Annotated in this window: 49 protein-coding genes and 3 pseudogenes; 13 read left to right on the plus strand and 39 right to left on the minus strand. The window is 35.1% G+C overall.

Annotated elements, in window-relative coordinates; all coding sequences use genetic code 11:
• Positions 1 to 190: 190 nt before the first annotated feature.
• From HF990_RS09040 to HF990_RS09050, 3 genes are all read right to left on the minus strand, one after another.
• Positions 191 to 634: a YlbF family regulator gene (locus HF990_RS09040; RefSeq protein WP_016837531.1), complete on the minus strand. Its 444-nt coding sequence runs from the start codon at positions 632 to 634 to the stop codon at positions 191 to 193.
• A 91-nt stretch (positions 635 to 725) separates the two neighbouring features.
• A complete protein-coding gene (locus tag HF990_RS09045) occupies positions 726 to 2219 on the minus strand; it encodes a UDP-N-acetylmuramoyl-L-alanyl-D-glutamate--2,6-diaminopimelate ligase (protein WP_168412451.1) in 1494 nt (497 codons plus the stop codon).
• Positions 2220 to 2361: 142 nt separating this feature from the next.
• On the minus strand, positions 2362 to 3411 hold the full coding sequence (locus HF990_RS09050) for a CAP domain-containing protein (RefSeq protein WP_016837533.1): 1050 nt from the start codon (positions 3409 to 3411) through the stop codon (positions 2362 to 2364).
• Between the two features lie 145 nt (positions 3412 to 3556).
• Here HF990_RS09050 and HF990_RS09055 point away from each other — a divergent pair, with 145 nt between their 5' ends.
• Positions 3557 to 3919, plus strand: a complete 363-nt coding sequence (locus HF990_RS09055) for a YugN family protein (RefSeq protein ID WP_016837534.1) — start codon at positions 3557 to 3559, stop codon at positions 3917 to 3919.
• Positions 3920 to 4033: 114 nt separating this feature from the next.
• Here HF990_RS09055 and HF990_RS09060 read toward each other — a convergent pair whose 3' ends face one another.
• The 6 genes from HF990_RS09060 to coxB all read right to left on the minus strand — a co-directional run bounded on the left by HF990_RS09060 (position 4034) and on the right by coxB (position 9602).
• Entirely contained in the window at positions 4034 to 4495 is a 462-nt protein-coding gene (locus HF990_RS09060; protein WP_016837535.1) for a DUF420 domain-containing protein, read from the minus strand.
• A 19-nt stretch (positions 4496 to 4514) separates the two neighbouring features.
• Positions 4515 to 5447 (minus strand): cytochrome c oxidase assembly factor CtaG, encoded by a 933-nt coding sequence (gene ctaG / locus HF990_RS09065; RefSeq protein ID WP_016837536.1) that lies wholly within the window; start codon positions 5445 to 5447, stop codon positions 4515 to 4517.
• A gap of 174 nt (positions 5448 to 5621) precedes the next feature.
• Positions 5622 to 5963, minus strand: coding sequence for a cytochrome C oxidase subunit IV family protein (locus HF990_RS09070; protein ID WP_016837537.1), 342 nt, complete (start codon positions 5961 to 5963; stop codon positions 5622 to 5624).
• A gap of 1 nt (position 5964) precedes the next feature.
• Positions 5965 to 6591 (minus strand): cytochrome (ubi)quinol oxidase subunit III, encoded by a 627-nt coding sequence (locus HF990_RS09075; protein WP_026019003.1) that lies wholly within the window; start codon positions 6589 to 6591, stop codon positions 5965 to 5967.
• The gene (locus HF990_RS09080) at positions 6588 to 8480 is read right to left on the minus strand and encodes a cytochrome c oxidase subunit I (RefSeq protein ID WP_016837539.1); all 1893 of its coding nucleotides are present in this window, start codon (positions 8478 to 8480) and stop codon (positions 6588 to 6590) included. The genes HF990_RS09075 and HF990_RS09080 overlap by 4 nt, the downstream gene beginning before the upstream one ends.
• A 45-nt stretch (positions 8481 to 8525) precedes the next feature.
• Entirely contained in the window at positions 8526 to 9602 is a 1077-nt protein-coding gene (coxB, locus tag HF990_RS09085; RefSeq protein WP_016837540.1) for a cytochrome c oxidase subunit II, read from the minus strand.
• 806 nt (positions 9603 to 10408) lie between these two features.
• Here coxB and HF990_RS09090 point away from each other — a divergent pair.
• The gene (locus HF990_RS09090; protein WP_016837541.1) at positions 10409 to 11338 is read left to right on the plus strand and encodes a COX15/CtaA family protein; all 930 of its coding nucleotides are present in this window, start codon (positions 10409 to 10411) and stop codon (positions 11336 to 11338) included.
• A 226-nt stretch (positions 11339 to 11564) separates the two neighbouring features.
• On the opposite strand, the gene pyc is transcribed toward HF990_RS09090, so the two are convergent.
• The 3 genes from pyc to HF990_RS09105 are packed head-to-tail and all read right to left on the minus strand — an operon-like array spanning position 11565 to position 16528.
• A complete protein-coding gene (gene pyc, locus HF990_RS09095) occupies positions 11565 to 15002 on the minus strand; it encodes a pyruvate carboxylase (protein WP_016837542.1) in 3438 nt (1145 codons plus the stop codon).
• Positions 14999 to 16186, minus strand: a complete 1188-nt coding sequence (locus HF990_RS09100) for an FtsW/RodA/SpoVE family cell cycle protein (protein WP_016837543.1) — start codon at positions 16184 to 16186, stop codon at positions 14999 to 15001. Before HF990_RS09100 ends, pyc begins: the two co-directional genes overlap by 4 nt.
• 54 nt (positions 16187 to 16240) lie before the next feature.
• On the minus strand, positions 16241 to 16528 hold the full coding sequence (locus tag HF990_RS09105) for a YlaN family protein (RefSeq protein WP_016837544.1): 288 nt from the start codon (positions 16526 to 16528) through the stop codon (positions 16241 to 16243).
• 178 nt (positions 16529 to 16706) lie between these two features.
• Between HF990_RS09105 and HF990_RS09110 the strand changes: the two genes are divergently transcribed.
• Together HF990_RS09110 and HF990_RS09115 are read left to right on the plus strand one after the other, a co-directional pair.
• Positions 16707 to 17207 (plus strand): molybdopterin-binding protein, encoded by a 501-nt coding sequence (locus HF990_RS09110; protein WP_016837545.1) that lies wholly within the window; start codon positions 16707 to 16709, stop codon positions 17205 to 17207.
• A 10-nt stretch (positions 17208 to 17217) separates the two neighbouring features.
• Positions 17218 to 17421: a YlaI family protein gene (locus tag HF990_RS09115; protein WP_016837546.1), complete on the plus strand. Its 204-nt coding sequence runs from the start codon at positions 17218 to 17220 to the stop codon at positions 17419 to 17421.
• Positions 17422 to 17518: 97 nt separating this feature from the next.
• Here the strand turns inward: HF990_RS09115 and HF990_RS09120 are convergent, their stop codons facing one another.
• The 5 genes and pseudogenes from HF990_RS09120 to HF990_RS09140 form a co-directional block, all read right to left on the minus strand.
• A complete protein-coding gene (locus HF990_RS09120) occupies positions 17519 to 18313 on the minus strand; it encodes an ABC transporter permease (RefSeq protein WP_016837547.1) in 795 nt (264 codons plus the stop codon).
• Complete coding sequence (locus HF990_RS09125; RefSeq protein ID WP_168412452.1) at positions 18303 to 19067, minus strand: ABC transporter ATP-binding protein; 765 nt, start codon at positions 19065 to 19067, stop codon at positions 18303 to 18305. The genes HF990_RS09120 and HF990_RS09125 overlap by 11 nt, the downstream gene beginning before the upstream one ends.
• A 1-nt stretch (position 19068) precedes the next feature.
• Positions 19069 to 19533 (minus strand): annotated as a pseudogene (locus tag HF990_RS09130) (ABC transporter substrate-binding protein); the annotation flags it as partial.
• Positions 19534 to 19751: 218 nt separating this feature from the next.
• On the minus strand, positions 19752 to 20321 hold the full coding sequence (locus HF990_RS09135; protein ID WP_016837551.1) for a hypothetical protein: 570 nt from the start codon (positions 20319 to 20321) through the stop codon (positions 19752 to 19754).
• Positions 20322 to 20323: 2 nt separating this feature from the next.
• Positions 20324 to 21031: a YpjP family protein gene (locus HF990_RS09140; RefSeq protein ID WP_016837552.1), complete on the minus strand. Its 708-nt coding sequence runs from the start codon at positions 21029 to 21031 to the stop codon at positions 20324 to 20326.
• A gap of 1067 nt (positions 21032 to 22098) precedes the next feature.
• On the opposite strand from HF990_RS09140, the gene HF990_RS09145 reads away from it, so the two are divergent.
• Together HF990_RS09145 and HF990_RS09150 are read left to right on the plus strand one after the other, a co-directional pair.
• The gene (locus HF990_RS09145) at positions 22099 to 22302 is read left to right on the plus strand and encodes a hypothetical protein (RefSeq protein WP_016837553.1); all 204 of its coding nucleotides are present in this window, start codon (positions 22099 to 22101) and stop codon (positions 22300 to 22302) included.
• A gap of 21 nt (positions 22303 to 22323) precedes the next feature.
• Complete coding sequence (locus HF990_RS09150) at positions 22324 to 23910, plus strand: recombinase family protein (protein WP_168412453.1); 1587 nt, start codon at positions 22324 to 22326, stop codon at positions 23908 to 23910.
• Between the two features lie 186 nt (positions 23911 to 24096).
• Here HF990_RS09150 and HF990_RS09155 read toward each other — a convergent pair whose 3' ends face one another.
• The 5 genes and pseudogenes from HF990_RS09155 to HF990_RS09175 all read right to left on the minus strand — a co-directional run bounded on the left by HF990_RS09155 (position 24097) and on the right by HF990_RS09175 (position 28986).
• Positions 24097 to 24870 carry a hypothetical protein gene (locus HF990_RS09155; RefSeq protein ID WP_168412454.1) on the minus strand — a complete coding sequence of 258 codons (774 nt, stop codon included), beginning with the start codon at positions 24868 to 24870 and terminating at the stop codon, positions 24097 to 24099.
• A 3-nt stretch (positions 24871 to 24873) separates the two neighbouring features.
• Positions 24874 to 25440, minus strand: coding sequence for a hypothetical protein (locus HF990_RS09160; protein ID WP_168412455.1), 567 nt, complete (start codon positions 25438 to 25440; stop codon positions 24874 to 24876).
• Complete coding sequence (locus HF990_RS09165) at positions 25441 to 26274, minus strand: ParA family protein (RefSeq protein WP_168412456.1); 834 nt, start codon at positions 26272 to 26274, stop codon at positions 25441 to 25443.
• A gap of 447 nt (positions 26275 to 26721) precedes the next feature.
• A pseudogene (locus tag HF990_RS09170) lies at positions 26722 to 28423 on the minus strand (ABC transporter ATP-binding protein).
• On the minus strand, positions 28423 to 28986 hold the full coding sequence (locus HF990_RS09175; RefSeq protein WP_168412457.1) for a GNAT family N-acetyltransferase: 564 nt from the start codon (positions 28984 to 28986) through the stop codon (positions 28423 to 28425). The pseudogene HF990_RS09170 and the gene HF990_RS09175 overlap by 1 nt, the downstream one beginning before the upstream one ends.
• A 142-nt stretch (positions 28987 to 29128) precedes the next feature.
• Between HF990_RS09175 and HF990_RS09180 the strand changes: the two genes are divergently transcribed.
• Positions 29129 to 29956, plus strand: a complete 828-nt coding sequence (locus tag HF990_RS09180; protein WP_168412458.1) for a MerR family transcriptional regulator — start codon at positions 29129 to 29131, stop codon at positions 29954 to 29956.
• A 211-nt stretch (positions 29957 to 30167) separates the two neighbouring features.
• On the opposite strand, the gene HF990_RS09185 is transcribed toward HF990_RS09180, so the two are convergent.
• The 5 genes and pseudogenes from HF990_RS09185 to typA form a co-directional block, all read right to left on the minus strand.
• Entirely contained in the window at positions 30168 to 31109 is a 942-nt protein-coding gene (locus tag HF990_RS09185) for a hypothetical protein (protein ID WP_168412459.1), read from the minus strand.
• Positions 31110 to 31124: 15 nt separating this feature from the next.
• Entirely contained in the window at positions 31125 to 32237 is a 1113-nt protein-coding gene (locus HF990_RS09190) for a hypothetical protein (RefSeq protein WP_168412460.1), read from the minus strand.
• Positions 32238 to 32451: 214 nt separating this feature from the next.
• Positions 32452 to 32943 (minus strand): annotated as a pseudogene (locus HF990_RS09195) (ABC transporter substrate-binding protein); the annotation flags it as partial.
• A 602-nt stretch (positions 32944 to 33545) separates the two neighbouring features.
• Positions 33546 to 33911, minus strand: coding sequence for a YlaH-like family protein (locus HF990_RS09200; RefSeq protein ID WP_016837559.1), 366 nt, complete (start codon positions 33909 to 33911; stop codon positions 33546 to 33548).
• 35 nt (positions 33912 to 33946) lie between these two features.
• The gene (typA, locus tag HF990_RS09205; protein WP_168412462.1) at positions 33947 to 35794 is read right to left on the minus strand and encodes a translational GTPase TypA; all 1848 of its coding nucleotides are present in this window, start codon (positions 35792 to 35794) and stop codon (positions 33947 to 33949) included.
• A gap of 126 nt (positions 35795 to 35920) precedes the next feature.
• On the opposite strand from typA, the gene HF990_RS09210 reads away from it, so the two are divergent.
• Entirely contained in the window at positions 35921 to 36106 is a 186-nt protein-coding gene (locus HF990_RS09210; protein WP_016837561.1) for a DUF5325 family protein, read from the plus strand.
• A 171-nt stretch (positions 36107 to 36277) separates the two neighbouring features.
• Here the strand turns inward: HF990_RS09210 and HF990_RS09215 are convergent, their stop codons facing one another.
• Together HF990_RS09215 and HF990_RS09220 are read right to left on the minus strand one after the other, a co-directional pair.
• The gene (locus HF990_RS09215; RefSeq protein ID WP_168412463.1) at positions 36278 to 37069 is read right to left on the minus strand and encodes an inositol monophosphatase family protein; all 792 of its coding nucleotides are present in this window, start codon (positions 37067 to 37069) and stop codon (positions 36278 to 36280) included.
• A gap of 339 nt (positions 37070 to 37408) precedes the next feature.
• Positions 37409 to 37606: a hypothetical protein gene (locus HF990_RS09220; RefSeq protein WP_016837563.1), complete on the minus strand. Its 198-nt coding sequence runs from the start codon at positions 37604 to 37606 to the stop codon at positions 37409 to 37411.
• Positions 37607 to 37724: 118 nt separating this feature from the next.
• Between HF990_RS09220 and HF990_RS09225 the strand changes: the two genes are divergently transcribed.
• On the plus strand, positions 37725 to 38354 hold the full coding sequence (locus HF990_RS09225) for a YktB family protein (RefSeq protein ID WP_016837564.1): 630 nt from the start codon (positions 37725 to 37727) through the stop codon (positions 38352 to 38354).
• Between the two features lie 222 nt (positions 38355 to 38576).
• On the opposite strand, the gene HF990_RS09230 is transcribed toward HF990_RS09225, so the two are convergent.
• A complete protein-coding gene (locus HF990_RS09230) occupies positions 38577 to 38867 on the minus strand; it encodes a UPF0223 family protein (RefSeq protein WP_016837565.1) in 291 nt (96 codons plus the stop codon).
• A gap of 24 nt (positions 38868 to 38891) precedes the next feature.
• Positions 38892 to 39851 (minus strand): NAD(P)H-dependent flavin oxidoreductase, encoded by a 960-nt coding sequence (locus HF990_RS09235; protein WP_026019005.1) that lies wholly within the window; start codon positions 39849 to 39851, stop codon positions 38892 to 38894.
• Positions 39852 to 39996: 145 nt separating this feature from the next.
• Between HF990_RS09235 and HF990_RS09240 the strand changes: the two genes are divergently transcribed.
• Positions 39997 to 41466, plus strand: coding sequence for an aminotransferase class I/II-fold pyridoxal phosphate-dependent enzyme (locus tag HF990_RS09240; protein ID WP_016837567.1), 1470 nt, complete (start codon positions 39997 to 39999; stop codon positions 41464 to 41466).
• A gap of 47 nt (positions 41467 to 41513) precedes the next feature.
• Here the strand turns inward: HF990_RS09240 and HF990_RS09245 are convergent, their stop codons facing one another.
• The 7 genes from HF990_RS09245 to pdhA all read right to left on the minus strand — a co-directional run bounded on the left by HF990_RS09245 (position 41514) and on the right by pdhA (position 51316).
• Positions 41514 to 42191, minus strand: a complete 678-nt coding sequence (locus HF990_RS09245; protein ID WP_016837568.1) for an LrgB family protein — start codon at positions 42189 to 42191, stop codon at positions 41514 to 41516.
• Positions 42166 to 42621 carry a CidA/LrgA family protein gene (locus HF990_RS09250; protein WP_016837569.1) on the minus strand — a complete coding sequence of 152 codons (456 nt, stop codon included), beginning with the start codon at positions 42619 to 42621 and terminating at the stop codon, positions 42166 to 42168. The genes HF990_RS09245 and HF990_RS09250 overlap by 26 nt, the downstream gene beginning before the upstream one ends.
• A gap of 575 nt (positions 42622 to 43196) precedes the next feature.
• On the minus strand, positions 43197 to 46271 hold the full coding sequence (locus HF990_RS09255; protein ID WP_016837571.1) for an efflux RND transporter permease subunit: 3075 nt from the start codon (positions 46269 to 46271) through the stop codon (positions 43197 to 43199).
• 207 nt (positions 46272 to 46478) lie between these two features.
• A complete protein-coding gene (lpdA, locus tag HF990_RS09260; RefSeq protein WP_168412464.1) occupies positions 46479 to 47891 on the minus strand; it encodes a dihydrolipoyl dehydrogenase in 1413 nt (470 codons plus the stop codon).
• A 3-nt stretch (positions 47892 to 47894) separates the two neighbouring features.
• Positions 47895 to 49211, minus strand: coding sequence for a dihydrolipoamide acetyltransferase family protein (locus HF990_RS09265; RefSeq protein WP_168412465.1), 1317 nt, complete (start codon positions 49209 to 49211; stop codon positions 47895 to 47897).
• Positions 49212 to 49231: 20 nt separating this feature from the next.
• On the minus strand, positions 49232 to 50209 hold the full coding sequence (locus HF990_RS09270; protein ID WP_016838296.1) for an alpha-ketoacid dehydrogenase subunit beta: 978 nt from the start codon (positions 50207 to 50209) through the stop codon (positions 49232 to 49234).
• A 3-nt stretch (positions 50210 to 50212) separates the two neighbouring features.
• Positions 50213 to 51316, minus strand: a complete 1104-nt coding sequence (gene pdhA / locus HF990_RS09275; protein WP_016838295.1) for a pyruvate dehydrogenase (acetyl-transferring) E1 component subunit alpha — start codon at positions 51314 to 51316, stop codon at positions 50213 to 50215.
• Between the two features lie 377 nt (positions 51317 to 51693).
• Between pdhA and def the strand changes: the two genes are divergently transcribed.
• Positions 51694 to 52248 (plus strand): peptide deformylase, encoded by a 555-nt coding sequence (gene def, locus HF990_RS09280; RefSeq protein ID WP_016838293.1) that lies wholly within the window; start codon positions 51694 to 51696, stop codon positions 52246 to 52248.
• A gap of 115 nt (positions 52249 to 52363) precedes the next feature.
• On the opposite strand, the gene HF990_RS09285 is transcribed toward def, so the two are convergent.
• The gene (locus tag HF990_RS09285) at positions 52364 to 53134 is read right to left on the minus strand and encodes a Cof-type HAD-IIB family hydrolase (RefSeq protein ID WP_016838291.1); all 771 of its coding nucleotides are present in this window, start codon (positions 53132 to 53134) and stop codon (positions 52364 to 52366) included.
• A gap of 447 nt (positions 53135 to 53581) precedes the next feature.
• Here HF990_RS09285 and HF990_RS09290 point away from each other — a divergent pair, with 447 nt between their 5' ends.
• Both HF990_RS09290 and rnjA read left to right on the plus strand, forming a co-directional pair.
• Positions 53582 to 53791: a DNA-dependent RNA polymerase subunit epsilon gene (locus HF990_RS09290; protein ID WP_016838289.1), complete on the plus strand. Its 210-nt coding sequence runs from the start codon at positions 53582 to 53584 to the stop codon at positions 53789 to 53791.
• 5 nt (positions 53792 to 53796) lie between these two features.
• Positions 53797 to 55461, plus strand: a complete 1665-nt coding sequence (rnjA, locus tag HF990_RS09295; RefSeq protein WP_016838287.1) for a ribonuclease J1 — start codon at positions 53797 to 53799, stop codon at positions 55459 to 55461.
• Positions 55462 to 56000 lie beyond the last annotated feature (539 nt).

Here is a 56000-nt window from a genome sequence, read left to right on the forward strand (position 1 = left end):
GTTTTGCCTCCAGCTTCCTTCAGATTCCGCGTCACCACGGACACCCTTGCTCTTGGCTAACCTCTACTTCTGTCTTCGGGGTTCGGGACTTACACCCTATAGTTCATGTACATGCCGGGCGCACATAAAAAACGGCTTAAGCATTAATAACTTAAGCCGTTCATTTATAAACTAAATATATCACACGAAATCAAGCTGAACAGGAGCAACTTCCACCTGATCCGCATCCGCCTGAACTGCAAGATGTTTCAAAAAATGGGTTGCTAACTGGAACTTTAACCGCTTCAGAAACAGACTTTCCGATAATAAGACTTATTTCATCCAGCATATCTTGCAGCTCATTTTCCGCAAGCTTTAAATTCGCTACTTTTTCATCAAGATCCAGCTCTCTCTTCAACTTCCTGATTTCTTTCATAATTGTATGATAATCGGGATGATATTTGCCAAAGCGTTGTACATCCTCGTACTGCACTTTCATTCGATTAAATGCGGCAATTTTTTCAACTAATACTCTATCACTATATACAGCATGATGAGCTTGTTGATAATTGCGTACGGGCTCAGAACTGAGAATCATTGAGCTTAACGCATCCGCTTCATCTAAAATGAAGGCCCATTCTGATGTCATCATCATCATTTATTCCTCCAATCTGTACATCTATCATAGCAAAATTTGAACAAAGTTTAAATTTGCAATACTTGTTTTCTTGACCTTCATTTTGAAATTATTGAGACTGGCAATCATCCACTTTATTTTTTAACGATTTAGCTAATACAGATTGCACACACTCATAATCGGAAAAATAAATCTCCTTATCTTTAAACGTTTGTGTCGTTTCATGGCCTTTACCTGCAATAACAATCGTATCTCCTTCTTTTGCAGATAAAATCGCCTTCTCTATAGCTTCTGCCCGATCTAAAATCATTTCATATTTTTGAGTGGATATAAAACCAGCTGCAATTTGAGAATTAATATATGCAGGATCTTCACTTCTTGGATTGTCTGTTGTTAAATAAATCATATCTGCATACTTTGTAGCTACTGCTCCCATTTTAATTCGTTTATGTTTATCTCGATCTCCACCACAACTAAAGACTAATATTAAATCACCTTTGGCAGTTTTTCTTAATGTTTTCAATATTGCTCTAAGTGCTGCTTCTGTATGGGCATAATCGATATAAATAGACAAATTTAAATGGTTTGGAATGGACTCAAGCCGACCTTTAGGCAATCGCAACTGCTCTGCCGCTTCACAAATATTTTCGATAGAAAAGCCTAATTCGCTTACTGTCGTAATTGCTGCAATAGCATTTTGCAATTGATGTTCTCCTACGAATGGCAAAGTAAATACTTTTTGACCTTTATCGCTCTGTAAACAGCAAGTGGAATGATGATTTCCCTCTGCTAATAGTTGCAATTGATAATTTACACGATTTCCAAGACCAAAATAAGTTTTTTTCTTTTTCGATTGTAAGCCTACTGTGCGACAAAATGAATCATCACCATTTAGTACTAATTTATCTGCTAGTTGAGCCAAAATTTGTTTTGATTGTTTATACTTCTCGTAAGAACCGTGATCTTCAATATGATCTTCCGCTAAATTTAAAAATACGCCAATATCAATATCACAATCATCTAGTCGATGAGTAGATAACCCCATGGAAGATGCTTCAAGTACGACATATTGAACTTTATTGCGTACTGCGTATTGCAATATTTTGTGTAAATGTTTTGGTTGTAGCGTTGTTAATGCTTCATATTCTATTTGTAATTCTTCACCGTTTATAAAAACTCCATTCGTTCCAATTACCATTACTTTTTTATGTAGTGCTTGTAATAATTGACCAATAAAATGGCTCACAGTCGTTTTTCCATTCGTCCCTGTAATGGCAATCACTTGCATCGCTTCTGCTGGAAATCGATAAATTTTTGCAGCACTAAATGACATGAATTTTAAACAGTTTGGTACCCAAATAAGTGGAACGGATAACTTTAATTGATCAAGTTGTGTTTCATCTTCAATGACAACTCCAACTGCTCCATTTTTTACAGCCAAATCAATATACTGATATCCATCAAATTTTCTTCCTTTTCGTACAACAAATAAATCACCGGGTTTTACATGTTGTGCATAGTCTTCAACGCCATTTACTTCTACACGGATGGAACCGCCTTTTACCGTACATGGCCAATCTTTCAATAATTCTGCTAATTGCACTGTGTCACTCCTTTTCCCTATCATATGCCTAGGTCGCTAATGTGACACTGTCAGAAAAGGGTCAACAATAATCCCGTATCCCCTTTTAAAAAAAAGCGCCATTATCCCTGTGGGATATGGTGAACTTTTATATAACGGCTCATTATTTATTAAGAAAGATTTGAGTATAATAATTAATGAAAACGCCTGATCCTACATGAGTGAAATCATCATTCAAAATTAATTGACGATGGTCTTCCGAATTGAACCAACCGTGGGCAGCTTCAATGGCATCGTAATATGCAGTTGCCAAGTTTTCGCCAGCTTCATTATATGAAACAGAATGAGATTCTAAACGATCTTTTAAAGAACCGAATTTCGGAGAATCATGTGATAAATAATTTTCCATATACATTTCTTCACTATGTTCCATTGCAACGATACTTGCATCAACATCCCATTGTAAAGCAGTCACACGTTCTTTTTTACGAAAAACATTTACAATATCAAACAATTGTCTCGAATAGCCTTCATTGCTTTGTTGTAACACATAAGAATTTAAATTAAGCGTTGGAATGAGATCCCCTACAAAAGTCATCTCATATGGCCGATGTTTAATAAGGGTTTCGCTGTTAATAAATCGAATTCCAATTAAAGTATCAGTGAATTGGTCAATATATAATTGAGCAAAAACACCGTCAAATTTTACTAAAATCCGAGTGTGCATATCGTATTCTGTCAATGAAAAGATGTAAATATTTTCCCCTATTTTGACTGATATCTCCGGATTAACTATCGTCATTCGATAAATTTCATCAAGGGTTTGGCCAATTTTATAAGGAGTGGCATCCATATTTTCACCAGCTATGTATACTTGAGTAATTTTCCCGTGATCAACACCAAACATGGCAAAGGAATTACTATCATGATTATAAATCCACCATTCATAACCATAGGCGCTTTGGTCGATGCGATTCGGTTCACCAAACTCTTTCAATAATATATTACTTTCTTGATTTATGTATGTAGAGACCCCCGCTTCCGGTCTTGGTAAAGCATCTTCAAACCCATCTGGAATTTCTGTTTTTGGAATGACAGTAGATTTCAAATTTGGTCCTTCTAAAGGTTTTAATTCACTAGTTGAATCTGATGTATAATAATACACAATAGCTAAAGAAAAAAGGACAATTAATATTCGAAAGAGAGTTTTCATACAATTCATATCCTTTTCTATAATGGTTTAATTATACTAAATTAATCATGTATGACACAATGTTGTCATTGCAACTCTTGAGAAATTGCACTATTATAAAATTATGCGTTAAATTTTGTGCGATGTAACTAAAGGAGGAACATTCATGTATTTCGAAAACAAAACACTTGAAGATATAATAGTTGAACAAGCAGTACTTGTTGATATTATGGAAAAAAACGGTTTACAATGCCATGGCACATGGGACTATGATCGTATGACATTTGACAAACGTTTCGATGTAAAAGAAGGCCGTTATTATCTACGCGTATTCTGCACTGCAATTTCAGGTGACTGTGGAAATAACAGCGCAACTTTAAAAATCTTAAAACCCGCACTTGGTAAATATTATTATCCACATGGCGTAGAATACGGTGATGATGAAGTATTCCCAACTCATTTAGTAAAAAAATGTGAAACGATTTTAGAAAATGTGAAAAAAGATTTAGCCGAATTAGGCATCGCTTAATGCACTCATATATTCATTTTACAAAAGAGGCAGCTGAATAGCCTCTTTTTATTTTTGCTTCAAATTTTACTTAAAAAATAGAAATAAAAAAAGGAGCTATTAAATTAGCTCCTATTAAAATCCAAATATTGCTTTAATGACAGAAGTAGTTTCTCCGCCTTCATAAATAACATATAGAAGTAAATAGACAATAACGCCTGTAATGGCAGTAAAGAACCATATAATACTCGTAATCGGTCCAAGTCGATTATGAGTGCGATACTTTTCCCTTAATCCTGTCACAATGCTAACAATACCAAAAACAGCTCCTACTGTAGCTAATAGGATATGGAAAAATAAGAAGAATGTATAATATATTTTTAACTCTTCTGGTCCACCAAAAGACGTATTACCAATAAAGATAGTTCGACTAGCATAAATAATAAAGAATATTAATGCACTAACACCAGCTGCCAACATTACTTTTTTATGTGCTTCTTTTTTTCCTTTAATGATTAACCCCCATCCAATTGCAACTAAAATTGCACTTATAACGATGAAGGCTGTGCTGATAGTTGGTAAAATTGGTACGCCCATTCTTTACAAACTCCTATTCTTAATATTGATTTCTTTTTTTCGCTTGAAACTCACTATATGCTTTTGCAGTAATTTCTTCTTCACTAATTTTGTGTTCATCTCTCCACCAGTCGATGAATACAAAATACAGCAAAATTCCTAAAATTATTTCTTGGATAATTTTCATAAGTACTCCGCCCAATTGTTGGTCACGAATTGGTGATAAATTCGTAAACAATTCTGGACCAGATAGTTGAACTGTTGTACTTATGCTAGCTAGAGTTTGATCCGGCACACATAGAGCCATTGCTCTTAACCATGCTTCTCCATCAGTATATGTTGCATAGACAGGATCTTTTGTAAAAATAATTAATGCACAAGCAGGAGTTATTACAACAGCTGTAGCAATTATATATCCAATCTTGTACAACCCTTTTAATTTCGGTTGCCCTGGCACTTCATTCACAAGTGGCCAGTACATAAAAAAGGCAGATAAAAACAATACAAGACTAGCTAAACCATGTAAAGTTTCATCAATTTTAATGTAGTCAAATACTAAAGGAATATGATATACAGAGAAAGTTAATGCAAAACCCAGTACCGAAACGATCGGATTTGTAAACACTTTAATTAGTTTATTGACTACCGGAAACTCAACTACGACTTTCCAAACCCACCATGGAATTCCTTTAATAATCAATATTGGTAGTAATAGCAAATAAAAGGCCATTTGAACCATATGCATTGTAAACGTTATATTCGACATTAAATCAATCGGCGATCCTTTTATTACATATAAAAGCACGATTCCTAAAACAAAGTAAATCGCCTCTCGTTTCTTCAATGGTTCACTCTCTTTAAAATCACTTCTCCAACGAATTGTAATGAGAAAATAGACAATGACTAAAAAAATCAATGTCCCAATCATATATGGGCTCCACAAAGCTTGAAACCCAAATATACTTAAAGGCATATTATCGCTCCTTAAAACCAAGTAGTAAAAATAGCAAAGTTCTATTGACATTATATCATTATTTCACTATACGAAATGTAATAAAAAGGCCATCTTTTTGAAGAAAATATGATATTTTTCAAAAGTAAATATATGTAAGAATGGCTGCCTAGAAATTCTAGACAGCCATTTTCATTACCACCAAATAATTGTGTTAAATGCCAAGAAGAATGTGAATGCAATGACAGCTCCTACCCATACAAAAGTGGAGATTACACCGATAAAAGGTGCATGTTTATCATCCATATGCATGAAGGAATATAGTTGTAATACAACTTGAATACCAGCTAATAGTAAGATCACTGGTTTAATAAAAGTTGGTGCAAAGTCAGCAACAACTGTTGCAAATGCAACGAATGTTAAGAAAATCATAATCGCAAAATTAATAACTTGCTTGCGCATTTGTACTGCGCTTTTTCTGCGATCAAATTCGTATTGGGACTGGCTTCTACCTTGAATCTCAGTATCGTGACTCATATTATCCTAACACCCCCATGAGGTATACTACCGTAAAGATGAATACCCAAACAACGTCAATAAAGTGCCAATAAATGGACGCTACAAAGTATTTAGGTGCGTTGTATAGATTCAGACCACGACTAGCATTACGGACGATTAAGCAGATCATCCAAACTAATCCGATAATTACGTGAAGACCGTGCGTTCCTACAAGTGTAAAGAATGCTGAAGAGAACGCAGATTGAGTATAACCAAAACCAATGTGTACATAGTGATAGAACTCATAAATTTCAAGGGCAAGGAAGCCAAGTCCAAGAAGAACTGTTACTCCAGTCCAAAGTTGAACCCCTTTGAAATTATAGTTTTTCAAATGATACATCGCATATACAGAAGTTAATGATGATGTTAAAAGGAACATCGTCATCACAAAGGCCAATGGTAATTCAAATAGTTCTTGAGATGTGAACTGCATACCTGCTGGACCTTTGTTTCTCAAAGAAATGTATGTTGCAAATAAACTTGCGAATAACACAATATCGCTACAAATGAAAATCCAAATACCTACGTACTTATTTTTACCTTCATGTGTTGCTTGTTCTGGGTGTTCTGGCCAAGTTTGAGGGGTGAATTTAGTATTTAACATTATTTATTTCCCCCTTTTCCATAAAGCTCATTTTCAATTTCAATAATTTCTTCTGCATGTAAGTGATATCCTAAATCATCTTTTACTGAACGAACAATCATTGCAAGTACAGTAATACCAAGTCCAATTACCATTACTGGTACTGACCAAGATTCTCCATCTGGATGATATAATGCACCAAATGCAGCGACGAATAATCCGATTGACATAATAAGCGGTAAAATTGAGTTATTTGGCATATGAACATCGCCAAGTGGCTCTGCATATGTCATGCCTTCAGGATTTCCTTCTTGTTTTTCAATCCAATATGGGTCAAATCCACGAACAAGTGGAGTTTGTTTAAAGTTATAGAATGGAATAGGAGTTTTTAATGCCCATTCTAAAGAACGTCCATCTCCCCAGTAGTCGCGGCAGTTTAATGGTTCAGATTTAATTGATAACAACATGTTTAGAACCATTAACACTACACCAATTGCCATCATAATCGCACCGATGGATGAAATGAAGTTGAATAAATCCCAACCTTGACCTTCCATGTAAGTGAATACGCGGCGTGGCATACCCATTAATCCAAGGAAGTGCTGTACAAAGAATGTTAAATGGAATCCGATAAAGAAAATCCAGAATGTCCAATAACCTAATTTTTCGCTCATTGCACGGTTGAAGAATAACGGCCAATAGAAGTGGAATGATGCAAAGATTGCCGTTACGATACCACCAACGATTACGTAGTGGAAGTGTGCAACGATAAAGTATGAATCGTGTAATTGATAGTCAAGTGGTGCAGTTGCCTGCATTACACCTGTTACCCCACCAGCAACGAAAGATGGGATAAATCCTAAAGCGTAAATCATTGGTACAGTAACTTTAATAGAACCGCCCCAAATTGTCAGAATCCAGTTAAATACTTTCATACCTGTAGGAACAGCAATCGCCATTGTTGCAACTGCGAAAATAGCGTTAGCTGTTGCACCAAGACCAGTTGTAAACATGTGGTGAGCCCAAACCATGAATCCTAAGAAACCGATTAAGATTGTCGCGAATACCATTGAAGAGTATCCAAATAAACGTTTACGAGCAAATACCGGAATAATTTCAGAGAATAATCCGAATGCTGGTAAAACTAAGATATACACTTCAGGGTGACCGAAAATCCAGAATAAGTGCTCCCAAATAATCGTATTACCACCCATTGTATGATCGAAGAAGTTTGCATCGAACATACGGTCAACTAACATCAAGAATAACCCTACAGTAAGTGGAGGGAATGCGAATAAAATTAATGTACTAGAGATTAGCGATGTCCAAGTAAATAAAGGCATACGCATAAATGTCATACCTGGTGCACGCATAGTGATAATAGTAACAATGAAGTTAATACCAGAAATTAATGTACCTGCACCAGAAATCTGTAAACCTAATACATAGAAGTCAATACCATGTCCAGGTGAATATAAAGATAATGATGCATATGAAGTCCAACCAGCATCAGGTGCTCCACCCATAAAGAATGATAAGTGCAAGAATGTAGCACCTAAGAAGAATAACCAAAATCCTAATGAGTTCAGGAATGGGAATGCTACGTCACGAGCACCAATTTGTAAAGGTACAACCATGTTCATAAAGCCGAATAATAGTGGTGTTGCTGCTAAAAAGAGCATTGTTGTACCGTGCATTGTTAATAACTCATTGAAAGTACCGGCAGAAATAAAGTCGCTATTTGGAAACATTAGTTGAATACGCATTAAAAGCGCTTCAAAACCTGCGATAGCAAAGAATAATAGCCCAGAGAATAGGTACAATACCGCAAGTTTTTTATGGTCAACAGTTGTTAAATAGTCCCAAATAACCGCACCCACGCCCTTTTTCTTTGTGACTGCTACTGAGCTCACAACTTTAACCTCCTTAATTAATCTCTATCTATATCTTTTAAATGATTATTTTTCAACTGATAAGCTCATTAAGTAATCAGCTACAGCACTTACTTCCTCATCAGTTAATTCTTTATACATGTCAGTCATTAAGTTGCCTGGTTTATATTTTTCAGGATTTTTAATCCATGCTTCTACATTCTCTTTTGTATGCTCTAAGATACCTGCAACACGGTTGCGATCACCAAATGTTGTTAAGTTTGGACCCATTGCTCCAGCAGGGCTAACTGCAGAAACTGCGTGACAACCTAAGCAGTTTTGAGCAAATACTGCTTCACCTAAATCTGTTGAATCAGTAGAAGCTGTTTGACCTTCTGTAGCTTGCATAGCAGCTACCCAAGCATCAAAGTCTTGACGATTTAATGATTTTACTTTGAAATCCATTAATGCGTGAGAAGGACCGCAAAGTTCAGCACATTTTCCGTACCATACACCTTCTCCACCATTTAAGCCTGCAGATTCTTTATCGAATACTAGATAGAATTTATTTACGTTTTCAACGTTAGTATCGATTTTTCCGCCGATTGCAGGAATCCAGAATGAGTGTTTAACGTCAGCTGCTTTTAAGTTGAAGTAAACCTTTTCATTTGTTGGAACAACTAGTTCTTGAGCAGTGACAATACCATATTCAGGATATTCAAATTCCCACCAATATAATTTTGCAGTAACATTTACTGTTAGCGCAGTTGGATTACCTTCCTCATCCACTTCATCCATAGCAGATACATCGGCAAATTTATAAGTAGCCAAAATAGTTGGAACAGATAAAATTAATAAAAGAATAATTGGGATAACTGTCCAAATTACTTCTAAAGTGTGGCTACCTTCCACTTGTTTTGGCATGTAATCTTCGCCGAGTTTAGAGCGACGGAATTTCGCGAAAGTAAGTAAATAAAGAACTGAAACTACTATAACTACTAACGTCATGATGCTTGTAGCTAGTAATAGTAGATTAAATTGCTCTTTTCCGACAGCACCAGATGGTCGAAGTGTTGAAATATACTCTTCACCACAGCCCGATAAAATAATAGCAAATGCTGCTAATAACGGGAAAAGAGACCATTTTTTAAGCCCTTTCTTCATAGCTTAATTAAACCCCTCTTTCTTTTGATTGTCTTGTCTAACAGGACATTATGGCTCTATCTATTTGAATTCTTTATTGAAGAAAGAATCCCTGATGGTATAAAACTGTTAATTAATGAGTGAAATTTTTACTGTAATTCATATCATCAATCAAACTAATACAACATATACTTAGTATAAACAGTACTTAATCTAATAATGGTGCTTAATAAGTGCAAAAACCGCTATTTAGCAGTTTATACATAAAAATGAAACAATAACCATATTAACATACAATTTTCATTAGATGAATGACATTTTTTTAAAATAAAAATTTAAATATAACTCCATGCATTTATTACATACATGTCCTAATGAAAACACAGTTTCCCCATGAGCTCCATTTTCACTAGCTCTGAGTTTACTATGACGATCATTATATTGGCAAGAAAATTCAATGCCTCAAAATTTCAGCCCGCTATTATTTCCCTCCTTTTTTTCCTTTCAAAATTGTAAGCTTTACTTACTAAATTCTACTATATCGAACTTTGTGCCAAATTTCTAGATTATAAGGTGAATTTTGTGTGAAACACCAAGTTCAATGACCTTAATTTCTACTTTACTACAAAGCATATTATAAGGAACTATCAATTAATAGTATTTTTGTGAAATCTTTTTCACATTTCTGTGAACAGTTTGTGAAATTTCATATCAATTATTTCGTGCGAATTCTTTGAAGTTGTCTTTTTTGTATGAATTCGCTATCATCATAAAAGCATAGCTTTTTTCATGCAATTTTTACAGAGTATAAAAGTAGGTGTCAATTAATGCAACACAGGTATTATTGGATATTAAAATGGGTTGCAGTAGCTACTACCCTTGGTATGTTGCTTATTCTATTAGGGGGAGCTCTCGTAACAAAAACGGATAGCGGTTTAGGCTGTGGTCGAAATTGGCCAGATTGTAACGGATCATTGATTCCGAAAGAAATTACTACTGAAGTGTTGATTGAGTTTTCCCATCGCTTTGTTACCGGGGCAGTCTCCATCCTAGTTTTAATATTAGTTTTTTGGACATGGAGATCTCTCAGTCACGTTAAGGAAGTTAAATTTTTAGGATTTCTAGCAATCTTTTTCCTTGTATTGCAAGCATTAATTGGTGCTGCCCAAGTACTTTGGGGACAAGGCGATTTTATTTTAGCCCTGCACTTTGGTATTTCCCTTATTTCCTTTGCAGCCGTAATGTTGCTCGCAATGATTGTTTTCGAAGTCGATCAGAAATTTGATGCTGATCGGGTTATTATTCGTAGAAAATTAAAGTGGCATACCATTGGTGTTACCCTTTATTCATACATAGTAATATATACCGGAGCGCTAGTTAGACATACAGGATCAAGTTTAACATGCCCTAGTTGGCCGTTTTGCTATAACGATAAACCATTTAGTTTACCTAGCAAAATGTATGAATGGGTGCACATGGGGCATCGTTTAGCCGCATTATTAATTTTCATTTGGATTTTATATATTATGATTCATGCCTTTAAACATTATAAAGATCAACGGGTTATTTATTGGGGCTGGATTATCGCGTTTATTCTTGTTGCTTTGCAAATTATTGCAGGCATGTTCATTATCTTGACTCAATTAAATTTAGTCGTGTCCTTACTGCATTCATTGTTTATTACACTATTGTTCGGACTGTTATGTTATATGATTTTATTAGTTGCCCGTAGTTCTTATAACGAAAATAAAAGATAATTTTCATGTGGATTGTTCTCTTAATGAGAGGCAATCCATTTTTATTTCATTACTATTGAATCGAATCTTCAAATCCTTAAAGATATTCCCCAAGCAATAATTGCTATACTACTATATTTCTTACGCTCTAGAGAATTTATCAACCAAATATTAAAAAAAAATGAGCGAATTAGAAAACATATCGCTTTCTAAATTCGCTCCATTTATGAAATTTCATATTCTTACATTATTCAAGTTCAATTAATAAGTCACCAGTTGAAATGGCATCGCCTGGTTTCGCGTAAATTTCTTTTATAACCCCATCGTTAGGTGCTTGTACAGTCGTTTCCATCTTCATTGCTTCTGTAATTAATAAATGATCTCCACGTTTTACACGACTACCATTTGATACAAGAACTTTTAATACCGTTCCAGGCATTGTTGCACCAATTTGATTCGGATTATTCGGATCTGCCTTAATAGCAATTGTTCCATCTGCTTCAACCGTTAAATCTTCAACTACGACTTCACGAGGTTGACCGTTAAATTCGAAGTAAATAACTCTCGTTCCATCGTGTTCTGCTTCACCAATCGATACTAATTTAATAATAAGTGTTTTTCCTTTTTCAATTTCTACTTCAATTTCCTCTCCGATTCTTAAACCATATAGGAATGAAGGCGTATCTAAAGCAGAAAGGTTGCCATATTTTTCAACAGCTTTAAAGTAATCTTCAACTACTTTTGGATAAAGTGCATAGGAGATAACATCTTTTTTCGTTAACGATTTGTTAACTTTTTTCTCCAGTTCTTCTTTCAATTTGTCAAAATCAACTGGTTCTAATAATTCACCAGGTCGAACTGTAATCGGTTTTCGATCTTTTAATATTACTTTTTGTAGTTCTTCAGGGAAACCACCGTGAGGCTGACCTAAATATCCTTGGAAAAATTCAACTACAGAATCAGGGAAATCAATCGTTTTTCCTTTTTCTAAAATGTTTTCCTCATTTAAATCATTTTGAACCATGAATAATGCCATGTCGCCAACAACTTTAGATGATGGCGTTACTTTAACGATGTCGCCAAATAATAAGTTAACACGAGAGTACATCTTTTTCACTTCATCCCAGCGATCAGCAAGGCCAACTGCTTTCGCTTGTTGCTGTAGGTTACTATACTGACCACCAGGCATTTCATGAACATAAATTTCTGAATGCGGGCTTTTCATGCCGCTCTCAAAATCTCGATAAAACTCTCGAACATCTTGCCAATAATAGGATAATTGCTCAAGAGAATCGATATCCGCACGTACTTGTCGATTTGAGCCGCTCATGGCATAATAAAGTGTATTTGCACTAGGCTGAGATGTTAAACCTGCCATGGAACTTAATGCCGTATCAACAATATCAACACCCGCTTCAATAGCTTTTGCATATGTGTAAATTCCATTGCCGCTCGTGTCATGAGTATGCAAATGGATTGGCAAGTCTACAGCTTCTTTTAGTTCAGAAATAAGCACATAAGCAGCTTCTGGCTTCAATAATCCCGCCATATCTTTGATGGCTAAAATATGTGCTCCAGCTCGCTCCAATTCCTTCGACATTTCTTTATAGTATTGAATTGTATATTTCGAACGAGTTGGATCTAAAATATCGCCAGTATAACAGATCGCAGCTTCTGCGATTTTGCCTGTGTTTCGAACTTCATCGATGGCAATTTCCATACCTTTAATCCAGTTTAAGCTATCGAAAATTCGGAATACGTCAATTCCTGCATTTGCAGCTTCTTTAATAAATTCGCGAATTAAGTTATCTGGATAGTTTGTATAACCTACCGCATTAGCACCACGGAACAACATTTGGAATAATATATTCGGAATTTGTTCACGGAGTTTCACAAGTCTTTCCCATGGATCTTCTTTTAAGAAGCGGTAACTCACGTCAAATGTTGCGCCACCCCAAAGTTCTAATGAGAAGAAATTATGCAACATGCGAGCATTATAATCTGCAATTTGATACATATCTTGGCTGCGAACTCGGGTTGCTAAGAGCGACTGGTGAGCATCACGGAATGTTGTATCCGTTAACAATACATCTTGTTGCTCCTTAATCCAACGAACAACCCCCTCTGGACCTTGTTCGTCTAAAAGTTGTTTTGTTCCCCGTGGTATCTCAGTGTTTTTAATATCCAATTTCGGTTTTGTCGGTTTGACAAAAATCGGTTTCTTCTTTTTCTCAATTCCAGGGAAGCCATTTAATGTTACATCCCCGATATATCTCAATAACTTTGTACCGCGGTCTTTGCGTGTAGCAAAGTTAAATAATTCAGGGGTTGAATCAATAAAACTTGTATCAAAATCACCAGATAAAAACTTCTCATGTAAAACAACATTTGTTAAAAATGGAATGTTCGTTTTTACACCACGAATTCGGAATTCACGCAAGTTTCGATCCATTTTCGCAGCAGCTTCTTTAAATGTTCTACCCCAAGTGGAAATTTTGACAAGCAAAGAATCGTAATAAGGGGTTACAACAGCTCCTTGGAATCCGTTGCCTGCATCTAAGCGCACCCCGAATCCACCGCTTGAACGATAAACCATGATTTTTCCTGTATCCGGCATAAAATTATTTGCTGGATCTTCTGTTGTAACGCGAGATTGAATCGCATGTCCAAATAAAGGAATTTCACTTTGTTCAGGGATTCCGATTTCTTTGGAATGAAGATTGTACCCTTCTGCAATTTTAATTTGCGCATGAACAATATCAATGCCCGTAATCATTTCAGTGATCGTATGTTCTACTTGAATACGCGGATTCACTTCGATGAAATAGAAGTCGTCACCGGAAACTAAAAATTCTACTGTTCCAGCATTCACGTATTCAACGTTTTTCATCAACTTAACTGCAGCTTCACAAATGGAGTTTCTCAAATATTCTGAAAGCGAAATCGATGGCGCAATCTCTACTACTTTTTGATGACGACGCTGAATAGAACAATCACGCTCATATAAATGAACGATATTGCCTGTTTTGTCCCCTAAAATTTGCACTTCTATATGTTTCGGTTTAATAATCGCTTTTTCCACGTATACTTCATCGGAACCAAAAGCAGCCTTTGCTTCTGATTTTGCCCTTTCATAGGCACTCTGTAATTCGTCTTTTGAATGCACCAATCGCATTCCTCGACCGCCACCGCCAAGCGCCGCTTTAATCATCACTGGATAACCTACATCATCTGCAAAGCGCTCTAATTCCTCAAAGGATGAAACAGGGCCATCGCTACCAGGAATAACTGGAATTCCCGCAAGAATTGCTTGTTCCCTTGCTTTCACTTTATCTCCAAAAATTTCTAAATGTCTAGAATTTGGACCGATGAAAATAATACCTTCTTCTTCACAGCGTTTCGCAAATTCAACATTTTCAGCTAAAAAGCCATAACCTGGATGGATGGCGTCTGCTCCTGATTCTTTTGCGATTTCAATGATGCCTTCAATATCTAAATAAGCATCGATTGGACCTTTCCCAACACCAACGATATAGGCTTCATCAGCTTTATAACGATGGTGTGAAGCACGATCCTCTTGAGAATAAATCGCAACTGTCTTAATGTCTAATTCATTGCAAGCTCGTAAAACACGAATTGCAATTTCCCCTCTGTTTGCCACTAATAATTTACGAATTTTTCTCATTGTGTCCCCCTAAGTTTTCTTTTTTCTAGTTTCTCATACATAGAAACATTGATTAATATGCCCATTGCGAAAGATAGAACCAATATAGATGATCCACCGTAACTAATGAATGGCAACGTTACCCCAGTTAATGGAATTAGTCCCGATAAACCACCTAGATTAGTAAAGGTTTGGATGGCAATCCAGCTAGCAATGCCCGCTGATATCATTCTTGCTAAAGGATCTTTCGTAAGCAAAGCAATCAAAATTCCTTTAAATACGATAAATCCTAAACCACCAAGTACAATAATAACGCCTAACAAACCCAATTCTTCCGCAATTACAGCCATTATAAAATCAGTTTGCGGTTCCGGTAAATACCCCAGTTTTTGTACGGATTGACCAAGACCTACACCTTCTAATCCACCAGAACCAATCGCCATATAGCCTCGAATGACTTGAAGGCCTGAACCTTGCTCATACTCAAATGGATTTAAAAAAGCTTTAATTCTCCCAATTCGATTTTCTGTAAAAATTGAATCCCTTTTAAATAACGCTAAAATTCCAATAATGGCTCCACCAAAAAGTGCTAATTCCGCAAAAAATTTAAAAAAGGTTCGTATGCGAATTCCACTTGCGGCAACAACTGCTATAGCGATGCCAGAAATAATAAGCACAGCTCCAATGTCAGTTTCATTTGCCACAAAAAAGATAATCGCAATCCATACTATAATGGGATAAATAATATGGTTTGGGTGTAAGTCTACCATCGGTGTTTTTAAACTTTTGTTATAAAAGGCACCGGCAAAATACAGTATGATTATCAGTTTTGCGAGTTCTGAAGGTTGGAATGACATAATTCCAAATAAATTAATCCAACTTCTTGATCCCGTCTCGGCTTCACCCGTACCAAATAGCAATAGCCAAAACATTAAAGTGATAATTAAGCCAACCATAAACATCATAATTTTTTTCCTACTATAATGTTTATACGGGAAAAAAGCACCGAGAACAAAGGTAAAAAATGCAACCACTAAATTAAATAATTGTTTTTTATAATAATAATCCGGTTCTTTACCGTTGACAATAGCTACCATCATACTGGAACTATAAATCATGACAAGTCCAAATAAACATAGGAACACATATACGAAAAATAATGGATAATCAAAATTTCTAATATAGTATGAAATATATTTTCTCATAGTAAAGACCTCTTTTAGAAAAAAAACTCAAATCAAATCGATTTGAGTCTTCTGTTACTTGTTTGTGTTTGTATATGCTTCATGTAACAAGGACAATTCCTTTTCTAATGTATCCAAAATCTTCCTGCCTTGTTCACGTTCAATCAATCCCAACTTTACGGCGAAATCGATTTCACGGGATAAGCCAAACATTTGTGTATCCAACACTTCTTCATACAAAGGACACTGTGGCATCGTTAAATGGTCCATTTGCACTTTAATTAAACGAGCTATTTTATCTGCATCTTCCAATAACAATTCTAAAGCTTTTTCTTGGAAGGAAGCTTGTGTTTTTTTCTCCATGAGGACGCCCCCATTAATGTGATTTCTTCTATTCTATCTTTATAAAGTTTAGCTTTTAGCACATAAAAATGCAAGTAGCAAACAATAGGTAGAACCGTGATAAATGATTATTTCTTTATTAAGATAGAATCTAGCTGTATACTGATATATGTAAAATAGTTAAGGGGGATATTTAAAAATGGAAAGCATCATTCCAATTAAAGGTAAAGTCAAGTATAAATTAACATTAGATCCATCCGTATGGATTTTTGATGATCGCAGAATTGATTTAAAATCTTATTTCACCAATCCGAAACAAGAAGAAGATGAAGATTTAAAATACTTATTTAACATGGGAAAACACTGGTCCCGTGAAATCATGGAAGGTGCAACATTCCCTCCTACATTAAAAACTGAAAGAAAATTTGACCGCCAAGGTATGAAAACTGGTACATTCGGAATGGAAATTAAATATTTTTTAAATCACGCTGAAATTGAAAAAGATGCAACTACAATTGTATTTGAATGCAAAGATGGTTCGGAACATGCTTTTCCAATTGAAGAAGCATACAAATTTATTTTTAAATATAGCCAAGATGGTAAGCCGCTAACAGAGGATGGACCTGTTCATTTAATTTTTGGAGATGGTTCAAACGTGGACAATCCTATCAAAAATATTTCCGCTATCCGAGTGGAATAGGATTGAGTGTATGCGTGTCCAATGTGTACTTTGTGATACCATCCACGAACTGGAAGACGACTCACCATTGGCTAAAAAATTAAGAAATCGACCAATACACACATATATGTGTGAAACATGCAATGATCGCATTACAACGAAAACCCTTGAGCGATTAGCAACTGGAAAATTTCGATTTTTCCGCAGCTCATCCAGCATTGATGAAGAATTATAAAAAATATCCAATTAAACAACATATGACCTATTATGAAATTTACTCTATTTTCATAATAGGTCATTCTTTATCAAGAAACAGTGATTCCCTGTTGCTGTTATTCATTTTTAATTAATCTTTTCTCTAACATTTCAACCAATTGATACATGAGTGTTGCAAAAATCGCGATAATGAGCAACGACATTAACACGAGATTGAAATTAAACACTTGGAATCCGTAAATAATTAAATATCCAAGTCCTCGGGAAGAAACAAGGAACTCCCCAACAATAACCCCTACCCAAGAAAGGCCAACGTTTACTTTTAATGTAGAAATGATCGTTGGGAAAGAAGCTGGTAAAATCGCTTCCTTAAACATTTGCCATTTGGTTGCATTAAATGTTTGCAATACTTTTAAGTAATTGGCATCCACATTTCGAAAAGATGTGTAGATTACAATGGTTGAAATGATAACTGAAATGATTGCTCCCATCGTGATGATGGAAGTCATTCCTGGACCAAGCGCTACAATTAATATAGGTCCGAGTGCCACTTTTGGCATGGAATTTAAAACGACGAGATAAGGATCTAAAATTTTTGAAACAGTTGGGAACCACCAAAGTATGGCCGCTAAAATTGTTCCGATCAACGTTCCAAGAATAAACCCAAGAACCGTTTCAAATAAAGTATAGTTTATGTGAATAAATATCGTACCGTCTGATACCATATTCGTTAACAACTTAAATATTCTGGAAGGTGCACTAAATATGAGCGGATCAATCCAGCGTTTAGAAGAAGCCATCTCCCAAAGTACAAAAAATCCTACTAAAATGAAGAGCTGGTAAAACTTGATCCACCGTTTTTCCTTTGCTAACCGTTTTTTATATTGTAAATGAAGTTCTTTAATGTTCAAGATGTTCAAGCTCCTTCCATATTTGTTGGAATAATGGGGAGTAGCTTGAATGACTGCGAGCTTCAAATGGAGGTAACGTTCTAATTTCTTCAGGTATATCAAACACTTTATGAATTTTACCGGGTCTTGCGGAAAATAGATAGATACGGTCACTCATAGCTATAGCTTCACCTATATCGTGCGTAACAAGAATGGCCGTTTTATTATATTGCTTTAACATTTTTGAAACGAGATCCTCAAGCTTTAATTTTGACTGATAATCCAGTGCAGAAAAAGGTTCATCTAATAGCAAAATTTTCGGATCTACCGCAAGCGTCCTGGCTAGCGCCACCCTCTGTCTCATTCCACCAGATAGTTCTCTCGGATATTTTTTCTCCACTGGCGGTAACCCAACATCTTGCAATAATTTCGATGCAATGCTCATATCAACATGTTTGTTTAGTAGTTTTAATCCGAGTGTAATATTCTCTTCAATCGTCTTCCAAGGAAATAAATAATCTTGCTGAAGCATATAGCCAATGGATAACTCTTTATTTCCATACACTTGCTGATTTTCTATGAACACGTTTCCATAGGTCGGTTGAAATAATCCTGCTATTATGGATAACAATGTTGTTTTTCCACAACCACTCGGACCAATAAAGGAAACAAACTCTCCTTCTTCTATCGTTAAATGAATATCCCGTAACGCTTCCGTTGCCGCATCCTTTGAAAAATACGTATGGCTGACATGTTCTACAACTAAGAAGCTCATATTACTTCGAAACCTTCTCTGCGAAAGTTGTATCTACTAGTTTCGAATAATCCATGCGCATCGGAAGTTCCCCTGCTTCATCCATAATGTCTTGCAAGTTATTCCACTCTTCTTCATCTAAAATTGGATCTTTGGCATAGGATTCTTGCTGGCGATAACGTTCTACAACTTGTGCAATCAATTCAATGTCCGTATCTTCAAAGAATGGCTGAATCGCTTTTGCCACCTCTTCTGCAGGTGCTTCATATACATAGTCTTGTGCTTTTTTAATAGCTCTTGTAAATTTCTCTGCCACTTCCGGATTTTTCTTTAAGTAGCTTTCTTTCGCCATAAACACCGTATATGGCACATGGCCGGATTCTGTACCAAAGGATGCAACTACATGGCCAATCCCTTCTTTTTCAAACACACTTGCTGTCGGTTCGAATAGCTGTACGAATTCACCAGTACCGGATGCAAAGGCATGGGGGAACAAAAGACATTACTGAAAATGAAGGAGAAAGTAAAAATGAAGCAAGTAATATTTCATAGCGTTTTTACTAATTGGGGAACGAAAGTGGATTTTACACGAGAACCTCCTTATTGAACCATCCCCTATTAGCTATGCTAGCAGTGGAGGAAAGTTCAATAAGTCAGTTACCTGAATGGTTTTTTAAATAATTAAATTATTTAGAACATCGAAAGTCATAGATTTACCAAATTATAAATTTTCTGTATCCAATCTCTTACTTCTAATTTTCGCTTTTCATAACTTATTCCATAATCTAATTCTAAGGAATGTAACTCAGGAGGTAACAGCTGTAGTTGAGAACGAATCAATGCATTGCCTTCTGCTTCTTCATCTATTAAATAGACGATTGTTTTTCTATCAATTGTAACTAGAGATCGAGCAGAAAATTCAATATGATTTATTTCCACTTCAATATGGCCCCTAGCGTTAATTGGACAACGAATATGTTTGCCTTTAACAGAGATAGAAAGTGAATCTTCAAAATCTTTTAATTGTTCTTCGCTTATATGATATAGGTGAAAATAAAAATCTTCGAGCTTTCTATTATTCTCCCTATTCACATCATAAGCTTCATAACGAAATAATATTTTTCTTCCATCATCACAATCTAAAGTTTTAGGAATATCCTCTTCAGGAATACCATACCTTTCAATTTCAAACGCACTTAATTTATCTTTGACTAAATTGTTAATAACATAATAATCTAATCCGCAACCATAAGTAGCTAATAATATTTTTTCCAAATTTATTCAGAACCCCATTTCGGTAAACTGTTATGTTGAAGTTGTATCTGACCGTAATGTTCATTAAAATTATCATCTCGAAGATGCCAATGCCATGTTGTAGTATTTCTACTAGGGTTTATATTAACATGGAAACGGATAAAATCCCCCTTATCATCTTGTATAGAAAGTATATGTTCACCTTGATTAATTTGTCCATTATCATATTCAGGACCTTTGTGGCCTTTATAACCATATTTTTTTGTAGCGTTTTCAGCAGCATCTTGGAATTTTGGGATTACTTTTTTTTCTACTTCATCTCCTATACGTTCTTGAATTTTTTTTCCCATTTTTTTCTTAACAGCTTGACTTACTAGTACACGGACCAAACTACCCCAAATAGTAGGTTGAATAATAGCATCATTTGAAGATAAGGTTCTAGCATTTACATTGTTATTAATTTGATCTGTATTTAAAAAATATAGTAGTAAAGCGGTATTTTCATCTTCAATATTATAAGAATCTAATTCTTCTTGATCAACAATCTCCATAAATAGCTCTTTGTTGTTTGAGATTAGTTCTAGACTCTTTTCTAAATCTTCATCAGATATATGCCATTTTTGTTGCAATTTTTCAATTTCATTTTCCTTAGCAAAACTAAAAATTGGAGTAGTTGTTACTATTAGTGAGAAAATCAAAGCAACAGAGATTAATTTAATAATATTCTTCATTTTTCCATCGTATCCTTTCTTCAATTAATTATTAGAGAGATTATTTTTTCTTCTTGCTACAATTCTAAAACACTGGCAGAATCTGTGTCGCTGAGAATTATAATAAGAAAGTAACGTTAATTATGTAGTAAATCTATTTTTCCAAGTCATTCCACCTCCTATATAACAAATTTTTACATAAATAGAAATTTTTATAAATGAATTCGACAAAACTAGTAATAATATTACATAAATTTACAACACATTATCACGAAGTAATTTAATAAAAGACTTGGAGAAATTGATGTAAATACCTTAAAAATAGGCCTTTCTTGTGAAATAATTTCCCTGTCCTGTTGTAAGTTCAATAAACTGCTTCTAATAAAGTAACTACATAAATGTTCTAAAAAAGACAATAAGAAATTAGAATTATCAGTGAGAGGTAACTTATTCAAAGAGATTGTCAAAGTTAAAAGATCAATTGTCATTCTATTTGGGACGTAGGGAAATTAAACTCATATCTGTTGTCCAAAAAAATGCGAAGGGTTAGTATTTTATATCTCAAAGATTGCACTGCTACTAGACTAATCTTTTATATTCATCAGGTGTCAAAAAACCGATGCTTCCATAAATTCGTTTTCTTGCACCTAATGAAGTTCATTTCAGTATTAGAAAAGCAAGTCGCTAAATATGAATGCTTATGTACGAATTGATTATAATTAATCAACTCAATTCATACCAATATATGTAAAAAACCTAAATGATACTTTAGTTCCATAAGAACCTGTATTATGATTACCGCTTGAGGTCGATAGCAACCAATTTATAAAAATACCTTTATAAGAATAGAGTCACCCTCAGTAGAGAACAAACATTCTCATACAACACCAAATTGGTAACATAAAATGATTGAACCCCATAGAAAATTACACATATGTGTATGTCATTTCAATGGGGTTTCCTTTAAAAAAAATTTAAACCCGGTGGAATTAGTCGAGTTTTTTCGACATTTTCGCTTAGGAAAATGACTAATATAATCAATTCAAAGTGAATACAATTTAACACCCTACAAAATCGGAGGGATATTATTGAAGGATAGAACTCTCTCACAATCATTGGGTGAAATTGACATTGGCGGAGTAAAATATCTACACAAATCATATGGGCAATTTGATTATTTAACGGATATTTCAGACAACGAAGTGAAAATTCATTTAAAATTTACGAAAAACCCCGAAAAAAGAACATATGCCAAAAATGCATTAAAAACCTTTTTCTTAGAGCTTATATAATAGTGAAACGGGTGTGTGGAAATGAAGCGGGTTTGGTGTCTTTATCGGGTGTCGAAAAAACAACAAGTCAGTGCAGATGAAGACATTCCCATGCAAAAAAATGCTTGCTACGAATTCGTAAAAAACAAACCCGATTGGACCATCACAAATGAATTGTACGAAAAAGGTGTATCTGGTTGGAAAAAATCATTAAATGAACGCGATGAAATGGCAATACTTAAAGAAGGCGCATTAAATAAAGAATTCGACGTATTATTAGTGTTCATGTTCGATCGTTTAGGCAGGCGAGAAGATGAAACACCTGTCATGGTCAATTTTTTAATTCAGAACGGTATTGAGGTCTGGTCTGTTAAAGAAGGACAAAGAAAAATTGAATCTCATGTTGATAAGCTCCTCAATTACATTAGCTTTTGGCAGTCAGATGGTGAAAGCCAAAAAACATCCATAAGGGTTAAAGAAGCAAAAAAGCAGCTGAGCGAACAAGGATATTTTCAAGGTGGAACTGCACCCCTTGGATACAAAATTATTGAAACCAATCAACAACATTGGAAGTATAAAGATCGTCGAATTAAAGAACTAGTACCGGATGAAGTAGAATCACAAATGATTAAGTTAATTTATCATTTATATGTGAATAAACTAATGGGTTATCGAAAAATTACAGATTATTTAAATGCACATGGGTTTCGAACAAGGGATGGAAAAGAGTTTGTCATAAGCACTATAAAGAGAATATTAGAAAATCCAATTTACATTGGACGAAAACGATATAAAACTGCTACTGGCGGCACTCAGCCATTTAACAACAAGCTACAAATCATTTCGGAAGAGCTTTATTATCAAGCCGAACAAATAAGAAATACAAGACGCAGTTGTATTAAAAAACAAGATAAAACAGGCATTCCAAGATCCGGAAAACTCTTATTTTCAGGGTTAGCCTATTGTAAATATTGTAGTTCTAAATTAACCACTAACTATCTTTATAGGACATCAAAAAGAAAAAATGGAACTTATAAAAATGTCATTTATCGATATCGATGCCCTTTAAACAAAGGAAGTTTACATTGCAATCACGAACAAAACATTTGGGGCGGAAAAAAATACGATACGCTCATTCTTAATAAAATAAAAGTAATCTTATCACATTTCGAATTACAATCCTTCCTTGATTCAAGTAAGAATATGAAATCTGAATTACTTAGGATAAAGGAGCGTAATATTCAAAATTTAAAGAAGGAGCTTTCCGATTTAGAAAAGCAACATAATCGATTAAAACTTGAAATTGGGAAAGCACTACTTGGTGAAAGCACTTTTACTCCTGAACAATTATCTGACGTGATTACTGAATTAGAAAAACAGATAGAGGAAAAATCGGCTCAAATTCAAACGCTAAATAAAGAATTAGTAAAAGAGCGCGAGAATTATTCAGACGTCAATTACTTGGCTAACAAATTAGAAAATTGGGAGCAAAAATTCAACGAAGCAGACGAACATCTAAAAAAAGCCATGCTCTCAAGAGTAATCAATAAAGTTTACTTAGGGAAAAATGAAATTGAAATTGAACTGAACATCTGGTTGTCGGATTATTTTGAGGGGAGATTTGATTAGAATGTTCTGATTGAAAAATTGAAAAACTTTATATAGCGCTAGGTTAACTGGCAATTCGGACTACTGAATAAATTATCAATCTATCATAATAACAAACATATCCAAAAAAACAACATATATATTAAACTAAGTAATATAGCCACTATTGTATAATAGTGGCTTATTAAATTATATTTATCATTAGCATTAAATTTCACCAAAAATTTCTTGAATACTTATTTTATAACCACTTTGAGTTATCGATTGTCTAATAAATTGTTTTTCTTCCTCACTAAATTCCGTTTTGTATAAATCAAAGAAAAACAAAATATTTAAAGTATTGACAATACTACAGAATTTATTTACATGTTTTTCAACATTTTTTAGTATTTCATTATTTGGTATTATCTCTTCAATAAAACTACTTTGATCTAAATATTCTTCGGTTGAACCATGAACAAATTTTGAGAGATTTTGATATTCAGTCTTCCATAAACCCATAATTTGAGAAACAAATTCGTTAATATTAGTTTCAATTTCAATACTATCTCCGTAAAAATACTTAAAGGGATATTGTTTTATATAATCTCCCATCTCATTTATTGATAAATTTTTAAAATTTGGTACTAACATTTTTTTTATAAATTCAATAGGATGATCTTTATAATAATAAAAACTAATTATATTTTCCAGAGATCTCCTGATCATTGAATACGTTGGACTTTTAAATCCTAAAATACCAAGAGTTAAGACTTGAGTAAAATTTGAAGTTGTTTCTTTTAGATATTGTAAAGATTCATGAGAAACAACTTTTTTTACTTCTAATTTTTCACTCCAAATCTTTAATGATACAGTACATCTTAAAAGGGAATTGGAATAATTATTAAAAAATGTTAATTCCTCAAAACTTATATTATACTTTGATTTAAAATAATTTCCAATCTTTTCTCTTTCTCTATTTAGATGTTCTTCTGCAAACATATTTTATTTCTCCTTGTTATTATTAAAGAATTCTAACCAAACATCCACAAAATTAGTTTCTTTATTATTAGTATTTTCTAAGTTACTAGATATAGTTAAATTAATTTTTGTATTTTTATTCTTATCAAGAGAATTATTACTTTCATCCATAAACTTTCTCCACAATTTCAAAAACAAATCTAATTCTTTATCCTCTTTTTCAGCTAATTCGCTTACAATAATTCCTATTAACTCATTTCTACTTCTTTTTCTTTTACTAAGTCCTTTAATAGACAAAGAATATTCTGCTAACTTTATTATGTCGAAATTACTTGGAAATTTTTCTTTATCTATTAAAACGATAGGAAGTAAACCTATAAGCTCTTCCTTCTCATTTCTATTTTTATTATTGTTTGATATTTTTTCTATATTCTTTCCAGATAATAATTGGTAGATTTCTTCCTTAACTTCACTGTATATATCCGAGTCTATGCTAATAAAATTCTTAATATCAGATTCTGAGGAATTTGTTTTAATAGACTCAAGAATATCTAAAGCCATATAAATAACACCTTTTGTTTCTTCACGCATTTAAATCCTCGCCTTTCTCATAAATTCTTGAGTTATATTAATCATTTGCTGTTCAATCTCATTATCCCCCAATTCAATAATATAACTTTTATTTTTCTTCTTATTCTCTGGTGAAAGCGCCTTTTCTATTACAGTTTTTGCTTTTAATTCCGAATTAAATAATTTTCTATTCCATTCCATATTATGTTTAATTAAAGATTTGACATCCCCATAAATATTCCAATTTTCTCTTACCATTGTTAGTATAATACCGATAAATTCCAGTTCCTTTTCGAAATCTTTTTTCAAAGAACTAATATAATTTTCTAATAAAGGTAAACCGAAAAATGAAAGATAATCTGTCTTCATTGGCACAACATATCCATCCGAACTTAATAAAGATAATCTTGTATAACCGGATATTGTAGGGGGACAATCTAATATTATTACATCATATTTTTCATTTAATTTTGTATCTTTTATAAACTGTTTTAATCTTAATGGTCGTTCATTTAAATTGAGACTCATTAAGTGTAAATGGGAAGGTATAATATCAAAATTATTATATACTTGATAAATATATGTATATGTTTCATTTTCAGATGACCCTTGGACTACACTAGGAAGAAGTTCCGATGAAGATAAAATACCACATATAGAATTTCTTGAATTATTAAGTATTGTTCTAACTTGTTCATCATTAAGTATATACTGTGTTGCATTCATCTGAGGATCCATATCGATAAGAAGGACTTTCTTATCATACAATTTAGCCATAGTATAGCATATATTAACAGACAGTGTAGTTTTTCCTACTCCCCCTTTCATATTGATAAATGTAATTATTTTACTCATTAAAATTACCTCCATTCATAATAAATATATGTTATATTTTAACGTTATTGGTTTTTTATTTCTATATATGGTATAGATTTTTATAAAAGGATACATTTCCAAATTTAATTTTCTATAATGTAAATCATCATTTCGATTAGTACCAAAGATACTTCTTTACATCAACATCTTAATTTCTTTACTGCGAAAATAATTAATTCACCTCAATCTTTGATAGCTTCGATCCAGTTAGGGTAACATATAAAAAAGACAATAAGATTACCGAGATAACATCGGTTAGGTAAACTTTGTATAACTTTTTTGCACATACTATTTACTTATAAAACTTCTTAATCATGTAGTATGGACTAACCTAAAAAATATGACAAAATTAAACACCTTTGAAAAAGACATATTAAAAGTATTTTCCAAATTATCTTCGGAGGTGTTTTTCTATGGTAAAGTTAGTTAACCATCTAAATGACCTTTACGCCAAAGCTGTTGATAATATGGATGGGTTTTTAGTAATGCTTCATGTGTGCCTTGACCTGTCAACTGTCCATCTTCAAAAATAAGAATTTGGTCTGCATTGATGATCGTGGATAATCGATGGGCGATGATGATTGTCATCCGGTCTTTCATTAACTCTTGGAGGGCAAGCTGCACTTCACGCTCTGATTCGTTATCTAAGTTCGATGTAGCCTCATCAAGTAATAAGATTCTCGGATTTCTCAATATCGCACGAGCAATCGCAATACGCTGTTTTTGACCACCTGAAAGCTTAATCCCTCCTTCTCCTACCTCTGTATCAAGACCCTTTTCAAGCTGCATGACAAAATCATAGGCATAAGCTGCTTTTAAAGCTGCAAGTACTTCTTCTTCACTTGCTCCTTTTGTCCCGTACATGACGTTTTCACGAATTGTTCCATTTAATAATGGTGCATTTTGACTAACATAGCCAAAGAGGTTACGCCATTGTGTTAGGTTAAATCGTTCTATGTTTTCGTCTCCGTATAAGATGGCACCCGATGTAACGTCATAAAAACGTTCAATAAGGGAAAACATCGTCGTTTTCCCACCGCCACTTTGACTGACAAAAGCAGTTGTTTTATTCGGGGCTATCGTAAAGGTTATGCCCTTTAATACGTACTTTTCATTATATTTGAACGATACGTTTTGGAAGTGGATAGGTAGTGGGGTAGCAGGTACTGATTTCCCGTCTTGTACTTCGCGCTTTTCTTTTAGTGTTTCAACAATACGCTCTGTTGCACCAAGTGTTTTTTGTAAATCGGTAAAGAACGTCGCCATTTGTGTAAAGGGCATAATAATTTGCACTAAATAAATCATGATTGCCACAAGTTCGCCAGAAGTAATGGCACCTGAAGCCACCTGTGAGCCACCGTAACCAAAAATCACAATTAATACGACCATCATGATTAACGTCATCAGTGGTGTAAGAACTGTGACAATCTTCGCTTCTTTCATGCCGAACTTGTAAAGCTGTTGAATTTGAGCTTTCCCACCTTCTAACTCCTGTTGTTCGGTTTGTGACGCTTTCACTAGTCGAATGTTTGATAAAATACGCCCTAAACGTCCACCGAATCCGGCTAGTTCATCTTGATTCGCCATTGAGAGAGCATACATTTTATCCCCTAATGGATACGTCACAAAAATTGTCAGTGGGACGGCAATCAATAGTAATAGCGTCATTTTCCAATCAATCCACAGTAAAACAATGACGGCACCTAAGATTGCAAAAAGCCCTGACACAAAAGACACAAACTGCTCCGTCACGAATTCTTTCACAACATTCGTATCTTGTGTAATGCGACTCATTGTTTCGCCTGATTCATGGGCATCGTAAGTGTAGCATATGCTCCCACACTTCTGTTCGTAAATTCATCACAGCGCCCTCGCCCACCCGACGCATCATATAAAACGTAACAGCACTTAAAATTGCCTGTACAACTAACACAGCGATAACCGGTAAAAGTGACGTGAAGGAAAAGCCACTCGATGAAATTTGATCAATCAGCTTCATCGTCAGTAATGGCACAGCAAGTCCAACTGCGACTTCCACAATACTAAAGAAAAATAAAAATATGAATTGCCCCTTCGCCAATTGACTACGATTCATTAATGTCCAAAGTTGTGAGATTTTCCCTTGCATTATGATTCACTACTTTCTTTCGTCATGACCTTTTCAAAACGGAAAAACTCATACTCTTCATCTGATACCGGTTCTTCGCCTTCCACATTCGGACCTTGATGGCCTTTATGATAAAACTCAACAATTTTAAAGCCGCATTTATTCACGTAAAAATGAATATTACGCTTTTCAAAATACGGTGTGTATAGCTCCCACACCTTCGTCTCAGGAAACGCTGCTTCTATCGCTTTCCATGCCTTTGTACCAAGACCTTTGCCGTGTGCATTCGCCTTTATATACAGGAAGTCCACTTCATTTCGTTGCGTTTCGTTATTCATTTTTAATACGACGCCACCCTTTCTTTCGCCATTTAGTAGGATTTGAAGCACAACCGAATCTTTTGCCGTAAGCGAATGCTCATAATCCTCATCAGATGGGATTGGTCCCATTTCGGTTGGATCCTCTGCTTCTGGAAAACTATCTTGTAACCCTTTCAGAAACGCCTCTTGTAATTCCTGTTTAAATGTCTTTAGCTCTTTTTGCGGTACAGGAGCTAACGTAATTTGTTCATGTTGTTTTGTCATTGATAAAACCCTTTCTATCACTCTTCTTAGCATATCAATGTAGGATTTTTGATTGCTTGTCTCATGTATGTTTTCATGTTATGTTCACATCGAGAAGTATAAGGTATGGAGTAACTCCAGAGTAAAGAAAGAGTGAAGTAAAATGAAGAAAACTTTCGGAAAAACATTTTCCACAGGAGAATTTGCGAAGTTACTGGAAATCAATAAAGACACTTTGCTTTATTACGATAAAATTGGTTTATTTAAACCTGCTGGTACATTGGATAATGGTTATCGCTACTACACCTTCGAGCAATTTGATCAATTTTTAGCGATACAATCCCTTCGTACAGTCAATCTTTCAATTAAACAACTGAAAACGTATTTTGATGAGCCTAACATCCAAGCATTACAACAATTAGCAATAGAGCAGCAAGAAAATGTAGCAAGGGAAATTCAAAAATTACAAGATATTCAATTTTTCCTTGAACGAACAGTTGCCCTAACAAAAGAGATGAAAGACGTTTTATTAGGAAAAGTTATGATAAAAGAGTTACTCGCTGAACCTGTTGTGTATGAGAAAATCGATTTGTCGTTATCATTGGAGGATCTTTTTGAACAATCTACTTCTTTTTTAAAAAAGCTGGGCATTAGAAGTACAGCTGCATATGGCATGGTGTATGCAAAAGAAGATTTTCTAAATAAAGAGTTTGGTGGGGGGGGCTACCTATTTTGTCGACTAAATCATCCGTTAGCAAAAATGAAACCTGCTGGGCATTATGCCATCATTTATCATCAAGGATCTTATGAAGAAATCTCACAATCCTATGATACGCTGCTCGATTATCTAAAACAGGAGCAATGGATATTAGATGGTGATATTTATGAGGAATATTTACTACACTCGATTGCCTCAAAAGAGGAAGAGGATTATTTGACAAAAATTAGTGTGAAGGTGAAAAAATGTGATGAGAGAAAAACACCTCTTTAATGATTATCTTACATTGTGATAAACAAAATTCACCTCTAATATGAAAACAGCCTATAATTTAACTAATGCATTAGAAGATTTTTAAGCAAATGTTCAACGAATCTGACAAAACTCTCAAGAATCTAACAAAGTTTAAAAAGCACAAAACATTTATAAAATCAATGTTTTGTGCTTTTGGCTATATTCTATATTCATAGTATAAAGTCGAAGCTCACGCTTGTTCTCCTTGCAACAATAGTTTCCAATAATTTTCGATTCGTTTAAATGTTTCTTCAGAATGTTGTGAAACAAATTCTCTCGATAATTGATAATCTGCATCCATTGGTGAAATTCCTTTGATTACAAATGAAAGAAGTTGTTCTTTGATTTCTAATAATGTTGAGGCCAAGCTCTCTTCATCTTTTATTTGCTTATATAATTCTTCATAATTTTTGATTACCGATTGAATTTCTTCGTGGGTATAAATGGTTTTTCCTAATTTATTTGTCATAGACAAAAGTTGTGATTGCTCGGAAGTCCTTGGTGCATTAATCCACTTTATTTTTGCTCGTGCAGCATAAAATCGTTCCTCTTCAGACTGATATTCCATCACTTTTTTCGTATTGTGTTGAACATATTCTTGAATGAGTTGATCAAATCCAGCTTTTACATCGCCACTTAAAAACTTGTTACTAAAATATTCAAGGGCAGCAGTCGATGAAGCTAATTCAAGCTGTGCTTCATAAGATTGAAGTTGTTGCTTTTTTATCCCGAATAAATTGATACCTGTATATTTAGCAATACTATCAATTCCATCTGTGATATGTTGTAAGATTGATTCAATGTCTTTTACATTTTCATCGCTTAATGAATCAAAATATTTCGCTTCATGCAAATATTGACTAAAGATAAGCCATTGATCTTGAGGACGATAAGAAAAAAGATCGGAAGGATCTGCATTTTTTACGTTAATATCTTTTGAAAAAAATTCTTCCGTTGTCATTCTCATAAGCCCTTGAACTTGTTTGAATTCATCGGAAAAAGTGATTTGATAGGCAGTGCCGTTTTTGATGACTTCAACTTGTTTACCAGCCATTACATTTGTAGTTTCAAATAATCGCTTTTCACGATTTCGTGCTGCAATGGCTCCGATATATCCAAGATCTATTTTCATGGGTTATCACCTCTCTTATTGCAAATAAGAAATGGATGGTAATGGCTCAATTCCACTTGCATAATAAAAATTCAGTACACTAAAGAAGTCAATTGATTTTCCAGTTGTTAAATCTACAATTAAGATATGATTACCATAATTAAAATCATCAATATCCAATCTACGTGGTGTAGTTTTTCCTAAAGTGTCAACAAATGAACTGTAATAGTATGGGTTTGTACCAGATTGATATTGTGACTCATGATATGTGAATAATGTCCCTACATTTAAATAGACCATCATTGCAAAATTAGAACTTGCATAATTAGAAGAATAAGTAATTGGATTTGAAATAGCGGATATTTTTATATCTGATAGAGAATGTGTTCTTTGAGAGTATCCTCCATTATATGAAAAATAATATTTTCTTTCCCAATTAAGCTGTTCGTTAGTGCCATTAACATTCAAAATATATTTACCATTTGAATAAAGAGAACCATCACTATATTTTGCAACAAATCTAGTAAGATCTTGTGTGACAAAAATAGCTTCACTGAAATTAGCAGGATTGGAAGCATTCATTTGAATAGTGTATGAATCTCCCAAAGTTCCTTCTGAAATCACTCCTAAAGCATAATCACCCGCAGGTAAATTTACTAGCATTAGTTCTTGTGGTAAAGTGGAAATTTGTGTTGGATAGGCGAGTCCATTTTCGTAATCTATTACATAAAGTCGTAATGTATAATTTTCGTTTTCAGATAATATTCTAGAGATTAGAATTTTATTAGATGTTGGACTAAAGAAATATAAATCTAACGGGTTATTTTCTGTTAAAGTACCTTGTGTATTTAAGATTAATCCTTCTACATCATAGTAGGATTGAAGTTTGATTTTATTATTGTTTTTAATTTTTATAGCTTCATTTTCATCAATTTGTATCTCTGGTTTTATATTTTCTTTATTAATATCTACTATTAATGATTCTTTTGTAAACTGCATATTATTTTGGGATTCAATGATGGAATTCATATTTTGGTCAAGTAAAAATTCTTTCGCATAGCTTCTCTCAAATCCAATCGCCATTAAAACAAAAATTACAGTAAAAGCCAAAAACAATATTTTGCCTTGTTTTCTAAAGAATGAATTCATTTGTACATTCCTCCTCCAAAATAATAGTTCATTATAATTATCGGATTTTAAAATCAACTCTTTACTAATTTGTGTAAAATTAAGTATATTATGGTTAATCACCAAAATTTTAGGATAATAAAATCAATGCCCTTTTCCAATCGCAATCGAAGGAACAAATGAGCATCGTTTCAGTAACGTTTTGAGACGATAGGTAGTGTTTTTTGTACACTCATGCAAAGGCTGTTGCAATATTGGCAAATTCAATGTTTTGTATTAAATTCAGATCCTTATGTGGATTGATTCCGTGTTTTTCAAGAACAAATTCTCCAACCATTTGCGGCATACCACCTTTACGTTGGCCAAGGAAAGTAGAACCTTTCAACATATCCCATGAAAATTCATCAATTTTCTCTCTAGACACTAAAAACGTACCATCTGTTTGAGTTAATTGAGCAAAGTTTTTTATCGGATCGTTAGCACCTTGAGCTGTCACATATATAGAAGTTTCAGCCCCTACAAGGGCAATATCTATCCCATCAGAAAGAAGTGCAGTCATTGTTTTATCCCCACCAGGGATAGTAGACAACTCTATTTCCAATCCTTCTTCTTCAAAATATCCATTGGAAATCGCAACGTATTGTGGTGCATAGAAAATCGAACGCGTTACTTCCCCTACTTTCACTTTTGTCATCTCTTTTTCTCCACAAGCAGCAAGGATAACCATTACCGCTGCCAGCAAGACAACAAGACTAATTTTCCACCATTTCATCCCTCTTACCTCCTTATTTCGTAGTTCTTTCAATTATCAAGAGTAGGTTATGCGAAGGAGAAAAGATGTGTGATTACCTAAAGATGGGAGAAAAATTCAATTTTGAGCGGATACTTTCTCCTCTTGAGTGGATAGCACACCGGCATGTGTAGATACGCTCCTTGCTTGTGCGAATACCACTCTCGCTCGTGCACATACTCTCCCTGCTCGTGAAAATGTCCTCTCCTCTCGTACAAATAGCATACTCTGGTAGATACTCTCTCCCCCACACATACAAATTCCTTATTTCTGTGACATCTCTAACTACTTATAATGTTTAACATTTACTCTATTTACCAAAAAAGAGCGAATTGGGAAAACACAATGTTTTCTCAATTCGCTCTTCATCTAAGCTCATTTTTTCTGTGACGTGACAGGGATTCTACTATTACTTAAAAGACACCGCTACTTGCAAATTAATTCATAGGTGTTGTAATTGAATAGCGATAGGATCCCTAATCAATAATAAACTACCTAATATTCTAATGCATCTGGAATCACATTTTTCCACATACAAATTACGCTTCTTGTTCTTCCTTCTTCTCTCGCCATAAACGAATTTTATAAAGAATTAATACAAGTGCTGCAACAATTAATCCTTCAATCATTGGCAAGAAAATCGCGAAGAATGTTAGTAGAATACAACCTAAAAATAGGAAAATATAAATAATTATATTTTTACCTAAACTAAGTTTTTTCGCAAAGCCGAGTTTATACACGATTGCAGATAAGATGAAAACTAAGAAAAAGATAATATATCCTGCAGTTGTATTGCTTGGAGCACTTTCGTAAACATAACGAGTAATCGGTGACATGCGATTAAACACTCGTTCTGTATCACTAAGTACTGGTGCAGACGCTAATATCAAACTGAAAAGCTTCAATTCGAACAACACCTTTCATACTTTAAAAGAAAGAATTATACTTGTTCAGCGTATTTTTTCTTTTTCGCTACTTTTTCTCTTTCGTTTTTATCTAATATTTGTTTACGTAAACGAATCGATTCTGGTGTTACTTCTAAGTATTCATCATCGTTTAAAAATTCCAATGCTTCTTCCAACGTTAAAATGCGTGGTTTTTTAATCACTGCTGTTTGATCTTTTGTTGCGGAGCGGATATTTGTTTTTTGCTTTTGTTTTGTAATATTCACAGCAAGGTCATTATCTCGGTTATTTTCTCCAACAATCATGCCTTCGTAGATTTCTGTTCCGGGCTCTACAAATAGAGTACCACGATCTTCAATTTGCATCATCCCATAAGTCGTTGCTTTTCCTGTCTCCATTGAAACCAGCGCTCCATTATGGCGTCCGCCAACACGACCAGGAACAACCGGTTGATAGCTATCAAATGAATGGTTAATAATACCGTACCCTTTTGTAATGGACATAAATTCCGTTGTATATCCAATTAGTCCTCGAGAAGGCACCATGAAAATTAGACGTGTTTGTCCATTTCCGTTATTTGTCATATCCATCATTTCGCCTTTACGATGTCCTAATGATTCAATGACTGTACCCACGTATTCTTCAGGAACATCCACTTGTACTCTCTCTACTGGTTCACATTTGACACCATCGATTTCTTTAATGATTACTTGCGGTTTCGATACTTGTAATTCATATCCTTCACGGCGCATGTTTTCAATTAAAATTGATAAATGCAACTCCCCACGGCCAGAAACGATCCATGCATCTGGAGAATCCGTATCTTCTACACGTAAAGAAACGTCTGTTTCTAATTGTTGTTTTAACCGTTCTTCTAGTTTTCGAGCCGTCACAAATTTCCCTTCTCGACCTGCAAATGGAGAATTATTTACAAGGAAAGTCATTTGCAATGTTGGTTCATCAATGTGAAGCGGTGGCAATGCGTCTTGATGATCAATCGGACATACCGTTTCTCCGACGTTAATCTCTTCCATTCCTGACACTGCAACAATATCTCCAGCGCTCGCAGATTCAATTTCTTCTCGTTTCAATCCTGAATAACCTAATAATTTCGTAACGCGATATTGCTTTACACTGCCGTCTAATTTCATTAGTGCAACTGATTGGCCAACATGAATTTTTCCTCGGAATATACGGCCTACCCCAATTCGGCCTACGTAATCATTATAATCGAGCATCGTTACTTGGAACTGTAAAGGCTCTTCTGAATTATCAACTGGTGCTGGGATGTGATCTAAAATTGTATCAAATAAACATTGCATATTTTCTTCTTGATTTGCCGGGTCCGGATCAAGACTTGCTGTACCATTGACTGCAGAAGCATATACGACAGGGAAATCTAATTGATCTTCATCGGCACCTAATTCAATTAATAAATCTAATACTTCATCTACGACTTCAAGAGGGCGGGCAGAATCTTTATCAATTTTATTCACCACAACGATTGGCGTTAACTTTTGTTCTAATGCTTTTTTCAAAACGAAGCGAGTTTGAGGCATACATCCTTCAAACGCATCAACAACAAGTAAAACTCCGTCAACCATTCTTAAAATTCGCTCTACTTCGCCGCCGAAATCCGCGTGTCCTGGAGTATCTAAAATATTGATTTTTGTACCTTTATAGTGAACGGCTGTATTTTTTGCTAAAATAGTAATGCCGCGTTCACGCTCTATATCATTCGAGTCCATTACTCGTTCTTCTACATGTTCATTTATTCGAAAAGTCCCAGATTGTTTTAATAATTGATCCACTAATGTTGTTTTTCCGTGGTCAACGTGTGCGATGATTGCAATATTGCGAATATCTTCACGTAATTTCGTCATATTTCCACTCCAATTTCTTTGTTCATAAGATTAACTGTGTTATTATATCACAAGACCGTAAAAAATTGTCCTTTTCTGAAATATTACATTTTTTTAACATTCGGAACATTAAAGGGGGCGCTATGCATGAATAAAGCGAAAATCGTGATGTTTATATTTTCCTTAGCCGCACTTTTGTCAATGATCTCCATCGGTTATGCAATTGCTACGGAAAGCGTTGTAACAATCATTGCAAGTATCATTGCATTATGTGCTGTCATGGGACTTGGATTTCGCATGAAAAAAAAGTTTCGAGAAAAGGGGCTTTTATAAAATAAATGGCCTGACTAAAAAGTTTTGCACTTTTTGGTCAGGCTTAACTATTTTTTATAGTTCTTTCTCTGCTATGGTCACATCAATTGCGTCTCCTCGTCGAATTTATCAGCGACGAAAGCGATAGCGGCAGTCGTAATTAACGCTCATTCTTTTTGTTACCTCAATATCCTATTTTAATTCGATAAATTCATCTAACAACTTTTGATGAATGGATGGATTTGCAATTAAAAATGTATCATTGGACAATAAATTGAATGGTTCACCTTTTAAATTTGTTGCAACGGCTCCTACCTCTTGTGCAATCACCATTCCTCCTCCAATATCCCATGGCGCTAATCGCATTGATAGATAAGCATCAAGTTTCCCAGTAACAACTAAAGCGATTTCCATGGCAGCAGAGCCATAAGATCGAGTTCCTCTAACCGTTCGAATGAGATTGGCGATTTTTTCATGATTGATTTTTCCATTTTGAATCACCCAACTTGAATTGATGCCAATAATCGCTTCTTCAATTGTCAAAGGTTCTAATTTGCGAATTGGATGATGGTCAATATACGCTCCTTCTCCTCGTATTGCATATATCAGCTCATTCCGCATGACGTCATATAAATATCCTAGCTTCCCTACTCCATCAACAAAAAAACCAACTGTAATCATGAAATTGCGATGTTGTTTAATAAAGTTCATTGTGCCATCAATCGGGTCAATAATCCAAATGGGGCCATCAAGTGTGACGATTTTGTCGCCCAACCCTTCTTCTCCCATAATTTTATGGGATGGATCTAATTCTTTTATTTTCTTTACAAAAAATTGCTCGATTTGACAATCAATATTTGTCACTAAGTCATTCGCATCTGTCTTCGTTTCTATAATCAATTCCTTCGAAAAGGATTCTCGTATTTGTTCGCCAGCATCATAAATCAATTTTATCGCAAATTCATTTATTTTTTGTAAATCCATTCCACTTACCCCACCTTCTTTATCAGCAATCGAATTCTTCTATTCTAGTATATTATTTACAAAATTCAGAAATTTACTTCGGATAAAATAAACGAAATATTCTAATACTTTAACATTTTAACATGAATTCTTCAAATGGACCCCTGTTTATTTTAGTTGTATATTTCATGTAAAGTCTTTATTTTTTTCATTTTCAAATTGTTATTATATACTTTTTGAGAAGGAAAGAGGGATAGCAGGGAGTAATTTTTTCAAAAATATTAAGGAGTTATATTTTCAAAATAAAAAATCACTTGCTCTACAAATGAAAGCAAGTGACTTTAATGGAAGGGAAAATGTTTACGCATATGCGTGCAGACCATTTAGCTCATCCTGAATTTCTTTTAAACGTTTTTTACATCTTTCCATTTCTTTCGTATCGTTTTCCTGCATCGCGGAATATAAGGAAGCCAACTCATAATCTAATTCTAACCGTAAAACATGTTCATATTGCTTTTCAATATCGACTTTGCGGATGATCTTAACCATTTGTTTCATGAACATCACTTTCCTTTCCCAATTATTTTTTGTCAAAAGGATAAATGCTATTGTTACAAGATTTTTCCCAAAAAACGTGAAAAATAAACATTTGATTCAAAAAGGAGGAAAACAAATCATGGTCGATATAAAATGGACAAATTCCGATTTCAATGTCTTTACCATTGACGGCTTAGATCATCGGATGGATGCACTAAAAACCATCGTACGTCCAAAATTCGAAGCATTAGGTAACCATTTTGCCGGTTATTTCAGCGCTAAAACTGGAGATGAATTTTTTGCCCATATAGCAAAACATGCAAGAAGAACAGTCAATCCGCCTAACGATTCATGGGTAGCATTTGCACCTTACAAACGAGGTTACAAATCACTTCCTCATTTTCAAATTGGGCTTACGCACACCCATTTATTCATTATTGTTGCAATTATTTATGAAGCCCCACAAAAATCTGCCATGGCAGATCGTCTATTAAATTCAATCGATGTTTTTTACGAATTGCCAGATGATTTTATTATTTCAGGGGATCATACATCTTTAGATGCTATTCCGCTAAAAGAAGCATTGAACGGTCAATTGAATGAACTTCTTATTCGTTTAAGAGACGTCAAAAAAGGAGAATTTTTAGTTGGGCGTCATATTCCTCGGGAACAATGCATAAATCTATCTTCGGAAGAGTTTTTAAAAGTCGCTGAAAATACTTTTGAAGCCCTTTTCCCAATTTACGATATCATCATTGGGAAAAATTAGGATTTACAATCGGATATATTTACAGATATAATTTCCTGTTTTGAGGAAAAGTCGATTTTCTGCTATATGTTGTATAATTAATATGCTCAGGACGACTTTAATCATTACATTTTTCTTCCGCTTTTTTTCATCAAATTCATTTATAAACTCCATTAATGATTCATATATTGATGTTTGGGAAAGGAAAAAAGGAGCGTAAATGACCGCTCCTTTTTGTTGTCTTTATCTTCGTTTTTTTTGTGATTCAAGTACAATTGTTTCCCCATTTTCCAGTTTTCTTGCCTGTTTCACTACCGGGTAACTAGCATATCCACTGACCTCTTCAAATTCACGAAACAGTGTTTTTTCTTCTGCTTTCGATGGAACGATTTCTTTAAAACGCCGATACTTTTCTAACATCACTTCTCTTTTAATGCCTTTTTCATATGCTTGTTCAATTCCTTCAAAAAATTTTACTACCGTGATAATTTCTTCCGTTGTCCAATCCGGCGAAATAGGATACGCATATTCCATTGACAGTACCTCTCTTTTTTCTCTTTATCTTCCCCACTTTAATCGAATTTCTTCCGCTTCCCGGATCATTCGATCAATCAGTTCTTTTACGGTTGGTACATCTTTTATTAAACCAGTTACTTGTCCTGCCCAACCGAATCCGTTCTTTGCATCTCCATCGTAAATGAAGCGTTTATTGGCCTTTCCGCTTATGTATTCTTTTAACGCTTCATAAGTAGGGGTTTCCTTTTCAATTTCCAAAATTTTTTCAGTAAATTCACTTTTTAATGCGCGAGCTGGAGTTCCTAATGAGCGTTTGATAACCGTAGTATCTGTTTCTGTACTGTTGATTAGCGCGTCGATATAGGCAGGTGATGCATGCACACACTCTTTTGTCGCAATGAATCGTGTCCCCATTTCGATTCCTTCTGCCCCAAGGGACAATGCTGCCATCAAACCACGGCCATCCCCAATTCCCCCAGAAGCAATTACTGGGATTGAGACGCTATCTACTACTTGCGGAACGAGCACCATTGTCCCCACATCATCTCGACCTAAATGCCCTCCACCTTCTTGTCCTACAACCATCACTGCGTCCGCACCAAGTTCTTCAGCTTTTTGTGCTTGACGGCGTGCCGCTACTAATACTAACTTTTTCACATCAACACCTTCAAGTAATTTGAACATCGGTGCTGGATTTCCTCCAGTCATCGATATAACGGGCACTTTTTCTTCAATGGCTACTTCCACCATTGGCTCATATCCTTTCCCGTAATTGCCAAAAGCAAAATTGACGCCGAAAGGTTTATCCGTTTTCTCTTTCGTTTTTCGAATTTCTTCTCTTAATTGTTCTGGTGTTTCTAAACTGAGAGCAGTAATTTGTCCAAGTCCACCAGCATTAGATACGGCTGCAGCTAAATCTGAGTATGCTAAATAAGCTAAGCCACCTTGTATGATTGGATATTGTATTCCTAATAATTTCGTTACTCTTGTATCCCAATTCAACATTTACATCCCCTTTTCATCATAATTATTTATATAGTTCTTCAATAAAACTTGAATTTCCTTTAATTTTTTATAGCATGTGTAGCCTATAGATGCTATAATTTCTTTGTTTTGAATATTAATTAAAAGCGAGGTGGTACCTGCGTTGTCACAGTTAGAAACTCCTTTGTTCGACGCATTGCTAAAACATCGAAACAGACATCCAATCCAATTCCATATTCCCGGACATAAAAAGGGACAAGGAATGGATCCTGCGTTTCGAGAATTCGTCGGAGACAACGTTTTATCAATTGATTTAATCAATATTGCTCCACTAGATGATTTACATTCACCAAAGGCTGCTATTAAAGAAGCTCAAGAACTTGCTGCACAAGCTTTTGGTGCTGATTATACATTTTTCTCTGTTCAAGGAACTAGTGGTGCTATCATGGCGATGATTATGTCTGTCGTCGGTCCAGGAGATAAAATTTTGGTACCACGAAATGTTCATAAATCAACAATGTCAGCGATTATTCTTTCAGGTGCTATTCCGATATTTATTTATCCTGAAGTGGATGAAGAATTCGGTATCACCCATGGAATCTCAGCAGAATCCGTTGAAAAAGCAATCGAAACATATCCTGATGCAAAGGCTGTACTTGTCATTAATCCAACATATTTTGGTTTTGCTGCTGATTTAAAACGCATTGTGGATATCGCACATACTTCAAATATACCAGTAATCGTTGATGAGGCCCATGGCATTCATTTAAAATTCCATGATGAACTACCAATCTCAGCAATGGAAGCTGGTGCAGACATGGCCGCAACAAGCGTACATAAGCTGGGAGGGTCTTTAACGCAAAGTTCTGTATTAAACGTACGAGAAGGTCTTGTGAGCGTAAGTCGAGTTCAATCAGTGTTATCAATGTTGCAAACGACTTCCACTTCATATCCGCTATTAGCATCCCTCGACTGTGCTAGAAGACAATTAGCAGTTCATGGATATGATTTAATTGACCAAGCCATTCGCCTGGCAAAAGAAGCAAGAAAACGAATTAACAAAATTCCTCACTTAAAAGTTGCTGGAAGAGAAAAATTGCATTCTTCTGCTACATTCGATATGGATCAGACAAAATTGTTAATCAGCGTAAAAGATTTAGGAATTACAGGTCATCAAGCGGAGGAATGGCTTCGTCAAAATGCGAATATTGAAGTAGAGCTATCTGACCTATACAACATCCTTTGTCTTGTAACATTAGGCGATACAAAAAAAGAAATTAATTTGCTAATTAACGCGCTCCAACGTATGTCTCAAACCTTTGATTCTGAAGCTTGCGTGAAAGAAACAGAAGTCAATGTACCGGACATTCCTGCTCTTGCCATGACACCAAGAGATGCCTTTTATTCCAGTACGGAAGTAATTCCTTTTAAAGATTCCGCTGGTTATATTTGTGCTGAATTTATTATGGTATATCCTCCAGGCATTCCAATCTTTATTCCTGGGGAAGTCATTACAGAAGAAAATATAAAGTATATTCAAATGAATATTGAAGCAGGATTGCCGGTCCAAGGTCCAGAAGATGCGAGCCTACAAACCATTCGGGTTATTAAAGAACGCAAACCGATATATTAGTATGCATTAAAAGATGAAAGCATTCTAGAATCTACTAGAATGCTTTTTTACATAAAAATATATGCAAATATTGGACATAAAATCGCACCAATTACCGCACTAAGCCCCAAAGATAATGAGCCAATCGACAAATCCAGTTCACTATAATCCACAAGCTTAGACGTTCCAACTCCGTGACTAGCGCTCCCCATCGCAATTCCACGACTAATGGATGATTCAATTTTCCCAATGGAAAACACAACAGAACCAAGTAATGCTCCTGTAAATCCTGCAATCATTACCAATACGGCAGTAAGAGGTGGGATCCCGCCAATTGTTTCACTCACTTGCATTGCTACAGGTGTCGTAATGGATTTTGGTAAAGCTGTTAATATTAATTCTTTATCTAATTTAAAAATAACAAGCAAAGTATAAATACTAATTAAACCACTCACCATGGCTATCAAGATACCAGATAGAATCGTATATTTATATTTCAACACCATTTCCCACTGATTGTATAAAGGATAAGCTAATGCCACAACTGCTGGACCCAGCAAATGTTGTAAATAACGTCCGCCTTCCATATACACTTCGTAAGGAATATTCAATAAAAGCAGTCCTGCAATAATAATAATCGACGAAGTTAAAATTGGCATGAAAAACTGATAAGGGAATCGTTTATGTAATTTCACCATTAATAAAAATATGATAACGGTGCTAATGATGGATATACTTGCTTGCATGATCCATTTCTCCCTTCTCCTTCTTCTCTTTCATTGCTAGCTCTTTTTTCTCAATCCATTGACAAATCAAACTTGTTGTGATTAGTACAAATAGTGTACTAACAATAACGGATGCCATTAATAATGAGCCAGACAAGGAGAAAAGCTCAGGATAATTAATTATGCCAATCATCGGTGGAATAAAGAACAACATCATAAAACCAATTAAAAAGGATGCACCATCTTTTATATAATCTACTTTTATCCATTTTAACTGCAAGCATATAAATAAAAGCACTAACCCTATAACACTAGCTGGCAATGGTAGTTTTGTTAAATTACCAATTAATACACCAGCATAATAAAAAATATACAGAATCAAAATTTGAGCGATTATCCGAACAACTCTCATAGAATCATTAGAAAAAGGAAATCCTTTTTCTAAACTCACCTCCGTATCCGTTATTTTATACCTGTGACAAAATAATGTCTATTCTTTTAAATTTATAAAAATCAAAACTATCTAAATATTGAAGATAAATTCCTAATTTATGAGGATGAATTCTCGAATAAACGGATAAATGCATTTTTACAATGAAGGAGCTGGCATCTTTTTTTTGATGTAATTGCTCCACTAAATAAGAATCTCCTTCTTGTGCAGATAACACTCTAGCTTGTGCAGATTAATACTGCTCTTGTGCATATTCCTTATTTAATTGTGTGGATGTTTCACCTGCTCGTGCGAATAAATCAACCTTTTACATAAATAGCTCTCCTCTTGTGTAGATAACTTATCTGCTTGTGTGGATACATCAGCAGCTTGTGCGGATAGCTCCCCTACTTGTGTGAATGGCTTCCATTCTTGTGTAGATAACCACACATCTCGTGCGGATAACCTTCAAGCTTGTGTGGTTAGCATATAATCTTGTGCGAGTTTCCCCACAATACGTTTCCTCCTCATTATATGGATAAACAGAAAAGCTGTACGAAAGACATTGTATATTGGCTTTCGTACAGCTTTTTCATTTAATCTAGCCGAATCGCTCTTCGATTTTTTCCAAAAAGTCTTGATAATGATTCGTATACAATTGGAACGATAAATAAAGTGAGAACTGTTGAACTAAATAAACCACCGATTACGGTAATGGCTAATCCTTTTGAAATTAAACCGCTTCCTTCTTCCTCAAATATAAGCGGAATTAATGCCCCCATTGTTGCAATAGCCGTCATCAATATCGGTCTTAATCGAGTGCTACCCGCCTCTAATATTGCTTCTCGCATCTTCATTCCGTCATATTCCATATGAACGATGCGGTCCACTAAAACAATCGCATTCGTTACAACAATTCCGATTAACATAAGAAGTCCCATCATCACTGAAACGGATATCGTTTCATCAAAAATCCATAGCAATCCTAAGGCTCCTATCACGGTAAAAGGTAAAGAAAATAAAATGGCAAATGGAGCGAGCCCTTCGCTGAACGTTACTACTAATATAAAATAAACAATCGCCACTGCCGCAAGACATGCAAGACCAAGTTTCACAAAAGCTTCTTCCATATCTTTTGTTACTCCTGCAGCTTCAATCTCAACGCCTTTTGGTAATTTTAATTTCTCAAGCCTTTCTTCCACTTCCGTAGAAGCTTTCGTAATGTCCTTACTTGTAATCGTACCAGAAACTGTTGCATAAAATTTCCCTTTACTTCGCGAAACTGTATTGGCAACCGTTCCTTTTTTCACTTCAACTATATCTCCAATTGTCACAACACTTCCTGTTGGAGTAGAGAGTGGAGTTTGCAACAACGCTTCAAAGTTTTGTGGTATGATTTTATCTTTGCGAATAATAACATTGACGTCTTCTCCATCTTTTTCAATCGTTGTTAATACTTGTTCCGGCATATGAGGATTTAATAAATAAGCGATTTGTGCAGCTGATAAGTGATATTGCAAGAGGGTTTGTTGATTTACTTTCAATGTATATTCATCAAATCGTTCCGCCAGACTTGTCGAAACATCTTTTACATACTTTGAATCCTGCATTATATCTTCTATTTGCATAACAGCTTCTTCTAAATCAACTTGATCGTTGCCGTAAACTGTATAACTTAATTCGTTATTCGAGACGGACATATTGAAATTTTGATTTTTCCATTTACCAGAATGATCTAAATTGGCTAAGTAATTTTCGATCTCTTTTGTCACTTCATCAAAGTTTTCTGTTTCTTCATTAAAAATTAAGAACATTAAAGCTCCATTATTGCTGCCCATACCCATCATCATATTATCGCTTGAACCGATGGAAAGTTGAACAACCTCCACATCTTCTCTTGCCATCATTTCCTGTTCTACTTCAGACACATTTTGTAATATCGTATCTTCCGTTTCACCCGGCTCTGGTGTATAGGTGATATAAAGCATTTTTTGTTCTTCTGTTGGCAAAAAACTAAAGCCGAGAATAGGAATTAAACATAAGCTTCCAACAAGTAATAAAAAAGCAACAAATGAAGTAATCAGTTTATGATTTAATGTCCAATTTAAAAATTTCCTATAATATTTTGCCAACATGCTTTTGGTGGATCGATGCCCTGTAACTCTATTTTCCTTATATAATTTTTTCTTAAAAAGTGAATGTGAAAATGCTGGTACCACGGTAATTGCTACAAGCAAAGATGCGAGCAATGCAAAGGTTATTGTCAGTGCAAATGGGAGAAATAATTCCCCAATCATCCCTCCAACAAATACTAGTGGTAAAAATACTGCAATGGTAACCAATGTAGAAGATAATATTGGTTTAAACATTTCAATCGTTGCAGAGCTTATTAATGCTCGTCCATATAAAGGTTCGTTTCTTAAATGGAGCCTTCTGTAAATATTTTCAACGACCACAATCGAGTCATCAATAACCCTCCCAATTGCTATCGTCATCGCACCTAATGTCATCATATTTAACGTAATATCTAGAGAATACAAAATCATAAAAGCAATCAATAAAGATAATGGTATGGAAATTACAGAAATCAATGTTGATTTGATATCTCTTAAGAAGAATAAAATGACAACAATTGCTACCACTGCGCCAATAAAGGCTTTATTTAACATGGTTCTGACAGACTGTTCAATTGGTGCACCTTGGTCTAAAGTAACATCAATGATTAACCCTTGAACGGATGACGTTAATTCATTCGCTAACGCTTTCGCTTCCTTAACGACTTCCAGCGTATTGGCATCTTGCGCTTTAACAATTTGTAAAGTGATTGCCTCTCTACCATTCGTTCTTGATACAGACTCCACTTTCCCAACAAAATGAATAGTTGCAATTTCACCTAACGTAACAAAAGGATAAGGGTAAATCTGGGAAGGGGTAATTGGTATAACTATATTCTTTAATCCTTCAATTGTCGTCACTTTACCATCAATTACGATTGATTGCTCTTCATCCTGAAACGGAAATAATCCAAGAGGCACTCGGACGTTGCTCGATTGAATCATTTGTTTTACATTTTCCTCTGTTATCCCAAGAGAAGCCATTTTCTCTTCATTAAAATGTAACTCAATTTCATTTACATGTTGACCTGAAATCGAAACAGACGCCACACCATCAATTCCTTCAAATTTTGGTGCGACAATTTCTTCTACCGTCGTTGTAAGTTCTGCAATATCTTCTGTTTCACTTGAAATACTAAAAGCCAATATTGGAAATGCATTAATTGTTACTCGTGTAATATTTGGCTCCTCTGCATGATCTGGAAGTTTTATTTGTTCAATGGCTGACTTGATTTCCCGTTCGGCATTAACAAGGTCAATACCATACTCAAATTCAATTTGCACATTTGATAAATTGGCATAGGAATTAGAGTATACATTTAGAACTCCTTCTAAGTTTGCAACAACTTTCTCCAAAGGTTCTGAAATTTCTTCCATCACCTGTTTTGGAGTTGCTCCAGGATACACTGTCGTAACCGTAATAACTGGAATTGATATATCAGGAATAGTCTCCATATTCATTTTAGATGTAGAGTATATTCCTGTACCTAAGAAAATGAATGTTAGTAACCAGACAGCTAGTTTATTCCTTAGCACAAATCGAAGAATCCCATTCAATGGTCATTCACCTATCTTTGATGGTTAATTATTTATTTTTATTTTGTGCAATCTCATTTTTTCAATGCTGAAAATTCATCATTTTACGAGCTAGAGAATCAATTCATCATTTCCTATCAATTCGACCAGATATTTGCCAGCATAGAACGAGAAGCTTCAAAATAAAAAAAGCCCTTGTAATGAGTTACAAGGGCTCTAAACTAGTGATTATTTTGAAATAATGTGGATTGGGTTGCCAAGTAATACTTCCGCAGTTTCCATTGTGATTTCGCCTAAAGTTGGATGCGGGTGAATTGTAAGAGCGATGTCTTCAGCTGTCATACCGCCTTCGATTGCTAGGCAGATTTCAGAAATCATGTCAGAAGCACCAGCACCTACAATTTGTCCACCGATGATAAGGCCATCTTCTTTACGTGCAACAAGTTTCACAAAACCTTCTGTTTGATTTAATGCTAATGCACGACCGTTTGCTGCGAATGGGAATTTCGCAACAGTTACTTCGATACCTTCAGCTTTCGCTTGCTCTTCGCTATATCCAACAGATGCCATTTCTGGGTCTGTGAAGCAAACAGCTGGAATTGCTAAGTAGTCAACTACAGATTTATGTCCTGCAATTGCTTCAGCAGCAACTTTTCCTTCATAAGAAGCTTTGTGAGCAAGTTGTGGACCAGGAACAATATCACCAATTGCATAGATATTTGGAATATTTGTACGGCATTGTTTATCAACTTTAATTAATCCTCTTTCGCCGAACTCAATACCGATTTGTTCAAGACCAAGTTCATCTGTATTTGGTCTGCGTCCAACTGTTACAAGTACGTAATCTGCTTCAACTTTCTTCTCTTCGCCGTTTACTTCATAAGTTACAATTACGCCATCATTAGTTTCTTCTACACCTTTAGCAAGGGCGTTCACTTCAATTGTAACACCTTTTTTCTTCAGACCTTTTTTCACGATTTGAGTCATTTGTTTCTCAAATCCTGCTAAGATGTCGCTTGCACCTTCAAGGATTGTTACTTCAGTACCAAAGTTTGCATATGCTGTTCCTAATTCTGTACCGATGTATCCTCCACCGATTACAACTAATTTTTTAGGTAATTCTTTTAAGTTTAACGCACCAGTAGAGTTAATTACACGATCAGAATATTTGAATGTTGGGATTTCCACAGGACGAGAACCTGTTGCAATAATTGCATTTTTAAATTTATAAGTTTGAGCTTGGTCGCCATTTACAACGCGAACAGTATTTGCATCAACGAAATAAGCTTCACCTTTTACAACATCAATTTTATTTCCTTTTAATAGACCAGCTACTCCACCTGTAAGTTTTTTTACTACGCTGTCTTTGAAAGCTTGCACTTTTTCAAAATCAAGTTTTACATCAGAAGTAATAACACCCATATCATCTGAATGTTTTGCTTGTTCGTAGCGGTGAGCAACTGAAATTAACGCTTTTGATGGAATACATCCAACGTTTAAGCATACTCCGCCCACTTCATTTTTTTCAACAACTGTTACTTTTTGTCCAGTTTGTGCTGCACGAATTGCTGCAACATATCCACCAGGACCTGCTCCAACTACAAGAGTGTCGATTTCGATTGGAAAATCTCCTACTACCATTTGTTACGCCTCCATTAATAAAAGTTCAGGATCACTTAGTAAACGCTTCAAATAATTTAAAGCATTTTGAGCTAAAGCTCCATCGATCATACGATGATCAAAGCTCAATGATAATGCTAACATAGGTGCTGCTATAATTTCACCTTCTTTTATTATAGGCTTTTCTGAAATTCTTCCAAGTCCTAAAATTGCTATTTCTGGATGATTAATCACTGGTGTGAACCATTGGCCTCCAGCAGAGCCTATATTTGTGATGGACATTGAGCCGCCTTTCATCTCGTTTGGAGCAAGTTTTCCTTCACGCGCTTTTGTTGCTAAATCATTGATTTCGGACGCAATTGTAAAAATTGATTTTCTGTCCGCATGTTTGATAACTGGAACAAGCAACCCACGTTCAGTATCGGCAGCAATTCCAACATTATAATAATGTTTTTGAATAATTTCTTGTGTTGCATCGTCAAATGAACGATTAAATTCTGGGAATTCTCTCAACATTGCCACTAACGCTTTTACCACATAAGGTAAATATGTTAACTTGACGCCTTTTTCAGCCGCAACATCTTTGAATTTTTTGCGATGAGCGACTAAATTCGAAACATCTACTTCGTCCATTAAAGTTACATGAGGAGCCGTTTGTTTGGAATGAACCATTGCTTTTGCAATCGCTTTGCGAATTCCAGAAATTTTTTCTCTCGTCTCTGGGAATTCACCTTCCAACACAGGAATTTGTGGAATTTCTGCCACCGCTTCTTGTTTTTCTTCCACAACTTCTGGCGCTTCTTGAACAGTTTGCCCGCCTTCCATATAACGAATGATATCCTCTTTTAAGATACGACCGTTTTTCCCTGTACCTTCTACTAACTGAATATCAACACCGTTCTCTCTAGCAAACTTGCGAACGGAAGGCATCGCGATTACTCGTTTAGCAACTTCAATTTCAGAAGATAGTGGTACTTCCTTTGTTTCCTGTTGTTTCGTATCTTCTACTTTTCCATCTTCTGCTGTCGCTTGAACTTGCGCTTCCGTTTTAGATGAATCTTCCTCAACGTGAGCATCACCTTTAAATTGCATGTTTTCATAACCTGGTGCATCTAAGCGAATGAGCACATCTCCAACGACAGCTACACTGCCTTCATCGACTAAAATTTCTACTACTTTACCTGCAACAGGAGAAGGAATTTCCACTACTGCTTTATCGTTTTGAATCTCACATAAAATATCGTCCTCATTTACCTCATCACCTGGTTTCACAAACCATTTTACGATTTCACCTTCGTGGATTCCTTCGCCGATATCTGGCATACGAAATTCAAACGCCATTACGTCCACCCTTTCATCAATTAGAATGTTAAAACTTTTTTCGCTGTTTCGATAATATCTTTGTAATTAGGTAACCAAACATTTTCAGCTTGCGGGAACGGATAAATTGTATCTGGTGCTGCCACTCGAAGTACCGGAGCTTCTAAACTTAATACCGCTCTTTCCATGATTTCCGAAACGACATTTGCCGCGATTCCAGCTTGCTTTTGTGCTTCTTGAACAACAATTGCACGATTTGTTTTTTCTACAGAAGCAATGATTGTGTCAATATCAAGTGGTTGCACTGTGCGAAGGTCCACTACTTCTACAGAGTATCCTTCTTTCTCTAATTCTTCTGCAGCTTTTAAGCTTTCATGCACCATTAATCCGTAAGCGAAAATGGATAAATCTTTTCCTTCTCGTTTTACATCTGCTTTACCAATTGGAATTGTATAAGCTTCTTCAGGCACTTCTTGACGGAATGAACGATATAGTTTTAGATGCTCTAAAAAGATAACCGGATCATTATCGCGAATAGCTGAAATTAACAACCCTTTCGCATCATATGGCGTTGAAGGAATCACAACTTTTAAGCCCGGTTGTTGAGCCATTAATCCTTCTAAACTATCAGAGTGCATTTCAGGCGTGTGTACACCGCCCCCAAATGGCGAGCGAATCGTAATTGGCATATTAAACGTACCGCCAGTGCGGAAACGATAACGAGCAATTTGTCCGCTAATGGAATCCATTACTTCATATACGAAACCGAAGAATTGAATTTCCGGAACTGGACGAAATCCTTGTAAAGCTAAACCGATTGCAAGACCACCGATTCCTGATTCAGCAAGAGGAGTATCGAATACCCGATCCACTCCAAATTCCTTTTGTAAACCTTCAGTTGCTCGGAATACCCCGCCGTTTACACCGACGTCTTCCCCGAACACTAACACATTTTCATCATTTTTCAATTCTGTGCGTAAAGCATCAGTAATCGCTTGAATCATCGTCATTTGTGCCATAGGTTACTTCGACTCCTTTGCTTTATAGATTTCGTATTGTTCTTTTAGATTGAAAGGCAGCTCCTCATGCATGATGGAGATTAAGTCAGTTACTGTTTGTTTTGGAGCTTGGTCCGCTAATTTAATAGCTTCTTTAATTTCTTCTTTCGCTCTTTCAATCACTTCTGTTTCTTTCTCTTCAGACCAGAGTCCTTTGCCTTCTAAATATTTACGGAAACGTACAATTGGGTCTTTTTTCGCCCATTCATTATCAATATCTTCTGTACGATAACGCGTTGGATCGTCCCCTGACATTGTATGCGGTCCGTAACGGTAACAAATTGTTTCAATTAATGTCGGACCTTCACCAGCTACAGCACGCTCACGTGCATCTTTTGTTGCTACATAAACAGCTAATGGATCCATTCCATCTACTTGAACACATGGAATACCTGCTGCAATTCCTTTTTGTGCAAGTGTTTTTGCAGCTGTTTGTATGTCACGAGGAGTAGAAATCGCATATTGGTTATTTTGAATAAAGAAGATTGCTGGCGCTTTGTATGCCCCTGCAAAGTTGATACCTTCATAGAAGTCACCTTGAGATGAACCACCGTCACCTGTATATGTTACTGCTACATTCTTTCCGCCGCGCTTCTTAATTCCTAAAGCAACCCCAGCTGCTTGAATGTATTGGGCACCAATAATAATTTGAGGAGGTAAAATATTTACACCTTCAGGAATTTGGTTTCCAATGAAATGTCCACGGCTAAATAAGAATGCTTTCCATAACGGTAAGCCATGCCAAACGATTTGAGGAACATCTCTGTAACCTGGTAAAATCCAGTCATCTTTTTCCAATGCAAAGTGGGAAGCTAATTGGGAAGCTTCTTGTCCTGCAGTTGGCGCATAGAATCCAAGTCGTCCTTGTCGATTTAGAGAAATAGAACGCTGGTCTAAAACTCTTGTGTAAACCATGCGAGTCATCAGTTCTACCAATTCTTCATCAGACAATTTTGGTTCATACTCTGGGTTCACAACTTCTCCGTTTTCATTTAAAATTTGAAACATTTCAAATTTGCTTTCAACATCTTGTAATACACCTTTTGGATCAAAAACTTTCCCACTCATAAAACACCTCTCCTTTATCTGTATCATTTTTTATAACCCGAAAATTGATACAACCTTCAATTTACTACAGTATATATTACCATAATACAATCGGTCAATCGTTGTTTTTTCTTTTCAATTCAAAATTATGCTAGTTATTTGAATTTATCACAAAAACATTCTGTTATACCACAAAATAAACTTGTATTATAACAGTTTAATTTTTTGACAAAATTAATATGATATGCTCATAAAATAATCCGTTGTACGAAATTCATTATCGCCTATAAATGACATATAATATTCATTGAAACATCTATTAGAAAAAGAAATTGACATATGGTATTTTTAAATAGAAAAACCTTCATTTTGATAGAGAAATTGAAAGGAAGTAAAATATGATTTTAATGAAAGATATTGTCCGTGAAGGTCACCCTGCTTTAAGAACGAAAGCAGAAGAGATGAAATTCCCGTTATCAGATGAAGAGCGTAAATTAGCAGAGGATATGTTGCAGTTTTTAAAAAATAGCCAAGACCCGGAAATAGCAGAAAAATATGAATTGCGTTCTGGAATAGGGCTTGCAGCAAACCAAGTAAATTGTTTAAAAAGAATGTTTGCCCTTCATATTGAAGAAGAAAATGGAGAAACACTCAGCTTTGTCGCAATCAACCCAAAAATCGTCAGCCACTCTGTAGAAAAAACGTACTTACCTAATGGTGAGGGCTGCTTATCCGTTGACCGCAATGTTCCTGGGTATGTTCCTCGATATGCACGGATTACGGTAAAATTCTTCACTGTTGATGGCGAAGAGAAAAAAATGCGTTTAAAAGGTCTTCCAGCGATATGTTTTCAACACGAATTGGACCATTTAAACGGGATTATGTTTTATGATCATATTAATAAAGAAGATCCATTTGCTCCTATTCCAGATGCTTTTCCTTTTGAAGGTTAATAAGCATAAAAAAGAAAACCCTAAAAGCACCAATTTTGTCTTCAGTGCTTTTGGGGTTTCTACTTGTATGAGACAAATGCCGAGACTTCGAAAAGTCATCATGCATATAAATAGATTAGATGATTTCTAATTTTTTCATCACTTTCGCAAGCCCATCATTGTCAACATGTTCACCTACAACATCAGCTACTTCTTTTACTTGTTCTTTGGCATTACCCATTGCTACCCCTACACCAACTGCTTGAAGCATTTCAATGTCGTTTAATCCATCACCAAAAGCAATGGCATTTTCAATGGGAATATTCATTTTTTCCAATACTTTTTTAATCCCTCTCGCTTTTGAACCGTCTTTTGGAAGGATATCGCAAGAGTACGGATGCCAGCGAACAAATTTAACATTTGAAAATGTTTCGTGATAAATCGCTTCCTCTTCTTCTTCCATAAAAATAAGTGTTTGATAGACAGCATTTTCTTTATAAAAATGAGGATTAATTTCGGGATACGGGTAGCGTAACGATAATAAACTTTGTTCGATTTTTTTGTTTCCTTCTGTTGTCGCAATCATTTTTTCGTCATCAATAAATACAACAGGATGGTTGCGCATTGATCCGAATTCAATGATTTCCGTTAAATCGTCTTGTGGAACACTATCTGTAAAAATTACTTCATTTTTATAAACAACATATTGTCCATTAAAAGTTATAAAAGTATCAATCTCTAACTCTTTTAAAATCGATTGAATCATAAAAGGAGCTCGACCTGTAGCAATGGCAATTTCATAACCATTCCTTTTTGCTTGATAAATTGCATCTTTCGCAGATGGAGGCAGTCTTTTCTTACTATTATAAAGTGTACCATCTACGTCAAAAAACAGAACCTTCTTCATTGTCACTAACCCTTCTAATGCATATTTATATGTAAATGAAAAATACTTTACATATATATAATTCTACCTTATACTTTAAATTAAGGAGTGGTGCACCATGTTAAAAAGACTCAAAAAGAAACTTTTGAAGCGTCTTAATGGCATCCTCGGTAAAAAATCAATCGCTTAAGCCCTTCAAAAACGGAGGGCTTTTCTTTATTTTAAAAGATTCACATGATAATATAAAGGAAATGCATTCTATTTCAACATGTTACAAATTTGAAATTTTGGTATATAATGAATATTTCTTAATAACTTTTGTCACTTTAACTAATAGGCCACTTCATGCATTTGGTTGTGAAGATATAAACCATTTGCGTTAATATAATAAATACCAATTGATTATATTCGTAAAAAGTGGAAAAATAATAGATGCAAAAAATGTTCGGTTAAAGAGGGAGAGAAAAGATGATTTACAAAGTGTATTATCAAGAAAATCCAGATGAAGTACCAGTTCGCGAAAATACGAAAAGCCTCTATCTAGAAGCTAATTCAGAACGAGAAGTCCGCGAATATTTAAAAGATCGCCACATTTTGATTGAATATATTCAACTACTTGAGGGCAATTATTTAGAATATGAAAAAAATAGCCCGAATTTCCGTTTGGAGAATGCGTAGTCTATATGAAATTTGTAAAAAATGATCAAACTGCCGTTTTTGCTCTTGGCGGACTGGGTGAAATCGGCAAAAATACTTATGGAGTTCAATTTCAAGATGAAATCATTATCATCGATGCAGGGATTAAATTCCCTGAAGATGATTTGCTAGGAATCGATTATGTAATTCCTGACTACACTTATTTAGTACGAAACGCCGATAAAATTAAAGGTCTTTTTATTACTCATGGCCATGAAGACCACATCGGTGGAATACCATATTTATTGCGCCAAGTAAATGTACCTGTGTACGGTGGAAAACTTGCCCTTGGACTTTTGCGCAATAAATTAGAAGAACATGGTTTACTACGTCAAACGAAACTGATTGAGATTAAAGAAGACGATGTCATTAAATTCCGAAAAACATCTGTTAGTTTTTTTAGAACAACACATAGTATTCCAGACGCATTTGGAATCGTTGTAAAAACACCGCCTGGAAATATCGTTCATACTGGTGACTTTAAATTTGATTTTACACCAGTGGGTGAACCAGCCAACTTAACGAAAATGGCAGAAATTGGACGCGATGGCGTGCTTTGTTTATTATCGGACAGCACAAACGCAGAAGTACCTAACTTTACAATGTCAGAACGAAAAGTTGGTGAAAGCATCCACGATATTTTCCGTAAAGTTGAAGGACGTATTATTTTTGCAACGTTCGCTTCCAATATCCATCGACTTCAACAAGTAACAGATGCAGCTGCTCAATATGGAAGAAAAATTGCAGTTTTCGGACGATCGATGGATAATGCTATTTCCATTGGTCGAGAATTAGGATACATTACTGCACCAAAAGAAACGTTCGTTGACGCTCAAACAATCAATCGCCTACCAGCAAATGAAGTAATGATTTTGTGTACAGGCTCTCAAGGCGAACCAATGGCGGCTTTATCGCGAATTGCTAATGGTACTCACCGTCAAATTCAAATTCAGCCAGGAGATACAGTTGTATTCTCCTCTTCGCCTATTCCTGGCAATACGATTAGCGTCAATAAAATTATTAACTTATTATACCGTGCTGGTGCAGAAGTCATTCATGGATCTATTAACAATATTCATACTTCAGGTCACGGTTCCCAAGAAGAACAAAAATTAATGCTTCGCTTAATGAAGCCAAAATTCTTCATGCCAATTCACGGTGAATATCGCATGTTAAAAATGCATACGAAACTTGCTATTGATTGCGATGTACCGGCTGAAAATACATTTGTAATGGAAAATGGAGATGTACTTGCACTCAGCTCAAACGAAGCTTACGTTGCAGGACGCATCCCTTCAGGCGATGTTTACATTGATGGAAGCGGAATTGGTGATATCGGAAATATCGTGTTGCGCGATCGCCGAATTCTTTCCGAAGAAGGATTAGTCATTGTTGTTGTTAGCGTAGATATGAAACAACAAAAAATTGTAGCAGGTCCTGATATTATTTCTAGAGGTTTTGTTTATATGCGTGAATCTGCTACACTAATTAGCGAAGCACAGAAAATGCTTGCAGATCATTTAGCAGAAATGATTCAAGAAAAATCTCAATGGACAGAATTAAAAAATGAGATAACAGATATTTTATCTCCATATTTATTTGAAAAAACTAAACGTAGACCAATGATTTTACCAATCATTATGGAAGTATAAAAATCTGAGGCTGTCTAGAAAAATTAACCTTCTAGACAGCCTTATTTCTTCGATTCATGTTGTCATTCAATTTTATATATTGCTAACTCGCTTCCTTCTTTCTTTATCGATTGACTATTATGTCGGTTATTTTGACTATTATCCTCTGGCGCATGACTATTAACTTCGAAAGTTTGACTATTATCCTCCCTCACACGCGGCTTTTTTTATCGCTTGGCTATTATGTTCGCTTCTTTGACTATTATCCTCTTACGTATGGCTAATATCTTCTGAAATTTGACTATTATCGCCCATCGCTCTCGGCTTTTTTTATCGCTTGGCTATTATGTTCGTTCCTTTGACTATTATCCTCTGGCGTATGGCTAATATCTTCTGAAATTTGACTATTATCCCTCTCTGCTCCCGGCTTTTTGATAGAGTCCATATAATTGTGTAAAAAAGAAAAGAGCCATTTTCCTCCTCTTTTGCTACACTGTTTTCAGACCCAATAAAAACAAATAGAAAGAGGATGAAAAAATGACTCTATTAAAGTTTAACCT

The sequence above is a fragment of the Ureibacillus thermosphaericus genome, assembly GCF_012396605.1.
Lineage (GTDB): Bacteria > Bacillota > Bacilli > Bacillales_A > Planococcaceae > Ureibacillus > Ureibacillus thermosphaericus.

Excerpts from the sequence above, each read along its gene's own strand:
- pyc (WP_016837542.1), bottom strand. The coding sequence starts at position 15,002 with ATGAGAAAAATTCGTAAATTATTAGTGGCAAACAGAGGGGAAATTGCA.
- typA (WP_168412462.1), bottom strand. The coding sequence starts at position 35,794 with ATGACGAAATTACGTGAAGATATTCGCAATATTGCAATCATCGCACAC.
- HF990_RS09110 (WP_016837545.1), top strand. The coding sequence starts at position 16,707 with ATGGAAAGCATCATTCCAATTAAAGGTAAAGTCAAGTATAAATTAACA.
- HF990_RS09115 (WP_016837546.1), top strand. The coding sequence starts at position 17,218 with ATGCGTGTCCAATGTGTACTTTGTGATACCATCCACGAACTGGAAGAC.
- HF990_RS09040 (WP_016837531.1), bottom strand. The coding sequence starts at position 634 with ATGATGATGACATCAGAATGGGCCTTCATTTTAGATGAAGCGGATGCG.
- rnjA (WP_016838287.1), top strand. The coding sequence starts at position 53,797 with ATGAAATTTGTAAAAAATGATCAAACTGCCGTTTTTGCTCTTGGCGGA.
- HF990_RS09190 (WP_168412460.1), bottom strand. The coding sequence starts at position 32,237 with ATGAATTCATTCTTTAGAAAACAAGGCAAAATATTGTTTTTGGCTTTT.
- HF990_RS09245 (WP_016837568.1), bottom strand. The coding sequence starts at position 42,191 with ATGCAAGCAAGTATATCCATCATTAGCACCGTTATCATATTTTTATTA.
- HF990_RS09230 (WP_016837565.1), bottom strand. The coding sequence starts at position 38,867 with ATGGAATATGCGTATCCTATTTCGCCGGATTGGACAACGGAAGAAATT.
- HF990_RS09060 (WP_016837535.1), bottom strand. The coding sequence starts at position 4,495 with ATGGGCGTACCAATTTTACCAACTATCAGCACAGCCTTCATCGTTATA.
- coxB (WP_016837540.1), bottom strand. The coding sequence starts at position 9,602 with ATGAAGAAAGGGCTTAAAAAATGGTCTCTTTTCCCGTTATTAGCAGCA.
- HF990_RS09090 (WP_016837541.1), top strand. The coding sequence starts at position 10,409 with ATGCAACACAGGTATTATTGGATATTAAAATGGGTTGCAGTAGCTACT.
- lpdA (WP_168412464.1), bottom strand. The coding sequence starts at position 47,891 with ATGGTAGTAGGAGATTTTCCAATCGAAATCGACACTCTTGTAGTTGGA.
- ctaG (WP_016837536.1), bottom strand. The coding sequence starts at position 5,447 with ATGCCTTTAAGTATATTTGGGTTTCAAGCTTTGTGGAGCCCATATATG.
- HF990_RS09210 (WP_016837561.1), top strand. The coding sequence starts at position 35,921 with ATGAATAAAGCGAAAATCGTGATGTTTATATTTTCCTTAGCCGCACTT.
- HF990_RS09225 (WP_016837564.1), top strand. The coding sequence starts at position 37,725 with ATGGTCGATATAAAATGGACAAATTCCGATTTCAATGTCTTTACCATT.
- HF990_RS09265 (WP_168412465.1), bottom strand. The coding sequence starts at position 49,211 with ATGGCGTTTGAATTTCGTATGCCAGATATCGGCGAAGGAATCCACGAA.
- def (WP_016838293.1), top strand. The coding sequence starts at position 51,694 with ATGATTTTAATGAAAGATATTGTCCGTGAAGGTCACCCTGCTTTAAGA.
- HF990_RS09155 (WP_168412454.1), bottom strand. The coding sequence starts at position 24,870 with ATGTTTGCAGAAGAACATCTAAATAGAGAAAGAGAAAAGATTGGAAAT.
- HF990_RS09180 (WP_168412458.1), top strand. The coding sequence starts at position 29,129 with ATGAAGAAAACTTTCGGAAAAACATTTTCCACAGGAGAATTTGCGAAG.
- HF990_RS09050 (WP_016837533.1), bottom strand. The coding sequence starts at position 3,411 with ATGAAAACTCTCTTTCGAATATTAATTGTCCTTTTTTCTTTAGCTATT.
- HF990_RS09215 (WP_168412463.1), bottom strand. The coding sequence starts at position 37,069 with ATGGATTTACAAAAAATAAATGAATTTGCGATAAAATTGATTTATGAT.
- HF990_RS09140 (WP_016837552.1), bottom strand. The coding sequence starts at position 21,031 with ATGAAGAATATTATTAAATTAATCTCTGTTGCTTTGATTTTCTCACTA.
- HF990_RS09105 (WP_016837544.1), bottom strand. The coding sequence starts at position 16,528 with ATGGAGAAAAAAACACAAGCTTCCTTCCAAGAAAAAGCTTTAGAATTG.
- HF990_RS09285 (WP_016838291.1), bottom strand. The coding sequence starts at position 53,134 with ATGAAGAAGGTTCTGTTTTTTGACGTAGATGGTACACTTTATAATAGT.
- HF990_RS09270 (WP_016838296.1), bottom strand. The coding sequence starts at position 50,209 with ATGGCACAAATGACGATGATTCAAGCGATTACTGATGCTTTACGCACA.
- pdhA (WP_016838295.1), bottom strand. The coding sequence starts at position 51,316 with ATGAGTGGGAAAGTTTTTGATCCAAAAGGTGTATTACAAGATGTTGAA.
- HF990_RS09290 (WP_016838289.1), top strand. The coding sequence starts at position 53,582 with ATGATTTACAAAGTGTATTATCAAGAAAATCCAGATGAAGTACCAGTT.
- HF990_RS09160 (WP_168412455.1), bottom strand. The coding sequence starts at position 25,440 with ATGCGTGAAGAAACAAAAGGTGTTATTTATATGGCTTTAGATATTCTT.
- HF990_RS09165 (WP_168412456.1), bottom strand. The coding sequence starts at position 26,274 with ATGAGTAAAATAATTACATTTATCAATATGAAAGGGGGAGTAGGAAAA.
- HF990_RS09100 (WP_016837543.1), bottom strand. The coding sequence starts at position 16,186 with ATGAGAAAATATATTTCATACTATATTAGAAATTTTGATTATCCATTA.
- HF990_RS09070 (WP_016837537.1), bottom strand. The coding sequence starts at position 5,963 with ATGAGTCACGATACTGAGATTCAAGGTAGAAGCCAGTCCCAATACGAA.
- HF990_RS09150 (WP_168412453.1), top strand. The coding sequence starts at position 22,324 with ATGAAGCGGGTTTGGTGTCTTTATCGGGTGTCGAAAAAACAACAAGTC.
- HF990_RS09175 (WP_168412457.1), bottom strand. The coding sequence starts at position 28,986 with ATGACAAAACAACATGAACAAATTACGTTAGCTCCTGTACCGCAAAAA.
- HF990_RS09185 (WP_168412459.1), bottom strand. The coding sequence starts at position 31,109 with ATGAAAATAGATCTTGGATATATCGGAGCCATTGCAGCACGAAATCGT.
- HF990_RS09220 (WP_016837563.1), bottom strand. The coding sequence starts at position 37,606 with ATGAAACAAATGGTTAAGATCATCCGCAAAGTCGATATTGAAAAGCAA.
- HF990_RS09055 (WP_016837534.1), top strand. The coding sequence starts at position 3,557 with ATGTATTTCGAAAACAAAACACTTGAAGATATAATAGTTGAACAAGCA.
- HF990_RS09125 (WP_168412452.1), bottom strand. The coding sequence starts at position 19,067 with ATGAGCTTCTTAGTTGTAGAACATGTCAGCCATACGTATTTTTCAAAG.